Genomic DNA, 57,671 nt, shown 5'->3' with positions numbered 1-57,671 from the left:
GGAGCCGCTCGCCGCGGAGGCGATGGGCACCTTCATCAAGACCCACGGCACCCTGCAGGACCTGCCGCTGGCGGTCTCGCTGCGGGCGTTCTACCACATCACGGTGTGCGGCGACCCGGACTCGGTGTACGGCAACGTGCGGGCGATGGTGGCCCAGCTGGCGACCCTGCACTCCCCCGAGGACCTGATGATCGGGGTGGCCGCCGCGCCCGGCGCGGTGGAGGAGTGGGAGTGGGCGAAGTGGCTGCCGCACACCCAGCACCGCAAGGAGAGCGACGGGGCCGGCTCGCGCCGCCTGATCGCCTCCGGGCTGGGCGAGCTGGAGGAGCTGCTGGCCAACGAGCTGGCCGGCCGCAAGGGCTTCTCCCGGGACAGCACGCCGACCCCGGACCAGCCGCACCTGGTGATCATCATGGACGGCGCCTCGGTGCCGGTCGACTCGGTGATCGCCGGTCCGGAGGGCGTCCAGGGCGTCACCGTGATCGAGGTCGTCCCGGGTGACCTGGACGAGCCCAACGGCCACCTGGTGATCACCGTCGGCAAGGACGAGCTGCTGCTGGAGGCGGCCTCCGGGGCGAGCTACCCGGGCACCCCGGACGGCCTGTCCAGCTGGCAGTCCGAGGCGCTGGCGCGGCAGTTGTCGCCGTTCCGGGCGTCCGCGGGCGGCGACGACAGCGACCCGTCGCTGGTGTCGATGGACTTCACCGAGATGATGCACACCGGCGACCCGGGCTCCTTCGACCCGGCCCGGCACTGGCGGCCCAAGCCGATCCGCGAGAAGCTGCGCGTCCCGCTGGGCGTGGGCAGCAACGGCGAGTACGTCTGGCTGGACATCAAGGAAGCCTCGCTGGAGGGCATGGGCCCGCACGGCATGTGCGTCGGCGCGACCGGTTCCGGCAAGTCCGAGGTGCTGCGCACCATCGTGCTGGCGCTGGCGGTCACCCACTCCTCCGAGGTGCTGAACCTGGTGCTCGCGGACTTCAAGGGTGGTGCGACCTTCGCCGGCATGTCGGAGATGCCGCACACCGCGGCCGTGATCACCAACCTCGAGGGCGAAGCGACCCTGATCGACCGCATGCGCGACGCGATCGAGGGCGAGATGAACCGCCGCCAGGAGCTGCTGCGCGCGGCGGGCAACTACGCGAACATCAACGAGTACGAGCGGGCCCGCGCGGCGGGTGCGCCGCTCGACCCGCTGCCCTCGCTGCTGATGATCATCGACGAGTTCTCCGAACTCCTCACCGCGAAGCCGGACTTCATCGAGCTGTTCATCCAGATCGGCCGCATCGGCCGTTCGCTGGGCATGCACATGCTGCTGGCCTCGCAGCGACTGGAGGAGGGCAAGCTCCGCGGTCTGGACACCTTCCTCTCCTACCGCCTGGGTCTGCGCACCTTCTCGGCCGCCGAGTCGCGGGCCGCGATCGGCGTGCCGGACGCCTATCACCTGCCGCCGATCCCCGGCGTGGGCTACCTCAAGTTCGGCTCCGACGTGATGGAGCGATTCCGCGCCGCGTACGTCTCCGGCAAGTACCGGGCGCCGGGCACCCAGCGGGCGGTCGGCGGCGTGGTGGTCACCGCCCAGCCGGTGCTGTTCACCGCCGCCGAGGTCGAGGTCGTCGAGCCCGAGGTGGAGGTCCTCCCGGAGCTCCCCCAGGAGGAGGAGACCGACGAGGCGCTGCTGGACACCATGCTCGACGTGTTCGTGCAGCGGATGATCGGCCAGGGCCCGCCGGCCCACCAGGTGTGGCTGCCGCCGCTGGACGACTCGCCGTCGGTGGACAGCCTGCTGGAGCCGCTGCAGGTCAGCCAGGACCGCGGCCTGACCCCGGCGGCCGTCCGCCAGGGCAACCTGGTCGTCCCGGTCGGCATCGTCGACAAGCCGCGCGACCAGCGCCGCGACGTGATGTACCTGGACTACTCGGGCGCCGCGGGCCACGGCATGATCGTGGGCGGTCCGCGCTCCGGCAAGTCCACCATGGTGCGCACCATCGTGGCCGGCTTCTCGGTCACCCACACGCCGGTGGAGGCGCAGTTCTACCTGCTCGACTTCGGCGGCGGCGGCTTCGGCTCGCTGGCCGAGCTGCCGCACGTCGGCGGCGTGGCGGGCCGACTGGACGTCGAGAAGGTCCGCCGCATGATCAGCGAGGTGCACGGCGTGCTCAACCGCCGTGAGGAGCTGTTCCGGGCGACCGGCATCGACACCATCGCCACCTACCGGTCCCGCCGGGCCGCCGGGCAGCTGCCCGACGAGCAGTTCGGCGACGTGTTCCTGTTCGTCGACGGCTGGCTGACCTTCAAGCAGGAGTTCGAGGTCCTGGAGCCGGTCATCGCCGACATCGTGCAGCGCGGTCTCGGCTACGGCGTGCACGTGGTGATCACCGCGGCCCGCTACGCCGAGGTCCGCCCGGCGCTGAAGGACCAGCTGCAGAACCGGGTCGAGCTGAAGCTCGGTGACTCCATGGAGTCCGAGATCGGCCGCAAGGTGGCGGCGAACGTGCCGCCCATCCCGGGCCGCGGCCTGACCGCCGACCAGCTGCACTTCCTGTCCGGCCTGCCCCGGATCGACGGCTCCAGCAGCACCGAGGACCTGGTGGACGGCGTCGCCGATCTGGTCGCCCAGGTCAACGCGGCCTGGACCGGCCCGCGGGCCCCGCAGGTGCGCATGCTGCCGCCGGTGCTGGACGGCCACTCGCTGCCCAAGGGCTTCGAGCACCCGGAGCTGGGTGTCGCGTTCGGTGTCGACGAGGTCGAGCTGGCGCCGGTGTTCGTCAACTTCGAGACCGACCCGCTGTTCGTCGTCTTCGGCGAGAGCGAGTCCGGCAAGTCGGCGATGCTGCGGATGCTGATCAAGCAGATCACCGAGCGGTACACCCCGGACCAGGCGGGCATCGTGGTCGGCGACTTCCGCCGCTCGCTGCTCGGCGTGGTGCCGCCGGAGTACCTGGTGGAGTACGCGGCCGCCGCGCCCGCCATGACGGCGATCGTGGAGATGCTGCGCGGGGCCTGCGGGCGCCGCCTGCCCGGCCCGGACGTCACGCCGGAGCAGCTGCGCAACCGCAGCTGGTACAGCGGCAAGGACATGTTCGTGATCGTGGACGACTACGAGCTGGTCGCCACCCAGTCGGGCAACCCGATGGCGCCGCTGGCGGAGTTCCTGCCGTTCGCGCGCGACATCGGCCTGCGCCTGATCATCGCCCGCAACGCGGGCGGCGCCGGCCGCTCGCTGTTCGAGCCGGTGATGCAGCGGATGCGCGAGCTGGGCGGTCAGGGCCTGCTGCTCTCCGGCGACAAGGGCGAGGGCGCGCTGCTGGGCACGGTCAAGCCGCAGCCGCAGCCGCCGGGCCGCGGTGTGTTCGTCTCCCGCCGGATCCAGGCGGGCCAGACGGTGCAGACCGGCTGGCTGCCGACGCAGATCTAGCGCGAGCACCGTCACGGACGGTGATCGGGAGGGCCGGGCTCCGGAAGGGGTCCGGCCCTCCGGCGTTCCCGGGCGGCATCCGAGGGGTGGAACGGTGCCATAACGTTATCTTCCGTTTTTCGCGGTTTTCCTTCGGTTCCCGTACCCGTCGAGGGTGTCCGACGACGTTTTTCGGCCCAGCAGCGCGGTGCGGCGGAGCGCCTTGGAATCAACGTCGGCCACCTCACATCACCTTCGATTCAAGCGCGGTTAACCCGAGTTGACACTACGGAAACATACGTCCCGACCGCTTCGGAGCTGCGTTCCGCAGGCAGATCGGCCTTGTGACGACGGAATCCGCAGCCGATCACGCGTTGACTGGGTCAATTCACCCAGGCAACCTGGCGAACCGGGAGCGAAGCAGGACCAGACCGCGAGACCGTGCTTCGGAGGCGATACCGCTCCCCACCCCCACACCGCCGCTCAGTGGATCGGATGCCCCATGACCGACACGCTTCCCCCGCAGGTAGCCTCTCCCACCGCGGGGGACACCGCGGGCAGCCCCAAGAAGCTCGCCCGATCGCTCGGCGTCGTGGGCGGCACCCTGCTCACGCTCTCCTGCGTGACCCCGGCGTCCTCACTCTTCGTGATCGTCCCGGAGCTCTTCAACTCGCTCGGCACCTTCACCCTGATGTCGATCCTGATCGGCACGGTCATCTGCATCGCGGTGGCGTTCTGCTACTCCGAGCTCGGCACCCTGGTGCCCTCCGCGGGCGGCGAGTACGCGATGGTCGGCACCCTGGCGGGCAAGTTCACCGGCTGGCTGGTCTTCATCCAGTCGCTGATCGTGGTGATGATCGTGCCCTCACTGATCGCCATGGGCACCGCCGACTACCTGGAACCGATCATCCACCTCGACCCGAAGTGGGCCGGCGCCGCGGTGATGCTGGCCGCCACCGTGGCCGGCCTGCTGGACCTGCGGGCGAACGCCTGGATCACCGGCATCTTCCTGGTGCTGGAGGTCATCGCCTGCGCCGTGGTCGCCTTCCTGGGCTTCGGCCACTCGGAGCGCGGGGTGAGCAGCCTGCTGCACGGCTCCGTCGTCGACGCCACCAGCGGCGCCACCAGCGGGGTGGGCTTCGCCGCGATCCTCGCGGCGATGGGCACCGCGCTCTTCGTCACCCAGGGCTTCTCCACCGCGATCTACCTCTCCGAGGAGCTGGAGAACCCGCGCAAGAACGTCGCCCGCACCGTGCTGTGGACGCTGGGCCTGTCCACCGCCATCATCCTGGTCCCGGTCGCCGCGATCACCATGGGCGCCCCCGACCTGAAGGCGCTCAGCGAGGGCAACATCTCCTCGCTGGTGATCGGCTGGAGCAACAGCGGCGTCGGCACCTTCATCAGCCTGTGCATCGCGCTGGCGATCATCAACGCCGGCATCGTGATGGTCATCCAGAACTCCCGGGTGCTGTTCGCCTCCGGCCGCGACAAGGCCTGGCCGGAGCCGGTCAACAAGGCCTTCGGCACCCTCAACAAGTTCAGCGCCCCGTGGATCTCCACCCTGGCGGTCGGCGTCCCCGGTGCCGCGCTCTGCTTCGTCGGCCAGGACCTGCTGACCAACATCACCGGTGTCGCGGTCGCCGCGCTCTACCTGCTGGTCGCCGTCGGCGCGCTGTTCTCCCGCCGCGGCCACCACAAGGCCGCCCCGGCCTGGCGCCAGCCGCTGTGGCCCGCCCTGCCGATCCTGGTGATCGTCGCCCTGGCCTACGTCCTGACCAAGCTCGACCCCACCGCGCTGTGGTGGACCCTCGGCATCACCGCCGCGGCCAGCCTCTACTGGGCGCTCTACCTGCGCCCCCGCCCGGAGACCCGCTGGGTCATCACCCTCCCCGAGGACGAGCGGGTCTGACCCCCGCGGGCCCGCCCTCCCGTCGGCCCCCGCCCGGTCCCCAGGACCGGACGGGGGCCGGCCCCTTTCCGGGACCGGCCCCCTCGTACACCGCCCGCACGGGGCGGTCGGTCAGTCGTGGCGCCCGCGGCGCCGTTGCATGTCCCGGGTGACGATCGAACCGCCGGCCAGGCCCGCCACCACCAGGGCGCCGATGCCGAGCACGAAGGTGCCGGTGCGGCGGTCCCGGTCGGCCTGGGTCTCCTCCAGCCCGAGCGGCTGCGGCTTCAGCGGCACGGTGTCGAGCTTGACCTGCGCGTCCACGCTGGGCGAGGCGCTCGGGCCGGGCACCTCGCTGTACTCCATGGCCTTCACCGGGTCGACCACGCCCCAGCCGATGTACTTGTTCGGGCCCCGCTCGGTGCGCTGCGCGGTCTGCTCGATCACGGTGCGGATCTGCATCGGGTTCCAGGTGGGGTGCCAGCCCTTGAGGAGGGCGGCCACCCCGGAGACGTACGGAGCGGAGAAGCTGGTGCCGTTGTCGGTGCACTGGCCGTGGCCGGGGACGGTGGAGAGCATGTCGACGCCGGGTGCGGCCACCTTGACGAAGTCGCCGTACTGGGAGAACGGGGCCCGCTCGTTGTTCCGGTCGGAGGCGCCCACGGACAGCACCGTCGGGTAGGCGGCCGGGAAGGTCGGCCCCTCGGTGCCGTCGTTGCCCGAGGAGGCGACCACCACGATGCCGGCGGCCTCGGCCCGCTTCAGGGCGTCCCCGAGCTCCTTGTCGTGGTCGAAGCGGTTCTCGTTCTCGGACTTGTTCGGGTCGACCTGGACCCGGACGTCCTGCGAGATGTTGATGACCTGGACCTTCTGTCCGATCGCAGCGTCGATCGCCTTGACCAGGCTCACGACGTCGCCGTTGCCGTCGGCGTCGTTCTGCCGGATCGCCAGGATCTTCGCGTCCTTGGCCAGGCCGACGAAGCCGATCTCGCCGGTCGGGTCCAGCGCGGCCGCGATGATGCCGGCCACCTTGGTGCCGTGGCCCACCGGGTCGGTCGTGCTGGTCCCCTCCGGGAGCTGCTTGTTGTTGGCCGCCATGGTCTCCTTGAGCAGGTCCGGGCCCTCGATGACCTTGTCCTTCAACTGCGGGTTCCGGTTGTCCACCCCGGTGTCGATGACCGCGACCACGACTCCCGCGCCGGTCCGGTTCGGGACCGGTCCGTCGCCGTCGGTCTTGCCCTTCCCCTTGCCGCTGGGAACCGGACTGGGGCTGGAGCTGGAGTTGGGCTGCGGCTTGCCCGTGCCCCACACCTCGTTCAGGAAGACCCGCTGCAGCGCCCACGGCTTGGCCTTGGTGTTCTCGCTGATCGGGAAGTTGCAGTCACCGGAGGCGGTCAGCTGCAGCTGCCCCCGGGTGTCGCCGCCCGCCGGCGCCGGTCCGGCCCAGGCCGGGCCGATCGCCATCGGGCCGACCGTCCCCAGCACCAGCAGCACCGCACCCGCCCGGCGCAACGATCCTGACGCCACCTCTGCTCCACCCCTCACTGCGTTCCACCCGTGTCGGTCGTGCCCCGCCCCGTGCGGCGCACGAAGGGCGGGCGCCCGTGAGGACGCCCGCCCGTGTCAAGCACTTGCCGTGCAAGTTCCCCCGTGCCGACCGTCGGCCGACGGTCAGGCCCAGATCTGCGAGTTCGAGTTCTCGGTCTGCTGGTAGCTCTGCGCGGCGTTGTCCAGCGCGGTGGCGATGCGGGCGAGGACCTGCTGGAGGTCGGCGGCCTTGGCGTCCCACTGGGCCTGGCGGGCCTGGTAGCCCTGCTGGGCAGCGCCCTCCCAGCTGGAGGCGATGCGCTGGACGCCCGCCTTCAGGTCATCCAGCTGGTTCTGGATGCGCGAGGCGGTCTGCCGGACCTCGGAGCTGGCGTTCTGGATGGTCTGGAAATTGACGAGAATGCCGGACATTGATCTCTCCCCTTCGATGGATTCACGGCGCACCCCCGGAGGGGCGCAGTGTGGTGGTGGTTACGAGCTACCGGCGTCAGCCGATGCCACCGACCGCAGCGCGCTGCTCCTCTTCAGTCATCGAGTAGGCCTTGGTGGTCGCCTCGATGGCCTGACGGATCTCGTCGAGGATCCGGTTGAGCGCGTTCGCGTCCTCGTTGAACTGCGACTGCATCTGCTGGTACGCGGACGCGGCCGCGCCCTTCCAGCCCGAAGCGATCTCGGAGACCAGGTTGTTGAGACGACCGATCTCGCCCTGGACCTGCTGGTTGACCTCGCCGATGCGGTTCGCGAAGGCGGTCATTTCCTCCGCGGTCGTCGTGAACTGACCTGCCATGATCCACCGTCCCCCATGAGACAGACTACGTCCGGACGTCCCTGTGGCGAACGCCCGCACGGGCACCACTTCGTGTGGTGCTCTGAAGCACTGTAACGGCCAACTGCCCTACACCCAACACCGGATAGCGGGTAGTTACCAGACCATGACACTGGATCGCGCTACCCGCGTTGACGGTCCGTCAGGCGTTCTGCGGCTGAACTGCGGCTGTGGTGTCGAGCACCGGCCCGGCCGGGACCAGCTTGGACCACTCGGCGGGCACCTGGGGCGGCAGGACGTCCTTGTAGTCGAGCCGTGCCTGGGCCTCGTTGGCCTCCGACTTGGCCGCCGGGGCAGCCGGGGCGGCCGGAGCGGAGGAGCCGTCGGCCGTGGGCGCGGCGGTGCTGGCCGGCAGCGAGTAGCGCAGGCCGGCGTCGGTGATCAGGAAGTAGCTGCCGGAGCTCGTCTGGCCGCTGGTGTCGAGCACGCCGCCGTCCACCGCGCGGTACAGCAGGCCGTGTCCGGCCGTCACGTGGGCGCTGAGCGAGTTCGCGCTGACCTTCGCCGGGTACTCGCCGTCCGCCCAGACCGTGCGCTTGATCCGGCCGTCCTGGTCGGCCCCGGCGTAGGTGGAGCAGATCACGGTGCGGGGCTTCTCCCCGATGTTGACGGCCTTCAGCTGGTGGGTGGGCATGTCCGGGTGCTCGGTCATCAGGTGGTCGTCGATCTGGGGCTGGAGCTTGTTGATGTCGCTCGCGTTGATCGGGTCCGCCTTGGCCTCGTTGCTGCCGTACGCGCTCACCACCCGGGGGTCGTACTTCATCAGCTGGTACTGGAACGGGGTGATCCGGTACAGGTGGTCGAGGCCGACCACGTAGAAGGCGTCCTGGAACGACAGCAGCCGGCCGACCTTCTTCTGCTTCGAGTCCGACAGGTCCAGGCGGGAGTTCTGGGGCTTGTCGCCCAGCCCGGGGATGTCCGGGAACTGCACCGGGTTACCGTCCGCCAGCGTGTTCATCCAGTCATTGGTGACCCGCTGCGCCTCGGGGCTCTGGCCGAACAGGGCCAGCTTCAGGGCGTTGATCTGGTCGCCCGTCTGGTTGTAGGTGCCGATCGCGTGCTTCACCCCGTTGGAGTCGACCAGGTAGAACGAGCCGTCCGTCTTGGCGTCCAGGTTCGGTTGCTGGACGTACAGCGCCTGGTTCTCGTCGAGCACCCGGGCCGGGTCCTTGAGGGTCTTCTCGTCCTGGTCGGCGGCGATGAACACCGACTGGCCGACGGTCGACTGGGCGTTCTGCTTGCTCTTCGTGTCGCAGACCGACCACAGCTTCGCCTTGCCCGCGTCGTCCTTCTTGGGCAGCTTGTCCGGCGCGTACGGGATGCCGATGGTGGCGCCGCGGCGCGGGTACTTGTCCAGCACGTCGTCGGCGACGGACAGCACGGTGGCGCCCGCGGCCAGCACCAGCCGGGCCGAGGACATGTTCAGCACCTGGTGCAGGGTGGGCTCCTTGTTGGGCCCGTCGTTCAGGATCACGTAGCGGGTGGTCGAGGACTTCCCCTGCAGGATGTACTTCCCGTTGTCCCAGTTCGGCGGCGCGGCCGGCTTGAGCACGCCCCACATGCCGAAGCCCGCGACGACCACCGCGGCGACCACGAAGCTCGGCAGTACCGCGCGGAGCGGACGCGGCGCGTCCTCGTCGTTTCCGCCGCCGCCCGGTTGCAGGAAGGCCCCCACCATCCGCTTCCGGGCGAAGGTGTAGGCGTTCAGCTCGTCCCGGCGTGATGCCATGCTCGTCCCCGTCTCCCCTGTGTGACCCGCCCCGCGGGTGTCAACGCGCTTGTGCCGTCGGTTGAGTCTGCCACCCGGCGGGCGACCCTCGCGGCCACTCCTCTACGATGCGGCAGCAGACGGTGAGTACGGTAACGGGTAGGCTCCGACGGTCCGCCATCCGGGCCGCCGACCCGGCCCCCGCCCGAGACTTTCCGGGCCCGCAGGGGGATCTGACGGGACATCTGAAGCAGAGAGGGCAATTCGGGGGATGCCAAGCCAGTCCGCTCCAGCACGACGACGCTCCACTTCGCACGGCCGGAGGCCGGAGGCCCAGGGCGGACGCCGGGCCCGCACCGCACCGCCCGCCCCGGCCGCGGTCGGCCCGGTGGGCCTGCGGCTGCTGCCCAGGCCCGGGCTGCTGGGCCGCCGGCTGGAACTCAAGCAGATCGTCCAGCTGGAGGTCGCCGCCGCCCTGGTCGCGGTCGGCTGGTCGATCAACACGATGATGGCCGCGGCCTTCGCGGTGCCCGCGCTGGTCCTGGTCGTGATCGCCCTGCTGCGGCTGCGCGGCCGCACCACCGGCGAGGCGGTGAGCGTCCGCTCGGCGTACAACGCCCGCCGCAAGGAGGCCAAGTACAACGTCCCGCCGCCCGGCACCGACCCGGCGATCGCGCCGGTGATGGAGCTCGACCCGGCGCTCAAGACCTGCACCCACGCGATCGAGACCGACCTCGGCGACGGCCGCCCGCTGCGCCGCGAGACCGGCATGGTCGGCGACGGCACCTTCTTCACCTCGGTGCTGCTGGTGCAGTCCAAGGACCAGCCGCTGCGCCCGGGCCGGGCCACCTCCGCGGTGCCGCTGGACCTGATCTGCTCGATCCTCCAGGTCGACGACATCGGCCTGGAGTCGGTGCAGTTGGTCCAGCACACCCAGCCCGCCCCCGCTCCGCACCTGCCCGAGCACTCGCTGGCCGCCCGCGCCTACCAGCAGACCCCCGGCGGGGTCAGCACCCCGGCGCTGCGGCTGACCTGGGTCGCGCTCAAGCTCGACCCGGAGCGCGCGGCCACCGCCGTGCTGGCCCGCGGCGGCGGCGAGGAGGGCGCCCGCAAGACCCTGCAGCGGGTCACCGACCAGCTGGCCGGCCGGCTGAACAGCGCCGGTTTCACCGCCACCGTGCTGGACGAGCGGGAGCTGATCGCCGCGCTGGCCATCTCGGTGTGCGCCAACCCGGTGGCGGTGGCGGGCCGGCAGGGCTCGGGCGGCGGCGGGGTCGGCGTGCGCCGGGCCCAGGAGTCCTCGAAGTACTGCCGGATCGACGACCGCTGGCACGCCACCTACTGGGTCTCCAAGTGGCCGGTGCTCTCCCGCCCGGGCATGGGCGGCGGCCGGGTGACCGCCCCCGACCTGGTCAACCAGCTGACCGGCACGCCCGCGTTCGCCTCGACCTTCTCGGTCACCGCGTCCCGCGCGATGGGCGGCGCGGTGGCGCTCAGCGGCCACCTGCGGCTGACCGAGCACAACGAGTCCAGGCTCGAGCAGATGGGCCGCCAGGCGGAGTCCCGGGCGCAGCACAGCGGCGCCTCGCTGACCCGCCTCGACCTGGAGCACGCCCCCGGCCTGCTCGCCACGCTGCCCCTGGGAGGGACGTCCTGATGGCCTACCAGACCTACTCCGGCCAGGCCCCGCAGCCGGTCGAGCGGCGCCCGGTGCGGGTGCGCCCCGGTTTCGGGCTGCGCGGCCCGCGCCGGGAGAAGCACGTGCTGCCGGCCGAGGACCTCGCGGCGCTGGCCTTCCCGGTCGGCGACGACGGCGTGGTGATCGGCCTGGACCACCAGCAGCAGCCCGCGGTGATCGGGCTGTTCCGCCCGTCCGCGTTCGAGGTGGTGCTGGTCGGCGGCATGTGGACGGCGCAGCTGATCGCGCTGCGCGCGGCCGCGACCGGCGCCCGGATCGCGGTGGAGACCGGCCGTCCGCAGGCGTGGGCGCCGATGGCGCAGGCGGCGGGCGGCGGGCAGCCGTGCGTGACGGTCCACCAGGTGGGCCGGCTGGGTGCGCAGGGCGCCTCGGTGGCGTCCCCCGTTCTGGTGGTCCGCGACCTGGGTGCGCGGCCCAACCGCAGCCGGCTGTCGGCAACGCCCTGGCAGACCACGCTGACCGTGCTGCCGTACCTGGGCCCGAACGCGGGCCGGGTGCTGAACGCCGCCGACCTGGTCGGCCTGCAGCGGGTCTCGCCGCAGGAGGCCGAGATGCTGGGCCGGCTGCTGTCGCTGGCCCCGGGTGACGTGAGCGCACTGCCGACGCTGCCGGACAACGTGACGCTGTGGGCGACCCGGATGCGGCGCCAGTACGTGATGACCAACCAGGGCGAGGCCGAGACCCAGGTGCTGGGCGGTCCCCGCCGCATGGACTGACCGCCGACCGGCCGGTCCGCACGCTCCGGAAGGGCCACGGGGGCCCGGGTGCGGGCGGGCCGGCCGGGCCGGTCGGATCCGCCGTGAGGTCGGGCACCGCCTTCAAAGCGGGCCCGCGCACGGCCTAGTCTTGTTGCCCGACGGCAACCGCCGAAGCAGTTTCGGCGAGAACGAGGGAGCCCCAGTGAGCAGCGATCGGGACGGCGTCTACGTCGGCGACAACGCGGCCGAGGACGACGATGACTGGTCCGACGCCCCGGACTACACCGCTCCGTCCTGGTACACCCAGAGCGCCGCGCCGGGTGCTCCGACCTCGGCGCCGCAGCCGCAGCCGGTCCAGCAGCAGCCCGTCCAGCAGCAGGTGCCGCAGGCCCAGCCCCCGGTGGTGCAGCCCCCACCGGTGCAGCAGCAGGCGCCGCCGCCGCAGGTCCAGCAGCCGCCGGTGCAGCAGCAGGCCCCCCAGCCGCCGGGTCCGCCGGTGGCCGCGCAGCCGGAGCAGCCGCAGCCGCAGCCCGTCCAGCCGGCCGAGCAGCAGCCGCCGGTGCAGGCGCAGACCGCCGCGCAGCCGGACCCCGATCCGAACGCGCCGGCCGCGCAGGCCCCGGCGCCGGACGCCGCGCCGCCGGTGGCGCAGCAGGTTCCCGGCCCGCCGCAGGCCCCGCAGCCGCCGGTGCAGCAGCAGGCCCCGCAGCCGCAGCCCGTCCAACCCCAGCCCGTCCAGCCGCAGCCCGTCCCGCAGCAGGCGCCGCCGCCGCAGCCGTACCCGCAGCAGCAGTGGCCCCAGCAGCAGTACCCGCCGCAGGTCCAGCAGCCCTACCCGCAGCAGGGCCAGCAGTGGCCCGCCCAGCAGCAGCCGCCGGCCGATCCGCGGGCGGGCGGCTGGCCGCAGCAGCCGCCGCAGCCGTACCAGCAGCACAACCCGGGCGGGGCCCCGCAGGCTCCGGCGCAGTTCCAGCAGGCGGCCGGGCAGGCCGCGGCGCACGGGGCGGCGCTGGGCTACACGGCGGCGGTGGAGCTGTCCTCGGACCGGCTGCTGCGCGGCCAGCCGAAGGTGCAGAAGCAGTCCCGGTTCCAGTTCGGCGGCAAGTCGGCGCAGGCCGGCAAGCAGCAGAAGCTGGAGCTGATCCGGCACCCGGTGATGACCTGCTACCGGATCGCGGTGATCAGCCTCAAGGGCGGCGTCGGCAAGACCACGACCACCACCTCGCTGGGCGCGACGCTGGCCAGCGAGCGGCAGGACAAGGTCATCGCCATCGACGCGAACCCGGACGCGGGCACGCTGGGCCGCCGGATCAAGCGGCAGACCGGGGCGACCATCCGCGACCTGGTGACGGCGATCCCGAACATCCGCAGCTACATGGACATCCGCCAGTACACCTCGCAGGACCCGAACTCGGGCCTGGAGATCGTCGCCAACGACGTGGACCCGGCGGTCTCCACCACCTTCGACGACTCGGACTACCGCCAGGTCATCCAGGTGCTCGGGCAGCACTACCCGATCATCCTGACCGACTCCGGCACCGGTCTGCTGTACTCGGCGATGCGCGGCGTGCTGGACCTGGCGGACCAGTTGATCGTGGTGGCCACGCCCAGCGTGGACGGCGCGTCCAGCGCCTCGACCACGCTGGACTGGCTGTCCGCGCACGGCTACGCGGACCTGGTGCAGCGGTCGATCACGGTGGTCTCCGGGGTCCGCGAGACCAGCAAGATGATCAAGGTCGAGGACATCGTGGCGCACTTCCAGACCCGCTGCCGCGGCGTCGTGGTGGTGCCGTTCGACGAGAGCCTGGCGGCCGGCGCCGAGGTCAACCTGCAGATGATGCGGCCCAAGGTCCGGGACGCCTACTTCGAGCTGGCCACCCTGGTCGGCGAGGACATCGCCCGCTCCCAGCAGCAGGCCGGCTGGCAGGGCCAGCCGCAGCAGCCGTACCCGCAGCAGGGCGGCTACCCGCCCCAGCCGTACCCGCAGCAGGGGGGCTACCCGCCCCAGCAGGGCGGCTACCCGCAGCAGGGCCAGCCCTGGCAGCAGCCCTACCCGCAGCAGGGCGGCTACCCGCCCCAGCCGCAGCCCCCGCAGCACGGCTACGGCTACCCGCCGCCGCACGAGGCGCCGCCCCCGGGGTACGGCTACCCGCCGCCCCACCAGGGCTGATCAACGCCGGAGGCCCCCCGCGGGGGGCCTCCGGCGCGTGCGGGGGACGCTCAGGGGCGCTCGGTGAGCTCCCGGGCCCGCTTGACGTCCTCGGCCATCCGCTCCAGCAGGGCGTCGATGGAGTCGAACTTCTCCATGCCGCGCAGCCAGGCCAGGAAGTCGACGGCGACGTGCTGCCCGTACAGGTCGAGGCCGACCCGGTCGATGGCGTACGCCTCGACGGTGCGGGCGGTGCCGTCGAAGGTCGGGTTGGTGCCGACCGAGATCGCGGCGGGCATGGTCTCGCCGTCGGCGGTCAGCCAGCCCGCGTACACGCCGTCGGCGGGGATCGCCGAGTACGGGACGGTGTCCACGTTGGCGGTGGGGTAGCCGAGTTCGCGGCCGCGCTGGGCGCCGCGGACCACCTCGCCCTCGACCCGGTGCGGGCGGCCGAGGATCTCGGCGACGCCGGCCATGTCGCCGGCCGCGACCAGCCGCCGGCACAGGCTGGACGAGAACGGCTCGCCGTCGCCCGCCGCGCCGCGCACCTGCAGGTCGACCACCTCGACGGTGAAGTCGTCGGCCCGGCCGAGCTCGGCCAGCAGCTCGACGTCGCCCGCCGCGCGGTGCCCGAAGCGGAAGTTGGGGCCCTCGACGACCGCCTTCGCGTGCAGCGCGTCGACCAGCACCGACCGCACGAAGTACTCCGGGGACTCCTGGGAGAACTCGGCGGTGAACGGCAGCACCAGGACGGCGTCCACGCCCAACTGCTCGACCAGTTCGGCCCGGCGCGGCTGCGGGGCCAGCAGCGGCGGGTGGGTGCCGGGCCGGACCACCTCGCTGGGGTGCGGGTCGAAGGTCACCACGACCGACTTCGCCCCCAGTTCGCCGGCCAGCTCCACCACCCGGTTGATGATCAACTGGTGTCCGCGGTGGACCCCGTCGAACGATCCGATGGTGACGACGCTGCGCCCCCAGTCCCCGGGGATCTCCTCCAGGCCGTGCCAGCGCTGCACCTGACCGCTCCTTGTTCCTACGGTGTGCACAACCCGTGCACTCGAAAGACCGAAACCGAACCCCTATAGCGTGCCATGCGACCGGCCCTGCCCAGGTACCGGAAGGCCCTTGGTGTGACCGGTCAGACGGCCGCCGGGACGGTCCACCTGCCGTTCGGCCTCGGCGGCGGCGTACTGCGGGTCCCGCCCGGACGCGGCGAGGGCCCGCAGCCGGGCCAGCCGGGGCCCCTGGGGCGGCGGCGGGGCCTCCTCGGGCCAGGACGCCAGCAGCCGGGCGAAACCCGCCCAGCGGCCCGCACAGCGCACCAGGGCGGCGTCCGCGCCCGGCCACCGCTCGGCGACCCGCGCCAGCAGCTCGCGCACCCGCCGCTCCGGGTGCCCGGCGTGCCGGGCCGCCAGCGCCTCCACCACGGCCGCCAGCACCCCTCGTCCCGCTCCGCGGCCAGCAGCGCGTCCAGCAGCTCCTCCCGGCCGCCGCCGGGCGCCGCCAGCACCGGCACGAAGAGCGCCCGCACCGGCGGCCCGGCGGCCAGCACCGCGTCCAGCAGCGGACGGCCGTCCCGCCCGGCGTCCAGCGTCGCGTCCAGGTGCCGGGCCACCTCCCCGGCCCGCTCCGGGTTCTCCCGCAGCAGTTCGGCGGCCAGCAGCAGGCCGCCCGCGCCACCGCCGGGTCGGCCGCCCCGTCCAGCACCCGCAGGCCCTCCCCCGCCCGGGCGCCCGGCACCAGCAGCCGCGCGCGCACCGCCGCCAGCACCTGGTCCGGGTGCTCCGCCAGCAGCCCGGCCAGCACCTCGGCGGTCAGGAACGGGTCGCCCGCCCGGTACCCGGCCAGCGCGGCCGGCAGGTGCTCGGCCCGGCCCGCCGGATCGCGCACCAGCAGCGCCAACGCCGCGCCGTGCAGGGCCGGTTCGTCCTCCCGGGCGAGCAGCGTGCGGGCCGCCAGCCGCAGTAGCTGCGCGCCCGAACCGCCCGCGTGCGGGGCGGTGCGCAGCGCGTGCACGGCCGCCGCGACGTGCCGCTCGGGGCGCGGGTCGTGGCTCCACCGGTCGACCGCCCGGCACAGCGCGGACGGCTCCCGTTCGGCGAGCCGGCCCAGCAGCGCGTCCGCCCGCGGGTGCGCGGTGGCCACCAGCGCCTCGGTCAACTCGTCCAGTGCCAGCGCCCGGTGCTCGTACAGCAGCTCGTCGGCCAGCTCGGCGACGCCCTCGGCGCGCTCGGCGTCCCCGGCGGTGTGCCCGTACCAGGCGCACAGCAGCGGCAGCACGCCGCGCGGATCGGCCGCCAGCAGCTCGGCCGCCGCCGTCCGGGCCACCTCCACCCGGCCCGGGCCCTCGGCCAACCGGGCCAGCAGCGCGGTCCGTTCGGCCACCGGCAGCGGCAGGCCCGTCCAGAACGCGGCGCCGAACCGCTCGTCCCGCCCGGCCCGGTCCACCAGCAGCTCCAGCAACTCCCGGTGCGCGGACGGCTCCGGGCTCCCCGCGATCCCCGCCGCCAGCAGCCGCCCGGCCCACCAGTCCGCCTCGCCGCCCCGCTCCGAGCGCTCCAGCGCCGCCCGCACCCGCCGCAGCCACCCGTCCAGCACCGCCGCCCCGCGCACCTCCCCCGCCCGCCGCAGCGCCCCCACCACCACCCCGACCCGGCCCCGCCCGACCCCCGCCCCGGCCGGCGCCCGGGGGCCGGCGGGCGGCTCGGAGCCGCTCCCGTCCGCCCGGCCCGCACCGCCCGAGCGGACGCCGTCTCCGGCCTGGGCCCCGTCCCCGGCCTCGCCAAGCGCCCCGCCCGGCCCGTCCCCCGCCGCCCCCGCGTCCCGCTCCTCCAGCAGCAGCCGCAGCGCCGCGTCCAGGTCCAGGTGCAGGCTCTGCAGCCACTCCCCCCACTCCTCGTGCCCCGCCCGGTACCCGGCCCCCGCCGGGACCAGCAGCCGTTCCTCCCGGACGGCCCGCGCCCACCCGCCCGCGTCCGGGAACAGCCGGGCGAAGTCCTCGGCGGGCAGCGCCCCGTCGCCCGCACCGAGCATCAGCCGCGCCGCCTCGTGCAGCCGCCCGGCCGCGACGGCCGCGAGGCGGCGGACCTGCCGGGCGTCCTCGCCGGGCGGCACCGGCCCGCCGCGGCGGTGCCGACGCGGCCCGCCGGGGGTGAGCGCGATCCGGCGGGCGACGGTGAGGCAGGCCAGGTCGAGCCAGCCGGCGAAGAGTTCGGCCCGGCTGCCGACCGGGCCGTGCACGCCCGCGCCGCGCAGTTCGCCGGCCAGCCGCAGGGCCAGCGGGTGGCCGCGCTCGGCCGGGCCGAGGAAGGTGCCGGGCAGTCCGTAGCGGCGGCCGGCCCGGGCCGCGGCGTCGTCGGTGAGCGGGCCGAGCCACAGGGCCCGGGCGGCCGAGCGCCAGGGGCCGAGCTGTTCCCAGCCGTCGGGGCGGCAGGCGACCAGGGCCCGGGCGCGGTGCGCGCGCAGCCACTCCAGCCCGGCGGTCAGCCAGCGCGCGGAGAGCGCGAGCGGTGCCTCCTCGGGCCCGTCGAGCACCACCAGCAGTGGTCGCCCGGCGTCGGCGCAGAGCGCCGCCAGCTCCCCGGGGTCGACCTCGGGCACTCCGAACTCCCGTGCGGCCAGGGCGAGTCGGCGGCGCAGCGGATCGCCGAGGGTGCGGTCGCCGGCGGCCAGGTCGGCGCCGCGCAGCCAGAGCGTGGGCAGCGGCCGGGCGGCGCCGGCCCGGCGCACCGCCAGGGCCGCCAGTTCGGTGCTGCGGCCGCTGCCGCTCTCGCCGAGCAGCACGGTGAGGACGTCCTGCGGTTCCTCGCCGCTGAGGCCGTCGGGGCGGTCGACCCGGTCGGCGGCGAGTTCGGCGATCCGTCCGGGTCCGGCGGCGGCGCCCTCCAGTTGGGCCTCGGTCAGCCGCAGCGCCCCGCCCAGGTTGAGCGCCCGGCCGAAGGCGGGGGCGTCGGCGGCGTTGCGGGCCAGCAGCCGGCCGAGCGGGGAGTCCTCCGGGCGGCCGTCGGCCGCCAGCGGGACGGCCGCGACGCCGGGCCCGGCGACGGCGCGCACCCGGGGGCGAGCACGGCGAGCACCGCGCCGGTCTCCGGGTCGAGCACCGGCGCCCCGGCGGGCGGGGTCACCGGAAGGTCGAGCAGCAGCACGCCGGGGACGGTGCGCACCAGGGCGCCGTCGCCGCAGCGTCCGCTCTCCCGGCCGAGCGGCCGCCCGTGGGCCAGCGCGGGCGCGCCGTCCTCCCAGCGCTGGTGCGGCACCGCGACGGGGCCGGTGACGGCGGTGCGCCCGATCGGCAGCGCGGGGCCGGGCAGGCCGCCGACGGCGGCGGTGCGCAGCAGGGCGAGGCCGCGTTCGGGCAGCAGGTCGACGCTCTCGGGGCCGAGCACCCGGGACTGGCCGCCAGGGGTGTGCAGCACCAGCCGGGGCAGGCCGGCCACCGCCTCGTGCGCGGTGACCACCGTGCCGTGCCGGTCGGCGACGAAGCCGAGCCCGCACAGCCGGCCCTGCTGGTCCCGGATCCGCAGCAGCGCCTGTGCCGGATCCCCCGCGAAGCCGGCGCCCGCACTCTCGCCCATCCCGCCAAGTCCTCCCGCCGGGCCGCTCCGGCCCCGGGCGGGGCCGGGTACGGCCGCCGTACACGCCGCCGGTCAGCCTGCCCCCCACCAGCCCCACAGCACCTCGCACGCCCCTCTCACCACACCGCTTCACTCCGTGCGCCCCCTGCCGTCCCGCCCGGCGCGCACCCCGCCCCGGACCACCCGGCCCGCCCCCGCCCGCCGCCAACTGCCGACCGCCGCCCCGCACTTGCCCGCACCGACCCCGCCCCGCACCCGTTCCCGGTCCGCCCTCCCCCGGACCGCACCCGGCGCACGCCCGCCACCGCCCGCCGCCGGAAAACCGCTGGCGCCCCGGCCGCCCCCGGCGCCACCCTGCGGGGCATGGACGTCCGCCTGGAACCCTGGTCCGAATCCCACCTCGCCCTGCTGCGCCGGATCAACACCCCGCTGATGCGCCGGCACGTCGGCGGCCCGGAGAGCGAGGAGCAGCTGCTGCTGCGCCACCGCCGCTACCTCGAACTCCCGGCCCTGGGCGGCACGATGTACGCGGTGCTGGCCGACGGCGAGCAGGCCGGGTCGATCGCCCACCACCGGCGCGAGTGGCGGGGCGCCGAGGTGCACGAGAGCGGCTGGAACGTGCTGCCCGGCTTCCAGGGCCGCGGCGTCGCGCTCGCGGCCGGCCGCGCGATGCTCACCGCGCTGCGCGCGCTGGTCGCCGCCGACCCGTCCGCCCCGGGCGTGCTGCATGCCTTCCCGGCCGTCGACAACGCCCCGTCCAACGCGCTCTGCGCCCGGCTGGGCTTCACCAGCGCGGGCCCGTGCGCCTTCGAGTACCCGCAGCGCTCGGGCCGCTTCCTGCACAGCAACGACTGGCACCTGGCCCTGCGCTGAGCCCCCACCGGAACGCCGGACGGCCCCGCCGGGAACCACCCGACGGGGCCGTCAAGGGGCCGCAGACGCCCTCAGCCGACGAACACCGCCACCGGCTTGGCCTTCCCGCCGACCTCCTCGATCAGCGCCAGGAACCGCCCGTCCGGGTCGAAGACCGCGACCGGCCCGTCCGCGCCCAGCCCGGGCGCGTCCAGCCGCATGCCGTTGGAGAGCAGCCGGGCCTGTTCGGCGTCCACGTCCCAGCGCGGGAAGGCGGCGGCCGCGGCCTCGGCGATCGGCAGCACCTCCAGCTTCTCCTCCAACTGCTCCAGGGTGTGCGCCGATTCGACCCCGTACGGCCCGACCCTGGTGCGCCGCAGCGCGGTCAGGTGCCCGCCGACGCCGAGCGCGGCGCCCAGGTCGCGGGCCAGCGCCCGGATGTACGTCCCGGAGGAGCACTCGACGGTGACGTCGAGGTCGAGCACCGGCGTGCCGTCCTCGGCGACGGCCGGGCGCACCTCGTGCACCGTGAACGAGTGCACCGTGGTGGGCCGGGCGGCGAGCTCGAAGTCCTCGCCCTCGCGGACCCGCGCGTACGAGCGCTTCCCGTCGATCTTGATCGCGCTGACCTTCGACGGCACCTGCATGATCTCGCCGGTCAGTTCGGCGATTCCGGCGTCGATCGCCTCCCGCGCCACGCCGTCGGCGGGGACGGAGGCGGTGACCTCGCCCTCCCGGTCGTCGGTGACCGTGGTCTGCCCGAGCCGGATCGTCGCCTCGTAGGTCTTGGCGGTGAGCATCAGGTGCCCGAGCAGCCGGGTGGCCCGCTCGACGCCGATCACCAGGACGCCGGTGGCCATCGGGTCGAGGGTGCCCGCGTGCCCGACCTTGCGGGTCCCGGCCAGCCACCGCAGCTTGGCGACCACGCCGTGCGAGGTGATGCCCTCCGGCTTGTCGACGATGACCAGCCCGTCGGGGCCCGTCCCTTTACGCTTCATCGCTCATCATCATTTCGAAGTCCCGCGCGCATCCCTGCGCGGCCGCTCGCCCGGCCCGACCGCCGAACCGCACGAGCCTAGCGCGCGCCCGGCCCCTCGGAGTCCGCCCCCGACGCCGCGGCCACCTCGGCCAGCGCCGCCCGGAACCGCTCCACCACGGCCTCCACGGCCTCCCGGGCGCTGAACCCGGCCGCGTACACGTGCCCGCCGCCGCCGAGCCGGGCGCACACCGCCGCGACGTCGACCGCGCCGCGGGAGCGGCAGGAGCCGCGCAGCGTGCCGTCCGGGTCCTGCTTGAGCACCAGCGCGACGTCCGCCTCGGCGGGCTTGCGCAGCACGTCGATCAGGCCCTCGATCTCCTCCACCGTGACACCGAACAGCGCCAGGTCCTGGTACGGCACCCAGGTCCACACCAGCCCGTGCCCGCCGGCCTCCTCGGGCTCGAACGCGGCCCGCTCCAGCGCCCCGGCGAGCACCTTGAGGTACCCGAAGGAGGTGGTGTCCCACAGCTGCCGGGAGATCAGGTCCTGCCGGATCCCGGTGGCCAGCATCCGCCCGGCCATCTCGTGGGTGGCGGGCGTGGTGGCCCGGTACTTGAACGAGCCGGTGTCGGTGGCGATGCCGGTGTACAGGCAGGCCGCGATCGACTGGTCGAGCGGCACCCGCAGCCGCCGCAGCAGCTCGTCCACCAGGACGGCGGTGGCGGGCGAGGCCGGGTCGATCAACCGGACGGTGCCGAAGCCGGGGTTGGAGGCGTGGTGGTCGAACACCACCAGCGCGTCCGCCGCGAACGCCTTCTCGCGCAACAGGCCGAGCCGCTCCTCGGAGGCGGCGTCGAAGGCCAGCACCAGCGCGGGCGCGGCGGGCACCGCGGCGGCGGGGACGATCAGCTCCTGCCCGGGCAGGAAGGACAGCGACTCCGGGATGACCTGCGGGTCGTCGCCGAACGACACCCGCACCCGCTTGCCCAGGCCGCGCAGCGCCAGCCCGGCGGCCAGCGCCGAACCGAGCGCGTCGCCGTCCGGGCAGATGTGGCAGACCAGGTCGATCTCGTCGCTGCCCGCGATCAGTTCGAGGGCGCGCCGCCACTCCTCCTCGAACCGGCCCGCGCCGCCCGCCGCGTCCGCCTCCGCCCCGGATTCGGACGATGACGCGCTGCGAGGGCCCGGAAGCACCGCGAGGGCGGTCTCCACCTCGACGGTGGAGACCGCCCTCGCGGTGCCGGACTCGGCCGGCTCCCCGGCCACGGTCACTCGTCCTCGTCGTCGTCGCGGGACGACTTGTACGGGTCGGCGTCGCCGGCGAACGCGGCCCCGGCGGCGGCGGTGCGGACGGCGGCGTCGGAGAGCCGGGCCTTGTCCAGCAGGTCGTCGATGTTCCGGGCGTTGTCCGGCAGCGCGTCGGCGACGAAGGTCAGGGTCGGCGTGAACCGCACCCCGGTCTGCTTGCCGACCTCGGAGCGCAGGACGCCCTTGGCGCTCTCCAGCGCGGCCGCGCTGGACTCGCGCTCGGCCTCGTCACCGTAGACGGTGTAGAAGACGGTGGCCTCGCGCAGGTCCCCGGTGACCCGGGCGTCGGTGATGGTGACGTACCCCAGGCGCGGGTCCTTGATCCGGCGCTGCAGGGTCTCCGCCACGACCACCTGGATGCGGTCGGCGAGCTTGCGCGCCCTAGCGGTGTCGGTCACGTTGCCTCCTCGTGCAGTAGGCGCGTACCCCGGGTCATGACCTCGCCCGGTGGGGCCCTCTCCCCAACGTACCCGCCCGCGCCCAGCCTTGTGGGCGCTCTCGGTCCTGTGCGGGTGTGACGGTGGTGACGCCCGCAGGTCATTCGTCGTCGTCGTGGTGGTACCGCCTCCGGGCGGAGAGCAGCATCACCTCGGGGCGGCCGGCGACGAGCCGCTCACAGCTGTCCAGGATCTCGTTGACGTACCCGGCCTCGCCGGACACCACCGCACAGCCGATCTCGGCCCTGCGGTGCAGATCCTGGTTCCCTACCTCCGCGGCGCACACGCTGTACTTGCGCTGCAGTTCGGCCACGATGGGCCGCACGATCGACCGCTTCTCCTTGAGCGAGTGCACGTCGCCGAGGAGCAGGTCGAAGGTGAGTGTTCCTACGAACATGTGGGACAGGCCTGAGCCGGCCTGGGAGCCTCGATGGAGTTCCGACAGGCCAGACCCTAACAAGTGCGGCCGGGGCCGGTCGACGGGATAAACACCCGCCGACCGGCCCCGGTTCGGCCCCCGTTACGAGCGGGGCTTCTCGCGCATCTCGTAGGTCTCGATGACGTCCTCGACCTTGATGTCGTTGAACGAACCGAGCGTGACACCGGCCTCGAAGCCCTCGCGGACCTCGGTCGCGTCGTCCTTGAAGCGGCGCAGGCCCTCGATGTTGAGGTTCTCCGCGACGACCTTGCCGTCGCGCAGCAGGCGCGCCTTGGTGTTGCGGCGGATGATGCCCTCGCGGACGAGGACACCGGCGATGTTGCCGAACTTGGAGGAGCGGAACACCTCGCGGATCTCCGCGGAGCCGAGGCGCACCTCCTCGTACTCGGGCTTGAGCAGGCCCTTGAGCGCGGCCTCGATCTCCTCGATCGCCTGGTAGATGACCGAGTAGTACCGGATGTCGACGCCCTCGCGCTCGGCCGCGGTACGGGCACGCCCCTCGGCGCGCACGTTGAAGCCGATGATGATGGCGTCCGAGCCCATCGCCAGGTCCACGTCGGACTCGGTGATGGCACCCACACCGCGGTGCAGGACCCGCAGCTCGACCTCTTCGCCCACGTCCAGCTTGACGAGCGCGTCCTCGAGGGCTTCGACGGAACCGGAGACGTCACCCTTGATGATGAGGTTGAGCTTCTCGATGTTGCCGGCGGCCAGCGCGGCCTCGAAGCCCTCCAGCGAGACGCGGACGCGGCGCTGGGCCATCGAGGCGTTGCGGTCGCGGGCGGCGCGCTTCTCGGCGATCTGGCGGGCGGTGCGGTCCTCGTCGACGACGATGAAGCTGTCGCCGGCGCGGGGCACCGAGGTCAGACCGAGCAGCAGCACCGGACGGGACGGGCCGGCCTCGGAGAGGCTGTTGCCGTTCTCGTCCAGCATCGCGCGGACGCGGCCGTAGGAGTCGCCGACCACGATCGAGTCGCCGACCCGCAGGGTGCCGCGCTGGACGAGCAGCGTCGCCATGGCGCCGCGGCCCTTGTCCAGGTGGGCTTCGATCGCGATGCCCTGGGCGTCCTGCTCCGGGTTGGCGCGCAGGTCGAGGGAGGCGTCCGCGGTCAGGACCACGGCCTCCAGCAGCTCCTCGATGTTGAGGCCCTGGCGGGCGGAGATGTCGACGAACATGGTGTCGCCGCCGTACTCCTCGGCCACCAGGCCGAACTCGGTGAGCTGGCCGCGGACCTTGGTCGGGTCCGCGCCCTCGACGTCGATCTTGTTGACCGCGACCACGATCGGCACGCCGGCGGCCTTGGCGTGGTTCAACGCCTCGACCGTCTGCGGCATGACGCCGTCGTTGGCCGCGACCACCAGGATCGCGATGTCGGTGGACTTGGCACCACGGGCACGCATGGCGGAGAACGCCTCGTGACCCGGGGTGTCGAGGAAGGTGATCGGGCGCTCTTCGCCGTTCACCTCGGTGACCACCTGGTACGCACCGATGTGCTGGGTGATGCCGCCGGCCTCGCCCGCGACCACGTTGGTCTTGCGGATCGCGTCGAGCAGGCGGGTCTTGCCGTGGTCGACGTGACCCATGACGGTGACCACCGGCGGACGCGGCGCGAGCATCTCCTCGTCGCCCTCGTCGGCACCGAAGTCGATGTCGAAGGACTCGAGCAGCTCGCGGTCCTCGTCGTCCCGGCTGACGATCTCCAGCACGAAGCCCATCTCCTGGGCCAGCATCTCGAGCGTCGCGTCGGAGACCGACTGGGTCGCGGTGACCATCTCACCGAGGTTGAACATCACCGAGACGAGCGCCGCCGGGTTGGCGTTGATCTTCTCCGCGAAGTCCGTCAGCGAAGCACCGCGCGAGAGGCGAACGGTCGCGCCGTTGCCGCGCGGCAGCATCACGCCGCCGACGGACGGGGCCTGCATGGCCTCGTACTCCTGGCGCTTCGCCCGCTTCGACTTCCGGCCACGGGCCGGACGGCCGCCGGGGCCGCGACCGAACGCGCCCTGCGTGCCACCACGGGCACCCGGGCCGCCGGGACGACCGCCGAAGCCGCCGGGACGGGCACCGCCGCCGCCGAAGCCACCGCCGCCACCGGCGCCGCCACCCGGACGGGGGCCGCCGAAGCCGCCGCCGGCCGGACGCGAGCCCGGACCGGCCGGACGGCCCTGGAAGCCGGGACGGGCACCGCCCGGAGCACCCGGACGCGCACCGGGGCCACCCGGACGCGCACCGGCACCCGGACCCGGGCGCGGGCCCGGACGCTGCGGCATCATGCCGGGGTTCGGACGGGGCATCCCGGACGGGCTCGGCGCACCGGGCCGCGGAGCGGCCGGACGCGGCATGCCGTCGGGACGGGGCGCACCGGCACCCGGACCGCCGGGACGCGGGGCGCCACCGGGACGGGGACCGCGCTCACCGGACGGCGCACCGCCCGGACGCGGGGCACCGGCACCCGGGGCGCCGGCGGGACGGGGCCCGCGCTCGCCACCGGGACGGGGGCCGCGCTCGCCACCCGGCGCACCGGCCGGACGGGGACCGCGCTCGCCACCGGGACGGGCACCGCGCTCACCGGACGGCGCACCGCCCGGACGCGGGGCCGACGGACGGGCCATGCCCGACGCGCCGCCCGAGGTGAAGGGGTTGTTGCCCGGACGCGGGCCGGCCGGACGCGGGCCCGGACGGGCCGCGGGGTTGGCCGGGGCCGGCCGCGGGGCGGCCGGACGCGCCGGAGCCTCGCCGGCCGGGGCCGGGGAGGAGAACTCCGCCGCCGGCGCCGGAGCGGCCGGGGCGGGCGCCGCCGGGCGCGGACCCGGGGTCGGGGCCTGGCCGGCCGGCTTCGGCGCGGTCGGGCCCGCCGCGGGCGCGGGGGCGGCGGGGGTGGGACGGGGGCCCGGCGTCACGGTGGGACGCGGGCCGGGGGTGGGGGCACCCGGCTTGGGTGCGGCCGAACCGGCGCCGCCGGTCGGCTGGGGCGCCGCGGGCTTCCGCGGGCCAGGCTTCGCGGAGGACGCGCCGCCGGACGGCGGGGTCGCTCCCAAAGCGTCAGTCAGCTTGCGCACGACCGGCGCCTCGATCGTCGAGGACGCCGAACGCACGAACTCGCCCAGCTCGGTGAGCTTGGCCATGACGGCCTTGCTCTCCAAGCCAAGCTCCTTGGCGAGTTCGTATACCCGGACCTTAGCCACTTCGCTCCTGTCTATGCGTCCGGGGTATTCGTCCGCCGGACTGCTGTTACTTCATGGGCGTACTCATCGCGTACTCATCGAGTGCTCATCGCAATCTCGACCTACTTCCATCTCGCGAGGTACCTGACTGGGGCGCACGGCGGCGTACCACGTCGCCGTGCGCTGGTGCGTGTTGCCGGGCGCGGGGCCCGTCAGTGGGCCGACTGCCGATCGGCCGGACTTGCTTCCGCCCCGACGTGCTCCCGCAGGGCGCCGGGGTCGAGCGCGCCCTGGACCCTGAGGGCCCGGGGGAACGCCCGGCGGCGGACCGCGAGGTCGAGGCAGTTCGGGTCGGGGTGCAGATACGCGCCCCGGCCCGGCAGAGTGCCGCGGGGATCGGGGACGCATTCGCCCTCGCCCGCCACGACACGCAGCAGCTCGTGCTTGGCCGCGCGCTTGCGGCAGCCCACGCAGGTGCGTTCAGGGCATGCCCGGACATGCGTCCGGCCAGACACGTTCAAGTCTACCCCTCCGAAGGGACTCACCGCCGCCGAGTAGATCTCCGGAGGCACATGACAACGTTGCTAGCGGCCCTGGGATTCCTGAGTCGGGGCCTCGGTGTCCGGACGGATGTCGATCCGCCAGCCGGTCAGGCGGGCGGCCAGGCGGGCGTTCTGCCCCTCCTTGCCGATCGCCAGCGACAGCTGGTAGTCCGGCACGATCACCCGGGCGGAGCGCTGGGCCAGGTCGACGATCTCCACCTTCGTCACCCGCGCGGGCGACAGTGCGGCGGCGACCATCTCGGCCGGGTCCTCCGACCAGTCGACGATGTCGATCTTCTCGCCGTGCAGCTCGGCCATCACGCCGCGCACCCGCATGCCGTTCGGGCCGATGCAGGCGCCCTTGGCGTTCAGGCCCTGCCGGCGCGACCAGACCGCGATCTTGGTGCGGTGGCCGGCCTCGCGGGCGATCGCGGCGATCTCCACCGAGCCGTCCGCGATCTCCGGGACCTCCAGCGCGAACAGCCGCTTCACCAGGTTCGGGTGGGTGCGCGAGAGCGTCACCGACGGGCCGCGGACACCGCGCCGCACGCCCACCACGTAGCACTTCAGCCGGGTGCCGTGCCGGTAGTCCTCGCCCGGGACCTGCTCCTGCGGCGGCAGGATGGCCTCCAGCTTGCCGATGTCGACCAGCACGCTCTTCGGGTCGTTGCCCTGCTGGACGACACCGGTGACGATGTCGCCCTCCTTGCCCGCGTACTCGCCGAAGGTCTGGTCGTCCGCGGCGTCCCGCAGCCGCTGCAGGATGACCTGCTTGGCAGTGGACGCGGCGATCCGGCCGAAGCCCGACGGGGTGTCGTCGAACTCCTTCGGCTCGACGCCCTCGTCCAGCTCGGACGCGTCCTCCAGCGCCCAGACCGTCACGTGGCCGGTCTTGCGGTTCAGCTCCACCCGCGCCCGGCGGCGCGAGCCCTCGGTGCGGTGGTACGCGATGAGGAGCGCCGACTCGATCGACTCGACCAGCAGGTCGAACGGCACGCCCTTCTCGGTGACCAGCCCGCGCAGGGCACTCATGTCGATGTCCACGACTACGCCTCCTCTTCCTCTTCGTCCACGTCCGCGATGTCGGCGGCGGCGTCGAGCAGTTCCTCGTCCTTGCGGTTGAACTCGACCTGCACCCGGGCCCGCGCGATCTCCGCGAACTCCAGTCGGCGCTCCTTGGGGCGGCCGCGCCCCTTGACCGGCTGCACCTCGACCAGCGCGCCGTCCTCGTCGCTCTCCAGCACCCGCGCGGTCAGCTCCGCGCCGTCCACCAGCTTCACCGCCGCCAGCCGGCCGGTCGCCCGGCGCCAGTGCCGCGGCTCGCTCAGCGGGCGCTCGGCGCCGGGGGAGCCGACCTCCAGCAGGTACGGGGCCTCGCCCATCAGGTCGGAGGCGTCCAGCTGCTGGCTCACCAGCCGGGAGAACTCGGCGATCGCGTCGAGGTCGACGCCGCCGTCGGCGTCCACGTCGATCTGCACCTGGCGGCGGCTGCCGGCCTGGGTCACCTTGACCTCTTCGAGGTCGAGCCCGGCTTCGGCGGCCAGCGGCTCCAACAACGCGCGCAGCCGGTCGGTGGGGGTGGTGCTCATCCGGGTGACTCCTCGGCCGCGTCTGCTGTTGTCGAAGGTGCTGATTCACCGCGAAGCCTATCGGGTCAACCCCCGAACCACCGATTCCGACCCGGGCCGCCCGCACCCCCTGCGAGGAACCTCACAGCGGCCGGATACCGTCCAACCTCCGTACAGGGCGTGTGCGGCTCCGGTAAAGATTCTCCCGACGGGGAGCACCGCGCCCCCACCGAGCCCGCTGGAGCACCGATGCCCGCACCCACACGGCGGACCCTGCTGGCCCTCGGCGCGCTCACCGGGCTCCAACTGCTCTGCGGCTGCACCGACGACCACCCGGCCCCGCCGAAGCCCACCGCCGCCGACCCGGACCGTCCGCTGCGGCTGCGTCAACTGGCCGCCACCGACGCCCTGCTCGCCGACTACGACGCGGTCCTCGCCGCCGCCCCGGCCGACGCCGACCGGCTCGGCACCCTGCGCGAGGACGTCGCCCGGCACCGCGAGGCCCTCGCCGGCACGCTGCCCTCGCCGTCCGCCGCCGGGCCCTCCGCTTCCGGGTCCGCGTCCGCCTCCGGGTCCGGCTCCCCCACCGCGGGCACGACCGCCCGGACGGCCGCCGAGCTGGCCGCCGCCGAGCAGCGGACCGCCGCGCTGCGCCTGGCCGACCTCGCCGCGGCCTCCCCGAGCTGGCCCGGACCCTCGCCTCGGTCGCGGCCTCCGACGCGGCCCACGCGGCCGCCCTCGGCAACACCACCGCGCCCGCCCCTTCCCCCTCCCCTTCGGCCTCGGCCCCGGCCGGTGCGCTCCCCGCCGCCGACACCGCCGCCCTGCAGGCCGCGCTGGCCGCCGAGCACGCCGCCATCTACGGCTACGGCGTGGTCGGCGCGTTCCTCCCCACCGGGCCCCAGCGCGAGGACGCCCGCTCCGACTACAGCGCCCACCAGGCCCGCCGCGACGCCTGGCAGCGCCTGCTGGCCGCCGGCGGCGCCTCCCCCACCGCCGCCGCCCCCGGCTACCGGCTGCCCTTCGCCGTCAAGGACCCCGCCACCGCCGCCCAGTTGGCCGCCCACCTGGAGACCCAGCTCACCGCCGCCTACGCCGACCTCGCCGCCACCACCGCGCTGCGCGAGCAGGCCGCCGCCGCGCTGCGCGAGGCCGCCCTGCGCGCCGCCCACTGGGGCGCCGACCTGCCCGCCCTCCCGGGCCTGGCCGCGGCGTCCTGACCGCCGGGGGCCCGTCGGCCCGGATAATCGATCACATGGCACAACCTGCGCGGTTCAGCGCCCCCCAGCGTCTCGTCGAGTCCGTCCGGGCGGAGGACACCCCGTCGGCGCGGGCCTGGCTGGCGCAGCTGCCCGCGCTGCTCGATGCCCGGCTGGCGGCCTGGGGGCTGGTGCCGGAGCGGATCGCGGAACCGGGCGGGCGCAGCAGCCTGCTGGTGCACGCGCACCGGGCGGACGACCTGGCGCCGGTGGCCCTGAAGCTGGCGCGCCCGAGCGGCGAGGCCGCCGCCCTGCGGACGTGGGCCGGCCGGGGCGCGGTCCTGCTGCTGGACGAGGCCGACGGGGCGCTGCTGCTGGAGCGGCTGCACGGGGAGATCCCGCTGCGCTCGCTGGCCGAGCCGAAGGCGATGCTGGAGGCGACCAGCCTGCTGCACCGCCTGTGGGTCCCGGCCCCGGCCGGGCACGGCCTCCCGTCCCTGGCCGAGCACGCCCGGCAGCTCGCGGACCGGATCGCCGAGCGACGCTCGCTCCCGGGAGCCGCGGACGCCGGGCCGCTGGTGGACGAGGCCCTGGAGGCCGTGGCGCTGGCCGGGGACGGCGGCGGGTGGCTGCTGCACGGGCGGTTCCGGCACGGCCGGGTGCTGGCCGCCGACCGCGCCCCGTGGCTCGCGGTGGCCCCGCGCCCGGTGGTCGGCGACCGGGCGTACGACCTGGCCTCGCTGGTGCTGGACCGGCTGGACACCCTGGCCGCCTCCCCGGGCCCGCGCGGCGCGGCCCGGCGCCGGCTGGCCCGGCTGTCCGAGGCGGTGGAGCTCCCCGCCGACCGGGTCCGCGCCTGGACCCTGCTGCGGGCGGTGGACACCGCCCTGGGGTCGCTGGCCGCGGGCGGCACCGCGGCGGCCGAGCTCCATCTGGAGTTCGCCGCCTGGCTGTGAGGCCGGGGCGGTCGGCCGCCCGCGGCGGCAGGTAGTAACGTCCCGCTTCATGGAGCAGCTCACCGGGGTGACGATCGAGGCCATCGACCTGGCGGCGTGGGCGCCCGCCGTGCTGGAGGTCCAGGCCGTCGCGTTCGGGCTGGGGCCGCACGAGGTCGCGGTGCGGCTGCCGATCGTGGGGCGGCACGCGCTGCAGCCGGGGGTGGTGGCGCTGGGGGCGATGTCCCGGGGGCGGCTGGTGGGCTTCGGGTACGGGATGCCGAACCGGCGCGACCACTGGTGGTCGACGGTGATCGAGCCGTACCTGGCGGCGCGCGGCCACGAGGACTGGCTGGACGGGGTGTTCGCGGTGACGGAGCTGCACGTGCTGCCGGAGTTCCAGGGCCTCGGCGTGGGCACCCGGCTGATCCGCACGCTGTGCGGGCACTCGGGCCTGGACCGCTCGATCCTGTCGGCGATCGACGCGGAGACCCCGGCCCGCCGGCTGTACCGCTCGCTCGGCTACCGGGACCTGGCGCCCGCGGTGCGCTTCCCGAACACGGCCCGCCCGTACGCGGTGATGGGCGCCCACCTGCCGCTGCGCGACCCGGCCCGACCCTGACGGGCCGTCAGAACAGCACGCTCATGAACGCGCCGACCTCGCGGAAGCCGACCCGGCGGTAGGCGGCGCGGGCCCGGACGTTGAAGTCGTTGACGTACAGCGAGACGACCGGGGCGACCTCGGCGAGGGCGGTGTTGACGACGGCGGCCATGCCGGTCTCGGAGAGCCGCCTGCCGCGGTGCTCGGGGGCCACCCAGACGCCCTGGACCTGGCAGGCGCCGGCCGTGACGGCGCCGATCTCGGCCTTGAAGACGACCTTGCCGTCCTCGTCGAAGCGGGCGAACGACCGTCCGGTGGAGACCAGTTCGGCGACCCGGGCCTGGTAGAGCAGCCCGCCGTCGCCGGCCAGCGGGGAGATGCCGACCTCCTCGGTGAACATGGCCACGCAGGCGGGCATCAGCGCCTCGATCTCGGCCCGGCCGACCCGGCGCACCAGCGGGTCGGGCTCGACCTCGGTGACGGGCGTGGCGGTGGCCATCAGCGGCTGGTGGGCGCGGACGTCGCGGGCCGGGCCCCAGGAGCGCTCCAGCAGCGCCCAGAGCGTCGCGGTGGCCTCGGCCGGGCCGACGATGGAGGAGCAGCGGCGGCCCTGCCGGCGGGCGCGTTCGGCGAAGGCGCGGACGGCCTCGGGGCCGGCGCCCACCGGGACGAGGTTGGCGCCGGCGTAGCAGAGCGCGTCGAGCCGGCCGTCGGCGTCGTGCCAGCCCCACATCTCGCCGCCGAGCCGCCAGGGGTCGAGGCCGACGGCCTCCACCCGGGTGGCGACGAAGGCGTTGGCGACGGGGTCGCGGTGCAGGATCTCCAGCGCGTCGTCGAGGTCGGGGGCCTCCAGCACGCGGGTGGCGGCGAGCGCCCGGGCGACCTGGAACGGGCCGGGCAGCATCACACCTCGGTCGAGCACGGGGGCACCTCTCCGAACGGGCGGGGCCGCCCCTGTCAGGGCGGCCCCGCCGGGGGACTTCAGGCCGTCACTCGGCGGCCACGACGACGGGGGCGCCGGATTCGACGCCTTCCTCCTGCATCTGCTCGGCCAGCTTCATGGCCTCCTCGATCAGGGTCTCGACGATCTTCGACTCGGGCACGGTCTTGATCACCTCGCCCTTGACGAAGATCTGGCCCTTGCCGTTGCCGGAGGCGACGCCGAGGTCGGCCTCCCGGGCCTCGCCGGGGCCGTTGACGACGCAGCCCATGACGGCGACCCGCAGCGGCACCTCCATGCCCTCCAGGCCGGCGGTGACCTCCTCGGCGAGCTTGTAGACGTCGACCTGGGCGCGGCCGCAGGACGGGCAGGAGACGATCTCCAGGCCGCGCTGGCGCAGGTTCAGCGACTCCAGGATCTGGATGCCGACCTTGATCTCCTCGGCCGGCGGGGCGGAGAGCGAGACCCGGATGGTGTCGCCGATGCCCTCGGCGAGCAGCGCGCCGAACGCCACCGCGGACTTGATGGTGCCCTGGAAGGCGGGGCCGGCCTCGGTGACGCCGAGGTGCAGCGGGTAGTCGCAGGCGGCGGCGAGCTGCCGGTAGGCGTTGATCATCACGACCGGGTCGTTGTGCTTGACCGAGATCTTGATGTCGCGGAAGTCGTGCTCCTCGAACAGCGAGCACTCCCACAGCGCGGACTCGACCAGCGCCTCGGGGGTGGCCCGGCCGTACTTCTCCAGCAGCCGCTTGTCGAGCGAGCCGGCGTTGACGCCGATCCGGATCGGCACGCCGGCGTCCTTGGCGGCCTTGGCGATCTCGCCGACCTTGTCGTCGAACGCCTTGATGTTGCCGGGGTTGACGCGGACGGCGGCGCAGCCGGCGTCGATCGCGGCGAACACGTACTTCGGCTGGAAGTGGATGTCGGCGATCACCGGGATCTGCGACTTCCGGGCGATGATCGGCAGCGCGTCGGCGTCGTCCTGCGAGGGGACGGCGACCCGGACGATCTGGCAGCCCGAGGCGGTCAGCTGGGCGATCTGCTGCAGCGTCGCGTTGACGTCGGAGGTGAGCGTGGTGGTCATCGACTGCACCGAGACCGGCGCGTCGCCGCCGACCGGCACGTTGCCGACCATGATCTGACGCGAGTGGCGGCGCTGGGCCAGCGGCTTGAGCGGCAGGGAGGGGATACCGAGCGAGATCGCGGTCATGTGCGCAGTTTTTCCTCTGGAGAGGTCGGTGAGCCGGGGCGCGCCGCGGTGGCGGGGGCGCCCGGCGTCCAACGGTACGGCACGGCCGGGCGGCGGAGCACACCCGGCCGTGGGTGGCGCGCGCCTAGTTGATGCGCACCGGGTTGACGATGTCGGCGGCCATCACGAGGCCGGTGAAGCAGATGAAGACGCCGGCCACCACGTAGGCCAGCGGCATCAGCCGGGCCACGTCGAACGGGCCGGGGTCGGGGCGGCGCAGCAGCCTGGCGAAGCCGCGGCGCAGCGACTCCCACAGCGCGCCGGCGATGTGGCCGCCGTCCAGCGGCAGCAGCGGGAGCATGTTGAACAGGAAGAGCATCAGGTTGATGCCGGCCAGCAGCTGCACCGAGAAGGCGAGCCGCTGGGTGGCGGGCAGGTCCATCGAGAACACGTCGCCGCCGAGCCGGGCGGCGCCGACCATGCCGATCGGGGAGTCGGCGTCGCGCGGGGTGCCGTCGACCACGGCGTGCCACAGGCCGGGGATCTTGCCGGGCAGCTGGGTGAGCGACTCGACGCTGTGCCGGGCCATCGACCCCATCTGGTCGGCGCTCTCGGCGAGCGTCATGTGGTGCACGCCGGTGGCGGGGGTGATGCCGAGGAAGCCCGCGGTGACGGTCTGCCCCTTGATCGGGTTGTTGTCCTTGTCGTACGCCTGCAGCGTGTTGGTCTTGATGTCGGCGCGCAGCGTCTGCTGCTCGCCGCCCCGGTGCCGGACCAGGACGTCGACCTGCTTGCCGGCGGAGTCCCGGATCAGGTTCTGCAGCTGCGGGTAGTCGTGGATCTGCACGCCGCCGAAGCTGAGCACCGTGTCACCGGCGCGCAGGCCCGCCAGGTTGGCCGGGGACTTCTCGGCGTCGGGCGTGCAGTCGTTGGTCTTGGCGCTGACCGGGACGACGCACTCGCTGACCTCCTGCACGGTCGGCACGGCCTGCTGCACGCCGATGCCCATGAACAGGGCGAGGAACAGGCCGAGCGACAGGACCAGGTTCATGCCCGGGCCGGCGAACATCACGATGACGCGCTTCCACGGCTTGCGGGTGTAGAACAGCCGGGTCTCGTCGCCGGGCTGCAGCTCCTCGTAGGAGGCGGCCCGGGCGTCCTCGATCATGCTCCGCCAGGGCGAGGAGGAGCGTTTCGTTATCCGACCGTCCGCGCCGGGCGGGAACATCCCGATCATCCGGATGTAGCCGCCGAACGGGATCGCCTTGAGGCCGTACTCCGTCTCGCCGCGCTTGACCGACCAGATGGTCCGGCCGAAGCCGACCATGTACTGCGGCACCCGGATGCCGAACAGCTTCGCGGTGGACAGGTGGCCGAGCTCGTGCCAGGCGATCGAGAACAACAGCCCGACCACGAAGATCAGGACGCCCAGCACCCACATCAGCTTGTCCACCGCGTCGCCTCCGTCGTACCTAACCTGCCGCCAGTTCCCGGGCCCGGGTGCGGGCCCAGTGCTCAGCCTGGAGTACGTCCTCCACCGTGAGCGAAGTTCCCGCCGCCGGGGTGCCGTGTTCGGCGACCACCTTCGCCACAGTGTCCACGATTCCGGTGAAGGGCAGTGCGCCGTTCAGGAAAGCGTCCACACATTCCTCGTTGGCGGCGTTGAAGACCGCGGGGGCCGTCCCGCCGAGCGTACCCACCTCGCGGGCCAGCTCGACCGCCGGGAAGGCCGCGTCGTCCAGCGGGAAGAACTCCCAGGTCGCGGCCTTGGTCCAGTCGCAGCCGGGCGCGGCGTCGGGCACCCGGTCCGGCCAGCCGAGGCCCAGCGCGATCGGCATCCGCATGTCCGGCGGGCTGGCCTGGGCCAGCGTGGAGCCGTCCGTGAACTCCACCATCGAATGAACGACCGACTGCGGATGGACCACCACCTCGATCCGGTCGAAGGGCACGTCGTACAGCAGGTGCGCCTCGATCACCTCCAGGCCCTTGTTCACCAGGGTCGCCGAGTTGATCGTCACCACCGGGCCCATCGCCCAGGTCGGGTGGGCCAGCGCCTCGGCGGGGGTCACGCCCGCCAGCTGCTCGCGGGTGCGGTTGCGGAACGGGCCGCCGCTGGCCGTCACCACCAGCTTGCGGACCTCGGCGCGGGTGCCGCCGGCCAGCGCCTGGAACAGCGCGGCGTGCTCGGAGTCCACCGGCACGATCTGGCCCGGCCGCGCGACGGCCTTCACCAGCGGGCCGCCGACGATCAGCGACTCCTTGTTGGCCAGCACCAGCACCCGGCCGGCCCGCAGCGCGGCCAGCGTCGGCGCCAGGCCGATCGAGCCGGTGATGCCGTTCAGCACCGAGTGGCACTCCGTCGCGGCCAGTTCGGTCGCCGCGTCCGGGCCCGCCAGCACCTCGGGCAGCGCCGCGCCGCCCGCCCCCGCCGCCAGCGCGGCGCGCAGCGGCGCCTCGGCGGCCGGGTCGGCCACCGCCACGGTGCGCACGCCCAGCGCGAGCGCCTGCTCGGCGAGCAGCTCGACCCGGCCGCCGGCCGCGGACAGCGCCACCACCTTGAACCGGTCGGGGTTGCGGAGCACCACGTCGATGGCCTGGGTGCCGATCGACCCGGTCGAGCCCAGGATGACCAACTCCCGGGGGCCGTCCGGGTCCTGCACGGCCGGAGTGAAGCGCGACTGCGGATGGGCGAGCGAGTTCATGCCCCCATTGTGTCCTGCCCCGGCCCCCGCGACGGACGCCCCGCCCGTCGGCTGGGGGCAGCGGCGGGCGGGGCGTCCGGGGGCGCCGGGCGGCGGGCTCAGAGGTCCAGACCGGTCAGGACCAGCACCTTCTCGAAGGTGAAGTCGTCCATCGCGTAGCGCACGCCCTCGCGGCCCACGCCGGAGTCCTTCACGCCGCCGTACGGCATCTGGTCGGCCCGGTAGGACGGCGCGTCGCCGATCACCACGCCGCCGACCTCCAGCTCGCGGTGGGCCCGGAACGCGGTCTGCACGTCGTGCGTGAACACGCCGGCCTGCAGGCCGAACGCCGAGTCGTTGACCGCGGCGAACGCCTCCTCGGTGCCCTCGACCCGGTGCAGCGACAGCACCGGGCCGAACACCTCGGCGGTGGCCAGGATCGCGTCGGCGGGCAGCTCGGCCAGCACGGTCGGGGCGTAGGCCGCGCCGTCCCGGCTGCCGCCGGTGAGCACCTTGGCGCCCTTGGCGACCGCGTCCTCGACCCAGGACTCGACGCGCTTGGCCGCGTTCTCGTCCACCAGCGGGCCGACGTCGGTGGCCTCGTCGGACGGGTCGCCGGTGACCTGCGCCTTCACCTTCTCGACGACCTTCTCCACCAGGCGGTCGTAGACGCTCGCGTCGGCGATCACCCGCTGCACCGAGATGCAGGACTGGCCGCCCTGGTAGTTGGCGAACAGCGCGATCCGGCCCGCCGCCCAGTCGAGGTCGGCCTCGGAGCTCCAGTCGGCCAGCACCACGGCCGCGGCGTTGCCGCCGAGCTCCAGGGTGACGTGCTTGCGCGGCACCGAGTCCATGATCTGGTAGCCGACCTTGTCCGAGCCGGTGAACGAGATCACCGGCAGCCGCTTGTCCTGCACCAGCGCGGGCATCTTGGCGTTCTCCACCGGCAGCACGCTCCAGGAGCCGGCCGGCAGGTCGGTCTCGGCCAGGATCTCGCCCAGCACCAGGGCGGAGACGGGGGTGGCCGGGGCGGGCTTGAGGATGATCGGCGCGCCCACCGCGATCGCCGGGGCGACCTTGTGCGCCACCAGGTTCAGCGGGAAGTTGAAGGGCGCGATGCCCAGCACCGCGCCGCGCGGGAAGCGCCGCACGATCGCGTACCGGCCGGTGCCGCCCGGGTCGGTGTCCAGGCGCATGGCCTCGCCGTTGGTCCGGCGGGCCTCCTCGGCGGCCCAGCGGAACACCGACACGGCCCGGCCGACCTCGCCGCGCGCCCACTTGATCGGCTTGCCGTTCTCGGCGGTGATCAGCCGGGCGATCTCCTCGGTGCGCTCGGCCAGCCGCTTGGCGACGTGGTCCAGCGCGGCCGCCCGCTGGTGCGCCGGGGTCGCGGCGAACACCGGCACCACGGCGGCCGCGGCCGCCACGGCCTCCTCCACCTGCGCGTCGGTCGGCACGCTGACCTTCGCAACCAGGCTGCCGTCGTGCGGGTGGCGGACCTCGAACTCCGCCTCGCCGCTCGCCCGCCGCCCGGCCAGCCAGAACTCATGAGTGGTGGTCACGGTCGCACCGGCCCCTTCCCTCGAAAGACTTGTCGCCTTCACGGTAAGGCGCGGCCCCGGGGTTTCCGATTGGACGGACGGGACGAAACCGGAGGCCCGATTAGGACGCCGCGGAGGACAGGACGGCCTACTCCTCGCCCGACCTGAGCGCCAGCCACAGCTCCATCCGGACATCGGTGTCGTCCAGCGAGCGGCCCAGCAGCTCCTCGACCCGCCGCATCCGATAGCGCAGCGTGTGCCGGTGCACGCCCAGGTCGGCCGCCGCCGCGTCCCACTGGCCGTGCCGGGAGAGCCAGGCGCGCAGCGAGGCGACCAGGTCGCCGCGGGCGGTACGGTCGTGGTCGCGCAGCGGGCGCAGCAGACCCTCGGCGAAGGCGGTGACCGCCTCCTCGCCGAGCAGCGGCAGCAGCGAGCCGGCGCCGACCTCCTCGTGGTCGACGGTGCGCCGGCCGCCGCGCTGGGCGACCGCCAGGGCCCGCTCGGCCTGGGCGTGCGCGGTGCCGGCCTCCTCCAGCGCGGCGGGGGCGGAGACGCCCAGCGCCAGGCCCTCGTGCTCCTCGACGGCGCCCAGGCAGGCCCGGTGCACCGAGCCGTTGTCCAGCGCGAGCACCGTCAGCCGGGGCCCGTGCGCGCCGTCCTCCCGGGACACCAGCAGCTTCTCGCCGACCTTGCCGCCGGCGTTCTCCGCCCGGTCGGCCAGCTCGCCGAGCGCCTCCGCGGCCTCCGGGCCGGGCCCGGCGGCCGCCACCAGCACCCGGACGGTGCCCTCGGGCAGGCCGCCGAACAGCCCGGCGGCGACCTGCCGGGCGGTGCCGACCTCGCCGGCCAGCACCATCCGCAGCAGCGCGGCGCCCATCTTCTCCTCGGCCTGCCGCAGCTCGCGCGAGCGCTCCAGGGTGAGGGTGAGCAGCGCGACGGCGGCGTTCAGCACGTACCGCTCGGTGGGGGTGATCCGGTCCTCGGTGCCGACCGCGAGGAAGCCGCGCGGACGGCGGTCGGCGCCCAGCGACTGGACCACCACGTAGTCCTCGTCGGCGGTGTCGATCGTCCCGGCCCGGCCCTGCAGGGCGGCGCTGGACGGGGCCGGGCGGCGGCGCAGCCGGTCCACCTCGGCGGCCAGCCGGCCGGCCCGGCGGGCGGCCCAGTCGGGGGCGACCGCGGACAGCGCGCCGGAGCCGTCGTACAGCGCGGCCCAGCCGCCGAGCCGGGCGGCCAGCCGGCGGACGATCGCGGTGGTGCCGTCCTTGCCGAGCGCGGCCCGGGTCAGCTCCTCCTGCGCCTCGAAGCTGGTGGTGACGGCCTCGTACTGCTCGGCGGCCAGCGCGGCCGAGACGGTCTTGGAGATGGCGATGAACGGCGTCGCCTCGGGCACCCGCAGCAGCGGCAGCCCGCGCTGGGCGGCCGCCTCCACCAGGGCCTGCGGCACCTCGCTGTGCGAGAGGCCGACGCCCAGCCCGAGGCCGACCACGCCCGCGTCGGCGAGCCGGTGCACGTAGGCCTGCAGCTTGGCGGCGGCCTTGCCCAGCTTGATGCCGGTGGTGAGGAGCAGCTCGCCGCCCTCGAGGAACGGGGTGGGATCGTCCAGCTCACTGGTGTGGACCCAGCGGACGGGGCGTTCCAGGTGGTCCGCGCCGGCCAGCACCGTCAGGTGGAGCGCGGAGGTGCGGACGACGGAGGCGAGAGTGGGGGGCATGGCACCTTCGGTGGTTCGACCTGGCTGCGCCGTTGCGACCGGGCGAGTGAGGGTTCTCCCCCCATTATGGACGCTCCGGACAACCCGGAGTGCCGAAATCCGCCGGTCCGTAGCTTCCGTGACCCAACGATGATCGCTCCGCGACCCTCCGCCGCCCCGCTCGGTGCCGCGCTCAGTGCCGCAGGTCGACCAGCAGCGGCGGCACCTGCTCCCCCGTCACCGAGGTCAGCGAGATCACCGCGTGCCCCGACGGCAGCGCGTGCGCCAGGTCGGACGGCGACCAGCGGTGCCGCTCGACGTCCCGGGTGGTGATCGACTCGGTCTGCGCGGTGGTGCCGGACAGCGCCTTGCGGACCAGCCGCCCGGCCCGGCGAACCGTTCCTCCGGAGGTGTCCGGGACGTGCGTGACCGCGGTCTCCCGCACCAGGTGGGTGCCCCACGCCTCGGAGAACAGCCGCCCGTCCCAGGGCGCGATGCCGGGGAACGCCATCCGGTTGCCGACCGCGCCGAACAGCGGCGCGCGCAGCGCCTCCGGCAGGTCGGACAGCGTGCGCAGCAGCAGCAGCACGCCCGCGTTGGCACCGCGCAGCCGCTGCACGCCGCGGATCGCCTGCGCGTCCACCGCCGCGGTGGCGTCGTCCAGCACCATCCCGGCGAACAGCTCGCGGTCGCGCCGGTCGGCGGCGGCCTGGGTGAACTGGCCCAGCAGCAGCCGCGACAGGATCCGGGCGGCCTCCGGGTGGCTGCGCTCGGGCAGCTTCACCCGCACCCGCAGCGGGTGCTCCAGCGCCCGCATGGCGAACGCCGGCTTGGCGTCCGGGCCGCCGGAGAACCCGGCCGCCAGCGCGGGCCGGTCCAGCAGCGCCAGCCGGTCGGCGAGCAGCGCGCCCGGGTCGTCGGCCCGGCCGTGCATCCGCTCGCGCTGCTGCAGGTCCGCCTCGAACTCCGGCCGCCGGCCCGACTTCTGCAGCCGCTCGCCGAGCTCCGCCCAGCCCTCCGCGTCCCCCGCCAGCAGCGCCCGCAGCGCCCGCACCCCCGGGTAGCCGCCGTACGCCGCCCGGTACGGCCCGACCACCTGCTGCATCGCGGCCCGGGCGCTCTCCGCGCGCGGCGCCAGCTCGTCCGGCAGCAGCGCGTCCGCCAGCCGGGCCGCCGCCTCGTCCGAGTGCGGCGCCGCCCCGTACAGGTCCAGGCCGTACGGGGCGGCCGGGTCGCCGGGGGCGATCACCACGTCGTACCAGTCGTCCGGCCCGAGGTCCGCGTCGGACGCGCCGACCACCACCGCGCAGGCCGCGCCCGCCAGCGCCTGCAGGCACAGCGCCTCGGCGACCGGGCGGGCCAGCGCCGCGGTCTTGCCGGTACCGGCCGGGCCGACCGCGAGCAGCGAGGTGCCCAGCACCCGCGGGTCCAGCGCGAAGCCGGCGTTCCGGTGCCCGACCGGGTTCTTCGGCACGTCCTGCGCCGTCCCCAGCCGCACCTGGCGCACCAACAGGTCGTGCCGCGCCGCCCGCCCGCCCGGCAGGTCCCGCTGCTCCGACGGGTGCGCGCACGCCGCCGCGCCCCGGGCCGCCACCTGCGCCGCGAACTCCTGCCACGCGGCCGGGTCGCTCCCCACCGTCCGCCACGCCTGGTGCAGCCGCACGTAGTCCACGTCCCCGACCGCCTCCCCCTCCAGCCGGCGCACCACGTCCCCGGCCGGCCGCAGCTCGGCCCACACGTCGACGACGGGGGCCCGCTCGGGGGCGGGGGGCACCTCGGTGACGGTGCGGGAGAGCAGCGGGAGCAGGAATCGGCGGCCGACCTCGCGCCAGCGGCCCATCCGGCCGAAGATCCAGATCAGCAGGACCGCGGCGATCACCCCCAGCAGCAGGGCGATCGGGTTGGCGAGCGCGCTGGTGAGCTGGGTGCCCAGGCCGACGGCCTGCATGAGGAACACCTCGGCCTCGACCACGTACCGGTACAGGACGAGGGCCACCAGCAGGTTCAGCGCCGCCCGCAGCAGCAGCGGCCCCGCCGGGGTCCTGGCCTGTTCGGCGGCCTTCGGGTCGTGCGGGGTGTGGTTCTGCCGGTAGATGCCGGGGGCGGCTTCGGGGCGGGGGGCGGTGGCCCAGGTGGGGAGGTGGAAGGGGGCGCGGGGCGGGGGAGATGGGGGTGGGTGTGCTGGGTTCTCGCGTCGTTCAGTTCCACTTCGGGCCCCTCCTACGTTGCCGGCGGTGCCATACCCGCATCGCCGTCCCACCGACACACCCGGGGGCCAATGTAGTGGAGTGCGCGGGCGCGCAGCCGATCTTCAGCCACTGGCCGTGCCGGACAATTCGGACGGCTCAGCAGTACCGAGTGGCGCATGCCGGTGCCGCGGGGCCGGTCGTAGCCTGCGGGTACCGCGTCAAGAACTTGGAGAAGACAGATGAGCGCTGCAACTCCGCTCCCGCAGGAGCGCCGCCTGGTCACCGCGATCCCCGGCCCGAAGTCGCAGGAGCTGCAGGCCCGCAAGCTCGGCGCGGTGCCGGCGGGCGTGGGCACCACGCTGCCGGTGTACGTGTCGCGGGCCGGCGGCGGCGTGCTGGAGGACGTGGACGGCAACAGCCTGATCGACTTCGGCTCGGGCATCGCCGTGACGAACGTGGGCAACAGCGCCGCGGCCGTGGTGGCGCGGGCGACCGAGCAGCTGGCCGCGTTCACGCACACCTGTTTCATGGTGACCCCGTACGAGGGCTACGTGGCGGTGGCGGAGCAGCTGAACGAGCTGACCCCGGGCGACCACGACAAGCGCACCGCGCTGTTCAACTCGGGTGCGGAGGCGGTGGAGAACGCGGTGAAGATCGCCCGCGCCTACACCAAGCGGACCGCCGTGGTGGTGTTCGACCACGGCTACCACGGCCGCACCAACCTGACCATGGGCCTGACGGCGAAGAACATGCCGTACAAGCAGGGCTTCGGCCCGTTCGCGCCGGAGATCTACCGGGTGCCGGTGGCGTACCCGTACCGCTGGCTGACGGGTGCGGAGAACTGCGCCGCCGAGGCCGCCGCGCAGGCGATCGACCTCATCAACAAGCAGATCGGCGCGGAGAACGTCGCGGCGATCATCATCGAGCCGATCCAAGGCGAGGGCGGCTTCATCGAGCCGGCCAAGGGCTTCCTGCCGGCGATCGTGGAGTTCGCGAAGGCGAACGGGATCGTGTTCGTGGCGGACGAGATCCAGACCGGCTTCTGCCGCACCGGCCAGTGGTTCGCGTGCGAGGACGAGGGCGTCGTCCCGGACCTGATCACCACCGCGAAGGGCATCGCCGGCGGTCTGCCGCTGGCAGCGGTGACCGGCCGGGCCGAGATCATGGACGCCGCGCACTCGGGCGGCCTGGGCGGCACCTACGGTGGCAACCCGGTGGCCTGCGCGGCCGCGCTGGGCGCGATCGAGACCATGAGGTCCGAGGACCTGAACGGCAAGGCGCAGCGGATCGGCGAGGTCATGCTGGGCCGGCTGCGGGCGATGCAGGAGAAGTTCGCCGACTCCGACCGGGTGCGCATCGGCGAGGTCCGCGGGCGCGGCGCGATGATCGCGGTGGAGCTGGTGAAGCCGGGCGGCAAGGAGCCGGACCCGGCGGCGACCGCGGCGATCGCCAAGGCCTGCCACGCGGAGGGCCTGGTGGTGCTGACCGCCGGCACCTACGGCAACGTGCTGCGCTTCCTGCCGCCGCTGGTGATCCCGGAGCACCTGCTGGCCGAGGGCCTGGACATCCTGGAGTCGGCCTTCGCGGGCGTCTGATTCCCGCCGGTTCCGGCCGGGAACCGCTGGTGGGCGGCGCGGGGGCGGAGCGGGGCGGGTCCCGCCCCGCCCCCGCGCGTCCGGCCGTCCGCCGGGCGGGTGGAGGTCGCGCCGCCGGTGGTGAAGATGCTGTGCACGATGGCCGGTCCGCCGTTCCCCGCCCCGGCTTTGACGTACTGTCATCACAGATGGACAGCGAACCGCACGCACTGCCCACAACTCCGTCCGCCGCCGAGGCGGACGCACCGGAACGATCGACCGGCCGTCCCGCCCACACCCCCCGGGCCGCACGGCGCGGCGATCACCTTGGCCGCCCCGGAGCTCTCCCCCCTGCTCCGGGGCGGCCGATTTTTGCTGTCCTGGCCATGTCACTCGCGGTGCTGCTGGCCGCGGTCTCCTGGCAGGTCGCGGTGGACGGGCCGCTGCTGGGGCTGGACACGGCGGTGCGCGACGGGGTGCGTGAGGCCCGCGGGGCGATCGGCTCGACGCTGCTGAACCACCTGGGCGTGGCGCTGTCCGACCTGGGCGGCGGGGCGGTGGCGGTCCCGGTGCTGCTGGGGTGCGCGGGCCTGGCGGCCTGGCTGGCCCGACGCGGCGGACGGCCGCGCTGGTGGGTGCCGGTGCCGGTGGCGGCGGTGGCCGCGGCGCTGGTCCCGCTGCTGGTGGTGCCCGCGAAGATCTGGTTCGCCCGCCCGGGCCCGTACGGGGCGCCGCTGGCCGGGGACCAGTGGGGCTGGTACCCGTCGGGCCACACGGCGACCTCCTCGATCGCGTACGGGACGGCGGCGCTGCTGCTGGCCCGAGTGCCGCCGGTGGCGGCGGGGCGGCGGCTGGGCGCGGCGTGCGCGCTGGTCTGCCTGGGGGTGGGGGCGGGCCTGGTGTGGAGCGACTTCCACTGGCTGCTGGACGTGGTGGCGAGCTGGTGCCTGTCCGGCCTGCTGCTGCTCGGGCTGCGGCTGCTGCTGCCGCGCCTGCTACCCGACCGGCCGGGCCCCGCTTCCTGACGCTCCGTCAGCCCCCTTTTCGGTCCAGACCATTGACGCCCCTCCGGCCCGCGCGCACCCTGTTCCCCACCCTTCAGCACGCGATCGCCGGGAGGCGGATGTGCGTTCCCCAGTCATGCCCATGACGCGTTTATCGGTGGCGGCCTCACTGCTGGCCCTGGCGGTAACGGCCCTGCCGGCCCAGGGCGCGACCGCGGCGGCGGCCGCGCCGGTGCAGGTGTACGGGGCCTGGCACTGCAGCGACGACGCCTGCACCTGGGCGAAGGTCCGCGACCCGGCCGCCTTCGACGCCGCCAACCACTGGCTGGTGGACCGCGGCGACGGCCGCCCCTCGGTGAACGTGGTGGTGCTGAGCTTCGTCAACCCGCTGCGGCTGCTGAACGGCACCACCGACGCCGGGAACGCCGCCGGGGTGCCGGTGGGCATGAACCAGCAGGTGGTGGACTACTTCACGGCGCACGGCGTCCGGGTGATGCTCTCCATCGGCGGCATCACCTACACCGGCGACTGGGACACCGCACTGGCCCAGAACGGCACCCTGCTGGGCCAGAAGGCGGCGCAGCTGGCGAGCAGGCTGGGCGTGGGCATCGAGATCGACTACGAGAACAGCAGCAGCCCGAACCTGACCGGCCTGCAGGCGTTCGTGGACGCCTACCGGGCCGCCCACCCGTACGACGCCTCCGGCGCGGACCCGACCGCCCGGCTGACCATCGACGTGGCGGCCGGGGACCGCTGGCTGAGCGGCATCGACCAGTACGCCACCGCGCACTGGCTGACCACGGCGAACCCGGTGCTGGACTACGCCAACGCGATGGTGCCCAGCAAGCAGCCGTCCGCCTCCTCGGCGGTCGCCAACTGGCAGGAGCACCTGGACGGCAAGCCCACCTACAACCCGGCGATCCCGCCGCTGGCCCCGGCGAAGTTCACCGGCAGCCTGTACATCGCGGAGGGCTCGCAGGTCCGCCCGGAGTGCACGAACTTCGCCTCCTCGGTGCAGCAGGCCACCGGCAGCTGGGTGCGCAGCGCCGCACCGAACGGGGCGGGGACGACGGCCGGACTGCTGGGCTTCATGTTCTGGGCGGCCGAGAAGCCGTCCACCCGGGGCGTGACCACCGCGCCGCCGAACAGCTGCGAGGGCGGGGTCGGCGCGGGCGCCACCGCGTTCGACGTGCCGGTGCCGATGCCCCCGCTGCGGCAGGGCTGAGCGGCCCCGGGGCGGTCAGCCCTCCTAGCCGGTGAGGCGCTGGACGGTGCCGGCCGCGCCGCTCTCGCGCTGCCAGGCGACCACCAGCTCGTCGCGGGTGCCGAAGCGGACCAGGTGGCGGCCGACCACGTCCTCCAGCTGGTCGAGGTTCTCCTCGGCGCCCTCGACGGCGAGCAGCAGCGCGCCGTCCTCGGCGGTGAGCTCGGCCCGGCCGGCACCGAAGGCGAGCGAGCCGCGGCCGGTCTCCTCCGACCACTCGGCGGGGACCTTGCGGCCCATGTGGGCGGCGAGCTGCTTGGCGTAGCGGGCGGGGCGGTCGGTGGTGACGCGGGCGGTGGAGCGGGCCACGGCGGACTCCTCGAGTCGAAGGCACGGATGACTTAGGTTGCCCTAAGCTACTCGATTACTGAGCCAAGCTCAACATGTTATCGAGGCGAGATCGGTCACCCTCCGTACCGGCCGCGACCCGCCCGCTAACCTGTGCCCATGACCTCCCCCGGCCCCGCCGACACCGCCGCGGAACTCGCCGACGCGCTCACCCGGGCGATGAAGCGGATCCGGCGGCAGACCATGCAGCGGCTGGAGCCCTACGGCCTCACCCCCGCCCAGGGCCGGGCCCTGCGCACCCTCGCCCACGCGCCCGGCTGCGAGAGCGCCGAGACCATGCGGCTGAGCGAGCTCGCCGAGCGGCTGCACATCGCCCCACGCTCCGCCACCACCGTGGTCGACGCCCTGGAGGAGGCCGGCCTGGTCGCCCGCACCCCCGACCCGGCCGACCGCCGCGCGGTGCGCCTGGTGCTCACCGAGGCCGGCCACGGCGCGCTGGAGCGGATCTCCCGGGTCCGGCACGAGGTCGCCCAGGAGTACTTCGGCCCGGTCAGCCCTGCCGAGCAGGACGCCCTGCTGCGGGCGCTGCGGCAGGCCGAACTCGCCTACGAAGCCGGGCCCACCCCGTAGCCGGCACCGCGCCCAGCCCGATCCCGGCGATCACCAGCACCGTCGCGGCCCCCGCCGTCAGGCTGAACCGCTCGCCCAGCAGCAGCGCCGCCGAGGACATCCCGAACACCGGCACCAGCAGCGAGTACGGGGCGACCAGCGAGGCGTCGTAGCGGCGCAGCAGGTGGCTCCAGGCGACGAACCCGAACAGCGTGGAGACCAGGCCGACGTACAGCACCGCGCCGACGCCCGACCAGGTGATCGACCGCAGCGCCGCCCAGTCCGCGCCCGGTCCCTCGACCAGCAGCGACAGGGCCAGCAGCGGCAGCGGCGGCACCGCGGAGACCCACACCATCCAGCGCAGCGCGTCCGGCGGGGCGGCCCGGCGGGTCAGCACGTTGGCCAGGCCCCAGGCCACCGCCGCGCCGATCACCAGCGCGAACGCCCCCACCGGGCCGCCCGCGCCGCGGTCCACCGCGGCCAGCGCGATCCCGGCGAAGGCCACCGCCAGCCCGGCCACCCGCAGCCGGGCGGGCCGCTCGCCCAGCAGCCCGGCCGCGAACAGCGCGGTGAACCCGGCCTGCCCCTGCACCACCAGCGAGGACAGCCCGGCCGGCATCCCGGCGTGCATGCCGAGGAACAGCAGCCCGAACTTCACCACCCCGAGCGTCAGCCCGACCCCCAGCACCCACCGCCACGCCACCCGCGGCGAGCCGACCAGGAACACCGCGGGCAGCGCCACCACGGCGAACCGCAGCGCGCAGAACAGCAACGGCGGGAAGTCGTGCAGACCGACCTCGATCAGCACGAAGTTCAGCCCCCAGACGGCGGCGACCAGCACGGCCAGGGCGATGTGACGGGGGGTCATGGCGGAGGAGGGGGACATGCAGCGAGCATCTCCCGGGCCGACCGTTCAGCACCAGCGACGATTCCTCAACCCCACCGTTTAGCATCACTGCATGATGGATCTGGGACGCCTGCGCGCCCTGCACGCGGTCGCCGTGCACGGCTCGGTCGGCGGGGCCGCCACGGCCCTCGGCTTCACCCCCTCCGCGATCTCCCAGCAGATCGCCAAACTCGAGCGCGAGACCCGCACCGTCCTGCTCGAACGCCAGGGCCGCGGCATCCAACTGACCGATGCCGCACGCCAGTTGGCGGACACCGCGCAGCGCGTCCTGGCCCTGGTCGAGCAGGCCGAGGTGACACTGGAGGAGCAGCGCGGCCGGCCCGCCGGACGGCTGCTGGTGGCCGCCTTCCCCACCGCGGCCCGCGGCCTGCTGCCCGCCGTCCTCACCGAGTTGCACGCCACCTGCCCCGAGCTGGACGTCCGGCTGCTGGAGAGCGACCCCTACCCGGCGGCCGAGCTGGTGGCCCGCGGCGAGGTCGACCTGGCGGTCGTGCAGGACTGGGCGACCGTCCCGCTCCCGGTGCAGGACGGTCTCGACCGGCTCGACCTCGGCACCGACCCGGTCGACCTGCTGCTGCCCGCCGGGCACCCGCTGGCCGCGCTGGACGCCGTCCCGGTGACGGCGCTGCGCGGGCAGCGCTGGATCAGCGTGCCGCCCGGCAACATCTGCCACGACTGGCTGCTGCACACCATGCGGGAGACCGGCGAGGAACCGGACGTCGCCCACCGGGTCGGCGAGTTCCAGACCCAACTCGCCCTGATCGCCGCCGGCCTGGGCCTCGGCCTGATCCCCCGCCTGGGCCGCGGCCCCCTCCCGCCCGGCATCGCCGCCCGCCCCGTCACCCCCGAACCCGTCCGCCGCATCCACGCCCTCTGGCGCACCCAGACCTCCCGCCGCCCCGCCGTCACCGCCACCCTGACCGCCCTCCGCCACCACTGGGCCGCCCTGGAGAACACCTGAACCGCCCTCTCCCTCGCGGTCAGGCCAGCCCCACCACCAGCCACACGCCCCCAGCGGCGTCCCCACCCTTCTCCCCGTCCCTCACCCCGCCGGAGGCGCCCCGCTCCTCCCCCGCCGTCAGGCCAGCCCCACCACCAGCCACATGAACCCCACCCCCAGCAGCGTGCACGCCAGCGTCCCCTTCGACGGGTGCGGGCTGTGGGCCTCGGGCAGGATGTCGGAGGTCGCCAGGTACATCAGGAAGCCGCCGAAGAAGCCCAGGTAGAGCCCGAGCAGCTGTTCCGGGATGGTGAACAGCAGCGTGATCCCGGCCCCGGTGACGGGCGCGAGCGCGTCGGCGAACAGCAGCGCGACGGCCCGCCGCCGGTTGTTCCCGTAGAGCCGGGTGAGGGTGTACGTGTTGAAGCCGTCCGCGAAGTCGTGCGCGACGACGGCGATGGCGACGACGGTGCCGACCGTCGTCCCGGCCTGGAACGCGGCGCCGATCGCGAAACCGTCCATCATGCTGTGCAGGACCAGCGCGGAGGCGGCCGCGATCCCGACGCCCTGCTCGCGCCGCCGCTCCCCGTGCGCGTGGCCGTGCGCGTGGCCGTGGCTGTGCGCGGCGTACTCGCCCTCGTGGCCGCGGTGGATGGCGACGGCGCGTTCGACCACGTGGATGGCGAGGAACCCGGCGGCGAACATCAGCAGGGCGGCGGGGACGCCGTGGACTTCCTGCGGGGCCTGCGCGAGCGCCTCGGGCAGCAGGTCGAAGGCGACCACGCCGAGCATCAGCCCGGCGGCGAGGCCGAGGACGAGGTGGCGGCGGTCCCCGGTGCGCTGGGCGACGAATCCGCCGACCAGGGTCATCAGGAACGCGCCCGCGGCGACCAGCACGGCAGTCAGTTTCGGCCTCCCCCGTCACGCCGCCGGGGGCCGGACGGCTGTGCTGACCGCTGCCCACGGGCATCCAGTCCGTCCGGCCCGGGCCCGGACGGTGCCGGGCCCTGCGACCAGCCTGCGGGCCCGGGTCCGGCCGCGCCGCCCGGGCGGCCCGTCGGGGTGACGCGCCGTCACCCCGGGGCCGGCGGCCCGGCGGTCTCAGCCGTCGCTCGCCGCCCGGTAGACGGCGGCGAGCTGCGGGGCGCCCTGTTCGGCCCAGTCGCGGCCGATCGCGGTGGCGTCGAGTTCGAAGCCGGTGCCGAGCACCATCAGCGGGCGGCCGTCGGCGGCGAGCTGCCAGCGGGCGTCGGGGACCTGGCGGCGGATCACCGTGCCGAGGTAGAGGCCGGCGTCGGTGCCGAGCCACTGGGAGACCTGCGGGTCGTCGCGCCAGCGGGGCAGCAGTTGGTCGAGGGCGGTCAGCGAGTCGACGGTGTCGTCGAGGCGGACGTCCACGGACTCGGCGAGTTCGCGCAGCAGCCCGCACTCGGCGTACATCTCGGCCATCGCCAGTTCACGGTCGTGCTCGGCCGTCTGCCGGGGCGCCGGGTCGGCGGGGCTCCGGTCGTGCCGGTGTCCGGGGAATCGGTTCTCCACGCCCCCAGCCTGACAGCCCGTCGGGCGGTCCGCCGGTGGAACCGGCGGGTTCGCGCCGGTCCGCCGGTTCTCACAGGGTCAGCGGCAGCGCCAGGTGGGTGCGGGCGAGCTCCCGGATGCCGGGGCCGTCCATCAGGTGGATGCGCTGGTGGCGCTCCTCGCCGGTGAGGTCGAGGGCCTCGTCGGTGAACTGGCCGCAGGTCATCCGCAGGCCGCGGTCGGCGCCCTCCTCGCGGACGGCCTCGGCGAGGGTGGCGATCTCCTCGGCGGCGACCGGGGCGGGGCCGCGGGAGGCCCACACCACCCAGCGGCCGGGCAGCCGGCTGTCGGGCTCGCCCTCGGCGGTGGCGACCAGGCCGGCCGGGCCGCGCAGCCGGACGCTCCAGTCCCGCAGGCCGCCCGCGGTGAGCACGGCGCGCACCAGGTGGGCGAACTCGCCGGGCGACAGCTCGCCCAGCGCGGGCACCGCCGAGGAGGCGCTGCCCCAGGGCAGCACGGCCTCGCCCGCGTACGGGTCGGGGGTGATCACGGCGGCCAGGGCGCGCAGCCGCAGCAGCGACTCGTCGTGCTCGGCCTCCGCGTAGACGCCGCCGTTCGCGCCCTCGTCGCCCAGGTGCCCGGCGTCCGGGACCAGCCGGGTGCGGGCCAGCGCGTCCCGGTCGGCGTCGACGCTGAGCAGGCACTGCGGGGGCTGTCCGGGCACGCGCAGCCAGCCGTTCAGCACGACGCCGGCCAGCACCTCCTCGGTGTCGACGGCGTCGGCGGCCTGCAGGGCGCGCAGCGCGAGCCGGGCGGCCAGCCGCAGGTAGTCGGTGCGGACGTCGGCGGCGGGGCGGGGCACGGGTTCGACCGCGCCGGCCTCGGTGAGCCGGTAGCCGGAGAGCGCGGGGACGGTGTCCAGCGGCGGCAGGTCGAGGTCGAGGACGGCGGTGCGGGTCAGGGCGCGGAACACGGCGCGGCAGGGGGCGGGCAGGTCCTGGGTGGCGCCCTCGGCGGCGGCCAGGGCGCGTTCCAGCAGGGACTCGACGGCGGCGGGCTCGGCCTGCCGGTAGGCGCGGCGGCACTGCTCCAGGCTGTCGTTGTACTCCTGGACGGCCCGGGCCCGGGCCCGTTCGGCCTCCTCGTGGGCCTGCCGGGCAGCGACCGCGCCGCTGTCGGCGAGTTCGGCCTGCCGGGTGCGCCACTCGCGCAGCGCGCGCTGGTGGCGCAGCCGGGCCTGGGCGAGTTCGCGCTGGTAGCCGGAGTCGAGCAGGCGGCGCGAGCGCGGCTGGTCGGGGTCGGTGCCGGCGGGCTCGGGCGGCGCGAAGTCGGCCCAGGCGGGCTCGGGTTCGGCCTCCGGTCCGGCGTCCGGGAAGGGCTTGGGCTGGTAGCTGCGCAGTTGGCTCTCGAAGTCCATCGCGGAGACCGGCTGGGCGGCCCGGCGCAGCAGGTCGGCGAGGCGCTGGTGGTCGGCCTGGACGGCGAGGGTGCGGTGGTGGGTGAGCGCGGCGGCCCGGCCGTGCGCGGCCACCGGGTCGTCCGCCGCGGCGGGGGTGTCCGCCGGGTCCGCGGGGCCGGGCTGCGGCGGGACCACGGTCGGCGGGCCGGGGTACGGCGCGGCGGGCTGTCCGGGGCGGGCGGCAGCGGGGTGGGCGTCGGCGGGACGGGCGTCGGCGGGGTGGGCGTCGGCGGGGTCCTCGTCCTCGTCGGCGCCGAGTTCGTGGAACAGCGAGGCGAGGAATCCGGGCTGGAGCACCGTGGTGGTGCCGTCGGCGCTGCCCTCGGCTGGATGCTGCATCGGCGGTGGTCCCCCTGCTCGTCCGGCGCACGTCGGCGGGCCGCCGCGGCGGGGCCCGAGCAGCATTGTCCCCCGTCCGGGCTCCGCGGTCAGCCAACCCCGGTGGTTTGGCCGACCCTTGACGTCGGATCAGCGGGGCGGCCGGGGGCCGGTGGGGTCACCGGCCCCCGCGGGGCGGTCAGTTGGTGCGGGTGTTGGTCAGGTGCAGCCCGATGTAGCCGACGTAGATCCGGCCGCTGCCGGAGCAGTCGTCCAGGTAGTGCACCCGGGGAGCGGTGCCGCCGCCGCCGATCCGCAGGTGGGCGCCCATGAAGGCGCGGCAGGAGGAGTCGACGGCGGCGGGGACGGGCAGCATCCGCTGGCGCTTCCACTTGCCGTGGCTGGCGACGGTGCGGGACTCGCCGCGGACCGCCTTGCGCGGCGGGAAGCGGTGGCAGCCGGGCGGGGTGTGCTCGCACCACTGCTTGAAGTCGCCGCCGGCCTCGCCGCGCACGGCCGCGTCGGCGTACTCCTGGAGCGCGGTCAGGCCGTCCCAGGTGAGCCGGGCCCAGCCGTCGGCCTCGCTCTGGCCGTCCAGGGCGAGCGTCTCCTTGCTGTCGCCGGTGAACTCCAGCAGCGGGAACTCGCCGAAGCGGTCGACGAGTTCGCCGAAGCTGACGGGGCCGGTGCCGCACCGGGGGCGGCGCGGTCCGCGCGGGAGCTCGATCCGCAGCCGGCAGCGCTCCAGCCGCACCGGCGGGCGTTCGACGACGGCCCGGGGGCGGCGGGCGCCTTGCGCGCCTCGGGCGGCAGCCGGAGCTCGGGGACGGCGGACAGCGGGGCGGGCAGCGGCAGTTCGGCGGCGATCCGGCGCGGTTCGCGGGCCAGCAGGGCGGCGGCGCGGCGCGGGTTCTCGTCGATCCGGCCGCGCGGCAGGACGGGGTGGCGGGCGGCGTCGGCCCGGGAGGCCGGGTCGACCTCGGGCAGGAAGGTGCGCACCGCGCCGCCGTACACCTTGTGGTACTCCAGGGCCAGGTTGAACCGGGGCAGCGCGCCGTGCCCGAGCACGTACAGCGAGGCCAGGCCGGGGAGTTGGCGCACCAGCGGGTCGAGCACCTGCTGCTGCCAGCGGTCGACCGGCACGGCGGGCGGGACGCTGGCCACCACGGTGGGCAACCGCCGTTCGGGGTCGCAGAGTTCGTCGATCAGGCCGTCCAGGTCGGCGGGGGTCAGCAGCCGGGGCGCAACGGCCAGCGGCACCGGGCCCTCGGCGGCGTCGAGCAGCGGCAGCAGGCGGCGGACCAGGTCGGGGACGGGCACCCGCCCGTGCGGGGCGACGGCGGGCCCGGCGGGGAGGTGCTCGGCCTCGATCCGCAGCCGGGTCGGCCCGTCGACGGTGTCGGTGGCCAGGGTGAGGGTCAGTTGGTCGGTGCCGTGCACGGCGGGCGTGCGCAGTCTGCGGCGGCTGTAGCGGGCGCCGGGGCCGCGGCCGGTCAGCGGGCCGTCGTCGCGGTCCAGCAGGACCCGGTCGCCGAGCCGTAGTCGCTCGGGCGGCGCCTGCCGTTCGCGGGGCGCGGGCTCCTCGTGGCCCTCGGACTTCAGTTGCTCGGCGAGGAGTTGGTCGACGAGGGCGGCGGTCTCGTGGTGCGGGCGGGGTGTCGCGGCCGTCAGCCGGTACGGTGGCTGGGCGTGGTCGGTGGGCATGCGCGGAACCTCCCGTGGTGCGGTGCTGGGGTCTGCGGATCCTCCTCCCGGGTGTCGCTGGCGAATCGTTGCTCCTGTCTCTAGGAGACGAAGCGATCAGGAGTGGAAGTTCCGCATCCGGCACCGCTTCCTTCGATCGGGTGTCATCCGGCGGCAACGGGAACGCCGCCTGTGCCGCCTCTGCTACCCGCCCGCCCGCGATCGATGCCGGGCCTCCCCCGGTCGGCCGCCGGGCCGGTCCGGGCCTCCGCCGGGGTCCCCCACCGGGCCCTTCACCGGGCCCCGGCCGGGGCGGCCGTCAGACGTCGACCTCGACGAACGTCCGTCCCGCCGGGCGGGCTTCGGCCGACCCGCCGGTCGCCTCGGCCAGCCAGGTGTGGAACTCCGCGGTCTCCGGCTCGGGGACGCCCACCTCGATCCGCACCCCGTCGGCCAGGTACTCCAGCCCGGCCACCGCGTACCCGGCCGCCCGCAGGTCGTTCTCCAGCCGCCCGGCCCGGGTGTGGTCGACGGCCACCGACAGCAGCGCGACCGGGCGCCGCTCCAGCAGCCCGACCTCGTCCAACGCCTCGGACACCGCCGCCCCGTACGCCCGCACCAGGCCGCCCGCGCCGAGCTTGATCCCGCCGAAGTACCGGGTCACCACGGCCGCGGTGTCGGTCACCCCGCGCCGTCGCAGCACCTCCAGCATCGGCACCCCGGCCGTCCCGGCGGGCTCGCCGTCGTCGCTGGAGCGCTCGCGCGGCTGCTCGCCGCCGACCACGAACGCCGTGCAGTTGTGCCGGGCGTCCCAGTACTGCTTGCGGACGCCCGCGATGAACGCCTGCGCCTCGTCCTCGTCGGCGACCCGCGCCAGGTGGCAGATGAACCGGGACTTCTTGATCTCCAGCTCGTGGCTGCCGGAGCCGCGGACGGTCAGGTACGGCTTGGGGCTCGGCTCCGCCATGGCGCTGGTGTTCTCCGCTGGGTCGTCGGTCGACGGTCGACAGTCGTCTGTCCGGTCCGGTCTCGGGCGTCCGGCCCCGCGCCGGTCCGCCCGTCCAGCCTATGCCCCGCGCCCGGGGCTCCCGTTCAGCGGCCGGCCAGGGCGTCCAGCCGGGCCCGGTCGAGGCCGGTGCGCTCGGTGACCTCGGCGAGGTCGACGGCGCCGCAGTCCAGGCCGCGCAGCACGTAGCCGCTGAGCGCGCGGGCGGTGGCGGGCTCGTCCATCACGTCGCCGCCGGACTTGGCGACGTACGCGGCGAGCCGGGCGCAGGCGGCGGCCAGGCCCTCGCGGTAGAACGCGTAGACGGCGGCGTACCGGGTCGGCAGGTGGGCGGGGTGCATGTCCCAGCCCTGGTAGTAGGCGCGGGCCAGCGAGCGGCGGACCAGGCCGTGGTGCAGCCGCCAGGCGGCGTGCACCTGCTCGGCGGTGCCGGCCGGGACGACGTTGGTGGAGCCGTCGGAGAGCCGGACGCCGGTGCCGGCCGCGGCGGCCTGCATGACGGCCTTGGCGTGGTCGGCGGCCGGGTGGTCCATGCTCTGGTGGGCGGCGGAGACCCCGCAGGCGGCGCTGTAGTCGAAGGTGCCGTAGTGCAGGCCGGTGGCCCGGCCCTCGGCGGCCCCGATCATCAGCGCGACGGTGGCCCGGCCGTCCGGGCCGAGGATCGCCTGGGTGGTCTCGATCTGGATCTCGAACCCGATCCGCCCGGCGGGCAGCCCGGCCCGCCGCTCGAAGTCCTCCAACAGCCGCACCAGCGCGGTGACCTGGGCCGCGTAGGTGACCTTCGGCAGGGTCAGCACCAGCCCGTCCGGCAGGCCGCCCTCGGCCAGCAGGGTGCCCAGGAACAGCTCCAGGGTGCGGATGCCGCGGGCCCGGACCGGGGCCTCCAGGCACTTGATCCGGATCCCGACGTACGGCGGGGCGCTGCCGTCGGCGACCGCGGCGGCCACCAGCCGGGCGGCCCGGACGGCCTCGGCGTCCTCCTCGGCGTCGGGGCGCGGGCCGTAGCCGTCCTCGAAGTCGATCCGCAGGTCCTCGATCGGCTCGCGCTCCAGCTTGGCCCGCACCCGGGCGTGCACGTCGGCCAGCAGCGCGTCGTCCGCGACCCCGAGCGCCTCGGCGAGCCGCCCCGGCGTACCGGCGTGCTCGTCGAACGCGGCGAGCGCCTGCGCGCCCCACTCCCGGACGGTGTCCGCCCCGAACGCGTCGGCCGGCACGTACACGGTGTGCACCGGCTGCCGGGAGCCGCTCTCGCCCGGGTAACGACGCGTCAACTCGGCGTCCACGGGGGCGAGCAGCGCCTCGACGGCCGCCAGGGCGGTGTCCGAGAACGAGACGGGCTGGGCGGCATCGACCTGGGCAGGCTGCGACATCCGGAGGCTCCTCCACTCACCACGCGACTTCAACAATTTGTTGAGGCGAAGGTAGTGGCGGCCCCGCGGAACCGTCAATGGCCGCCCGGCCGGAGGAACCGGCGGACGGCCATCGCGTATTTGTGGCTATCTCCGAACGGGGCTGCCTCGGAACGGGGCAGCCTCCGAGCGGGGCAGCCTCCGAACGGGGGCGCGGGATCACTCGCCCCGGCCGGACTCCATGTACCGCTCCTGCAGGTCCTGCCAGACCTTCTCGACGTCCTTCACCGTCACGCCGCCGTCCGGGCGCGAACCCGGGACCCCGCGCTGGCTCAGGTACTCCGCGAACCGGCGCTCGTCGGGATGCCGCTGGTTCTCCTCCATGTAGCTGACCAGCGCGTCGAAGCACTCGTTCGGGTCCAGTGGCTCCACCGCGCCCGGCATCGGCCGCCGCGCCGGGGCGTCCTCCTCCCCGAACGGCAGCGGCTCCGGCTCGGGCGCCATCATCGACTCCAGCCGCATCGGCCGGCCGGGCACCAGGATCGGCTCCGCCGCCTCCGCCACCGGCACCTGCTGCCGGGCCGCCGGACCACGCCCGTTCGCCGCCGGCCGGTACTCCTCCGGGCGGTACTCCTCCACCGGCCGGTACTCCTCCGGCCGGCCGCCCTGCTCCGGGTACGCCTCGCCCTGCGGCGGCTGGTAGCCCGACTGCGGCCGGCCCTCCGGGCCGTCCTCCGCACCGCTCGGCCGCGGCGCCTTGAACCACGGCGACGCCTGCCCCGGCACCCGCGCCGTGTGCACCTGCTGGTCCGGCTCCGCCACGTGCGAGCGCACCGGGCGGGCCGTCCACACGTTCAGCTCCGCGGACGGGTCGATCACCGGCGCGGCCTGCGCCGCCTCCGGGTCCTGCTGGTCGCGCAGCCGCAACGCGGCCAGCTTCGCCAGCGTCGGCACCGCCACCGCCGCGGACACCTGCGGCACCTGCTGGACCGGCGGCTCCGCCGCACCCGCCGCCGCGGCCTGCTGTGCCTGGGCCTGGGCCTGTGCCTGGGCCGCCTGCTGAGCCGGCGTCAGCCGGCCGCCCCGCACCGTCTGCGCCGCGGGCGCCGCCTGAACGGACTGGACGGACTGCCCCGCCACCACGGCCGCCACGGCCGGCCCGGCCTGGGCCGCCGACACCGCCGGCGCCGCCTGCTCGGCCGCCGCCGCACTGCCCGGCACCAGCAGCGGGCCGTCGATCCGGTCCAGCACCGTCGGGTCCAGCGGGACACCGTACTTGGCCAGCTTCAGCGGCAGCAGCGCCTGGAACGGCGCCGAGCGCCGCCAGCCCCGCCCGTACCGGAACCGCAGCTGTGCCCGGTACACCAGCCGGTTCTGCTCCAGCCGCACCGTCTCGTCGTACGAGCGCAGCTCCCACAGCTTCATCCGCCGCCACAGCCGGAACGTCGGCACCGGCGACAGCACCCAGCGCATCAACCGCACCGACTCCATGTGCCGGTCCGCGGTGATCGCCGCGATCCGGCCCACCGCGTGCCGCGAGGCCTCGACCACCACCACGAACAGCACCGGGATCACCGCATGCATCGCCATGCCCAGCGCGTCGCCCCAGGAGGCCGCCGCGTTGAACGCGATCGTCGCCGCGGTCAGCAGCCAGGCCGTCTGCCGCAGCAGCGGGAACGGGATCCGCAGCCAGGTCAGCACCAGGTCCAGCGAGAGCAGCACCACGATGCCCGCGTCCACGCCGATCGGGAAGGCGTAGGCGAAGGCACCGAAGCCCTTCTCCATCGCCAGGTCCCGCACCGAGTTGTACGACCCCGCGAAACCGATCCCCGAGATCACGCACGCGCCGACGGCCACCACACCCAGCAGTGCCCGGTGCGCGCGGGTAAGGGAAGGACGTGCCATTCGTTGATCAACCCCTGGGACTCGGCAGCTGCCGTATACGACCTGTAGCCGCCGAGTACACGTCCCCGCCCCGGGGCGCACCCGTCGGTCATCGCGTCAGGACGCGATGCCGGTGCGCCGTTGACAGACTCGGCCCACCGGATACTACTCGTACGGGCGTTCGCCTCCGTCGCCAGGCCGGACCGGCACCGCACCTCCACTGGTCCACACCACTGTGCGCACCGCCGTGCCGCCCGCCGCCGGCCCTGCTCCGGCCTGCCCGGCCCCGTCCGTCCGCCCCTTCCGCTGGCGTCCTCCTACCCTTCTGACCTCCCGCCCGGCACGGCCGAGAGCCACCCGGCTCAGCCCTCCGCCGGCCGCTCCGCCGCACCGTTCAAGTACGCCAGCACCGCCAGCACCCGCCGGTTGGCGTCCTCTGTCGGCGCGAGTTCCAACTTCCCGAAGATGTTGGCGATGTGCTTGGCCACCGCCCCGTCACTGACCGTCAGCCGGGCCGCGATCGCCGAGTTCGAACAGCCCTCCGCCATCAGCCCCAGCACCTCCCGCTCCCGCGGCGACAGCCGCTGCAACGGCTCCGACCCCGCGCTGTGCTGCAGAAGTCGACCGATCACGTCCGGATCCATCGCCGTCCCCCCGGCCGCCACCCGTCGCACCGCGTCCACGAACTGGTCCGCGTTGAACACCCGGTCCTTGAGCAGGTACCCCACCCCGCCCGTCCCGTCCGCCAGCAACTCCCGCGCGTACAACTGCTGGACGTGCTGCGACAGCACCAGCACCGGCAGGCCCGGGATCTCCCGGCGCGCCGCCAACGCCGCCTGGAGCCCCTCGTCCGTCAGCGTCGGCGGCAGCCGGACGTCCACCACCGCCACGTCCGGCCGCTCGGACAGCAGCGCCGCCAGCAGATCCGGCCCGGTCTCCACCGCCGCCGCGATGGTGAACCCGTGGATCTCCAACAGCCGGGTCAGACCTTGGCGGAGGAGGTAGAGGTCCTCGGCGAGGACAACGCGCACGGCAGCTCCATCGTGATCGTGGTCGGCCCGCCCACCGGACTGTCGAGCGAGATCGTCCCGTCGAACGTACCCAATCGCTTCTCGATCCCCCG

At 74.6% G+C, this 57,671-nt stretch carries 49 protein-coding genes (2 of these 49 running past the window's edge); 15 read left to right on the top strand and 34 right to left on the bottom strand.

Features of this window, described 5'->3' with window-relative positions; translation table 11 throughout:
* Both eccCa and OU787_RS22845 read left to right on the top strand, forming a co-directional pair.
* Positions 1-3,418: the 3' portion of a type VII secretion protein EccCa gene (gene eccCa, locus OU787_RS22850; protein ID WP_268660408.1), read on the top strand. It extends 536 nt beyond the left edge of the window; the window shows 3,418 of its 3,954 coding nt (coding positions 537-3,954); its start codon lies off the left edge, out of view; it ends in the stop codon at positions 3,416-3,418.
* 481 nt (positions 3,419-3,899) lie between these two features.
* Positions 3,900-5,306 carry an APC family permease gene (locus OU787_RS22845; RefSeq protein WP_030462700.1) on the top strand — a complete coding sequence of 469 codons (1,407 nt, stop codon included), beginning with the start codon at positions 3,900-3,902 and terminating at the stop codon, positions 5,304-5,306.
* A 111-nt stretch (positions 5,307-5,417) separates the two neighbouring features.
* On the opposite strand, the gene mycP is transcribed toward OU787_RS22845, so the two are convergent.
* The 4 genes from mycP to eccB form a co-directional block, all read right to left on the bottom strand.
* Positions 5,418-6,812: a type VII secretion-associated serine protease mycosin gene (gene mycP, locus OU787_RS22840; protein WP_268660407.1), complete on the bottom strand. Its 1,395-nt coding sequence runs from the start codon at positions 6,810-6,812 to the stop codon at positions 5,418-5,420.
* A gap of 144 nt (positions 6,813-6,956) precedes the next feature.
* A complete protein-coding gene (locus tag OU787_RS22835; RefSeq protein WP_030462702.1) occupies positions 6,957-7,244 on the bottom strand; it encodes a WXG100 family type VII secretion target in 288 nt (95 codons plus the stop codon).
* Between the two features lie 76 nt (positions 7,245-7,320).
* Positions 7,321-7,620, bottom strand: a complete 300-nt coding sequence (locus tag OU787_RS22830) for a WXG100 family type VII secretion target (RefSeq protein ID WP_030462703.1) — start codon at positions 7,618-7,620, stop codon at positions 7,321-7,323.
* 181 nt (positions 7,621-7,801) lie between these two features.
* Positions 7,802-9,388: a type VII secretion protein EccB gene (gene eccB, locus OU787_RS22825; RefSeq protein ID WP_268660406.1), complete on the bottom strand. Its 1,587-nt coding sequence runs from the start codon at positions 9,386-9,388 to the stop codon at positions 7,802-7,804.
* 250 nt (positions 9,389-9,638) lie between these two features.
* Between eccB and eccE the strand changes: the two genes are divergently transcribed.
* The 3 genes from eccE (at position 9,639) to OU787_RS22810 (ending at position 13,934) form a co-directional block, all read left to right on the top strand.
* Positions 9,639-11,024, top strand: coding sequence for a type VII secretion protein EccE (eccE, locus tag OU787_RS22820; protein WP_030462705.1), 1,386 nt, complete (start codon positions 9,639-9,641; stop codon positions 11,022-11,024).
* Positions 11,024-11,782 (top strand): hypothetical protein, encoded by a 759-nt coding sequence (locus tag OU787_RS22815; protein ID WP_268660405.1) that lies wholly within the window; start codon positions 11,024-11,026, stop codon positions 11,780-11,782. The genes eccE and OU787_RS22815 overlap by 1 nt, the downstream gene beginning before the upstream one ends.
* 184 nt (positions 11,783-11,966) lie before the next feature.
* A complete protein-coding gene (locus tag OU787_RS22810; RefSeq protein WP_268660404.1) occupies positions 11,967-13,934 on the top strand; it encodes a MinD/ParA family ATP-binding protein in 1,968 nt (655 codons plus the stop codon).
* 50 nt (positions 13,935-13,984) lie between these two features.
* On the opposite strand, the gene OU787_RS22805 is transcribed toward OU787_RS22810, so the two are convergent.
* Complete coding sequence (locus tag OU787_RS22805) at positions 13,985-14,929, bottom strand: bifunctional riboflavin kinase/FAD synthetase (protein WP_030462708.1); 945 nt, start codon at positions 14,927-14,929, stop codon at positions 13,985-13,987.
* A gap of 63 nt (positions 14,930-14,992) precedes the next feature.
* Positions 14,993-15,352 carry a hypothetical protein gene (locus OU787_RS22800; protein ID WP_268660403.1) on the bottom strand — a complete coding sequence of 120 codons (360 nt, stop codon included), beginning with the start codon at positions 15,350-15,352 and terminating at the stop codon, positions 14,993-14,995.
* Positions 15,353-15,692: 340 nt separating this feature from the next.
* Between OU787_RS22800 and OU787_RS22795 the strand changes: the two genes are divergently transcribed.
* On the top strand, positions 15,693-15,881 hold the full coding sequence (locus tag OU787_RS22795) for a hypothetical protein (RefSeq protein ID WP_268660402.1): 189 nt from the start codon (positions 15,693-15,695) through the stop codon (positions 15,879-15,881).
* A 1,931-nt stretch (positions 15,882-17,812) separates the two neighbouring features.
* Here OU787_RS22795 and OU787_RS22790 read toward each other — a convergent pair.
* Positions 17,813-18,487, bottom strand: coding sequence for a trypsin-like peptidase domain-containing protein (locus tag OU787_RS22790; protein ID WP_268660401.1), 675 nt, complete (start codon positions 18,485-18,487; stop codon positions 17,813-17,815).
* 363 nt (positions 18,488-18,850) lie between these two features.
* On the opposite strand from OU787_RS22790, the gene OU787_RS22785 reads away from it, so the two are divergent.
* The gene (locus OU787_RS22785) at positions 18,851-19,360 is read left to right on the top strand and encodes a GNAT family N-acetyltransferase (protein ID WP_268660400.1); all 510 of its coding nucleotides are present in this window, start codon (positions 18,851-18,853) and stop codon (positions 19,358-19,360) included.
* Between the two features lie 71 nt (positions 19,361-19,431).
* Here the strand turns inward: OU787_RS22785 and truB are convergent, their stop codons facing one another.
* From truB to rimP, 8 genes are all read right to left on the bottom strand, one after another.
* Complete coding sequence (truB, locus tag OU787_RS22780) at positions 19,432-20,337, bottom strand: tRNA pseudouridine(55) synthase TruB (protein WP_268660399.1); 906 nt, start codon at positions 20,335-20,337, stop codon at positions 19,432-19,434.
* A gap of 77 nt (positions 20,338-20,414) precedes the next feature.
* Positions 20,415-21,584 (bottom strand): DHH family phosphoesterase, encoded by a 1,170-nt coding sequence (locus OU787_RS22775; protein WP_268660398.1) that lies wholly within the window; start codon positions 21,582-21,584, stop codon positions 20,415-20,417.
* A 2-nt stretch (positions 21,585-21,586) separates the two neighbouring features.
* Positions 21,587-22,024 (bottom strand): 30S ribosome-binding factor RbfA, encoded by a 438-nt coding sequence (gene rbfA, locus OU787_RS22770; protein WP_030462949.1) that lies wholly within the window; start codon positions 22,022-22,024, stop codon positions 21,587-21,589.
* Between the two features lie 139 nt (positions 22,025-22,163).
* Positions 22,164-22,460, bottom strand: a complete 297-nt coding sequence (locus tag OU787_RS22765) for a DUF503 domain-containing protein (RefSeq protein ID WP_030462950.1) — start codon at positions 22,458-22,460, stop codon at positions 22,164-22,166.
* Between the two features lie 123 nt (positions 22,461-22,583).
* On the bottom strand, positions 22,584-25,688 hold the full coding sequence (gene infB / locus OU787_RS22760; RefSeq protein ID WP_268660397.1) for a translation initiation factor IF-2: 3,105 nt from the start codon (positions 25,686-25,688) through the stop codon (positions 22,584-22,586).
* 191 nt (positions 25,689-25,879) lie between these two features.
* A complete protein-coding gene (locus tag OU787_RS22755) occupies positions 25,880-26,182 on the bottom strand; it encodes a YlxR family protein (RefSeq protein WP_081967219.1) in 303 nt (100 codons plus the stop codon).
* Between the two features lie 69 nt (positions 26,183-26,251).
* A complete protein-coding gene (gene nusA, locus OU787_RS22750) occupies positions 26,252-27,253 on the bottom strand; it encodes a transcription termination factor NusA (protein WP_268660396.1) in 1,002 nt (333 codons plus the stop codon).
* A 2-nt stretch (positions 27,254-27,255) separates the two neighbouring features.
* Positions 27,256-27,798, bottom strand: coding sequence for a ribosome maturation factor RimP (gene rimP, locus OU787_RS22745; protein ID WP_030462954.1), 543 nt, complete (start codon positions 27,796-27,798; stop codon positions 27,256-27,258).
* Between the two features lie 803 nt (positions 27,799-28,601).
* On the opposite strand from rimP, the gene OU787_RS34855 reads away from it, so the two are divergent.
* Genes OU787_RS34855 through OU787_RS22730 form a run of 3 tightly spaced genes read left to right on the top strand, consistent with a single transcriptional unit; the run spans position 28,602 to position 30,533 of the window.
* Positions 28,602-28,997: a ferritin-like domain-containing protein gene (locus tag OU787_RS34855; protein WP_268661909.1), complete on the top strand. Its 396-nt coding sequence runs from the start codon at positions 28,602-28,604 to the stop codon at positions 28,995-28,997.
* A gap of 35 nt (positions 28,998-29,032) precedes the next feature.
* Entirely contained in the window at positions 29,033-29,932 is a 900-nt protein-coding gene (locus OU787_RS22735; RefSeq protein WP_030462956.1) for an aminoglycoside phosphotransferase family protein, read from the top strand.
* A 49-nt stretch (positions 29,933-29,981) separates the two neighbouring features.
* Positions 29,982-30,533 (top strand): GNAT family N-acetyltransferase, encoded by a 552-nt coding sequence (locus OU787_RS22730; RefSeq protein WP_030462957.1) that lies wholly within the window; start codon positions 29,982-29,984, stop codon positions 30,531-30,533.
* A 7-nt stretch (positions 30,534-30,540) separates the two neighbouring features.
* On the opposite strand, the gene OU787_RS22725 is transcribed toward OU787_RS22730, so the two are convergent.
* From OU787_RS22725 to OU787_RS22695, 7 genes are all read right to left on the bottom strand, one after another.
* A complete protein-coding gene (locus OU787_RS22725) occupies positions 30,541-31,416 on the bottom strand; it encodes a GNAT family N-acetyltransferase (RefSeq protein ID WP_268661908.1) in 876 nt (291 codons plus the stop codon).
* Positions 31,417-31,501: 85 nt separating this feature from the next.
* On the bottom strand, positions 31,502-32,662 hold the full coding sequence (ispG, locus tag OU787_RS22720) for a flavodoxin-dependent (E)-4-hydroxy-3-methylbut-2-enyl-diphosphate synthase (RefSeq protein WP_033253947.1): 1,161 nt from the start codon (positions 32,660-32,662) through the stop codon (positions 31,502-31,504).
* Between the two features lie 124 nt (positions 32,663-32,786).
* On the bottom strand, positions 32,787-34,094 hold the full coding sequence (locus OU787_RS22715) for a M50 family metallopeptidase (protein WP_268660395.1): 1,308 nt from the start codon (positions 34,092-34,094) through the stop codon (positions 32,787-32,789).
* Positions 34,095-34,113: 19 nt separating this feature from the next.
* The gene (gene dxr, locus OU787_RS22710; RefSeq protein WP_030462961.1) at positions 34,114-35,343 is read right to left on the bottom strand and encodes a 1-deoxy-D-xylulose-5-phosphate reductoisomerase; all 1,230 of its coding nucleotides are present in this window, start codon (positions 35,341-35,343) and stop codon (positions 34,114-34,116) included.
* Between the two features lie 98 nt (positions 35,344-35,441).
* Positions 35,442-36,884, bottom strand: coding sequence for an aldehyde dehydrogenase family protein (locus OU787_RS22705; protein WP_268660394.1), 1,443 nt, complete (start codon positions 36,882-36,884; stop codon positions 35,442-35,444).
* Positions 36,885-37,011: 127 nt separating this feature from the next.
* Entirely contained in the window at positions 37,012-38,577 is a 1,566-nt protein-coding gene (locus tag OU787_RS22700) for a PucR family transcriptional regulator (RefSeq protein ID WP_030462963.1), read from the bottom strand.
* Positions 38,578-38,749: 172 nt separating this feature from the next.
* The gene (locus OU787_RS22695; protein WP_268660393.1) at positions 38,750-40,552 is read right to left on the bottom strand and encodes an ATP-binding protein; all 1,803 of its coding nucleotides are present in this window, start codon (positions 40,550-40,552) and stop codon (positions 38,750-38,752) included.
* A gap of 432 nt (positions 40,553-40,984) precedes the next feature.
* Between OU787_RS22695 and gabT the strand changes: the two genes are divergently transcribed.
* From gabT to OU787_RS22680, 3 genes are all read left to right on the top strand, one after another.
* On the top strand, positions 40,985-42,340 hold the full coding sequence (gabT, locus tag OU787_RS22690) for a 4-aminobutyrate--2-oxoglutarate transaminase (RefSeq protein WP_030462965.1): 1,356 nt from the start codon (positions 40,985-40,987) through the stop codon (positions 42,338-42,340).
* Between the two features lie 365 nt (positions 42,341-42,705).
* Positions 42,706-43,344 (top strand): phosphatase PAP2 family protein, encoded by a 639-nt coding sequence (locus OU787_RS22685; RefSeq protein ID WP_268660392.1) that lies wholly within the window; start codon positions 42,706-42,708, stop codon positions 43,342-43,344.
* Between the two features lie 121 nt (positions 43,345-43,465).
* Positions 43,466-44,548: a glycoside hydrolase family 18 protein gene (locus OU787_RS22680; protein ID WP_268660391.1), complete on the top strand. Its 1,083-nt coding sequence runs from the start codon at positions 43,466-43,468 to the stop codon at positions 44,546-44,548.
* A gap of 24 nt (positions 44,549-44,572) precedes the next feature.
* On the opposite strand, the gene OU787_RS22675 is transcribed toward OU787_RS22680, so the two are convergent.
* Positions 44,573-44,896 carry a DUF2218 domain-containing protein gene (locus tag OU787_RS22675; RefSeq protein ID WP_268660390.1) on the bottom strand — a complete coding sequence of 108 codons (324 nt, stop codon included), beginning with the start codon at positions 44,894-44,896 and terminating at the stop codon, positions 44,573-44,575.
* A gap of 138 nt (positions 44,897-45,034) precedes the next feature.
* Between OU787_RS22675 and OU787_RS22670 the strand changes: the two genes are divergently transcribed.
* Complete coding sequence (locus tag OU787_RS22670) at positions 45,035-45,505, top strand: MarR family winged helix-turn-helix transcriptional regulator (protein WP_030462969.1); 471 nt, start codon at positions 45,035-45,037, stop codon at positions 45,503-45,505.
* Here OU787_RS22670 and OU787_RS22665 read toward each other — a convergent pair.
* Positions 45,426-46,352, bottom strand: a complete 927-nt coding sequence (locus OU787_RS22665) for an EamA family transporter (protein WP_268661907.1) — start codon at positions 46,350-46,352, stop codon at positions 45,426-45,428. The genes OU787_RS22670 and OU787_RS22665 overlap by 80 nt on opposite strands.
* A gap of 91 nt (positions 46,353-46,443) precedes the next feature.
* Here OU787_RS22665 and OU787_RS22660 point away from each other — a divergent pair, with 91 nt between their 5' ends.
* Positions 46,444-47,352 carry a LysR family transcriptional regulator gene (locus OU787_RS22660; RefSeq protein WP_268660389.1) on the top strand — a complete coding sequence of 303 codons (909 nt, stop codon included), beginning with the start codon at positions 46,444-46,446 and terminating at the stop codon, positions 47,350-47,352.
* Between the two features lie 117 nt (positions 47,353-47,469).
* Here OU787_RS22660 and OU787_RS22655 read toward each other — a convergent pair whose 3' ends face one another.
* The 10 genes from OU787_RS22655 to OU787_RS22610 all read right to left on the bottom strand — a co-directional run.
* Positions 47,470-48,201 carry a ZIP family metal transporter gene (locus tag OU787_RS22655; protein WP_268661906.1) on the bottom strand — a complete coding sequence of 244 codons (732 nt, stop codon included), beginning with the start codon at positions 48,199-48,201 and terminating at the stop codon, positions 47,470-47,472.
* 231 nt (positions 48,202-48,432) lie between these two features.
* Positions 48,433-48,870 (bottom strand): DUF6278 family protein, encoded by a 438-nt coding sequence (locus OU787_RS22650; protein ID WP_030462972.1) that lies wholly within the window; start codon positions 48,868-48,870, stop codon positions 48,433-48,435.
* Positions 48,871-48,940: 70 nt separating this feature from the next.
* Complete coding sequence (locus tag OU787_RS22645) at positions 48,941-50,647, bottom strand: restriction endonuclease (RefSeq protein ID WP_268660388.1); 1,707 nt, start codon at positions 50,645-50,647, stop codon at positions 48,941-48,943.
* A 178-nt stretch (positions 50,648-50,825) separates the two neighbouring features.
* Positions 50,826-51,140: a hypothetical protein gene (locus tag OU787_RS22640; RefSeq protein ID WP_268660387.1), complete on the bottom strand. Its 315-nt coding sequence runs from the start codon at positions 51,138-51,140 to the stop codon at positions 50,826-50,828.
* Between the two features lie 29 nt (positions 51,141-51,169).
* Complete coding sequence (locus OU787_RS22635) at positions 51,170-52,330, bottom strand: hypothetical protein (protein WP_268660386.1); 1,161 nt, start codon at positions 52,328-52,330, stop codon at positions 51,170-51,172.
* Between the two features lie 298 nt (positions 52,331-52,628).
* Positions 52,629-53,276, bottom strand: a complete 648-nt coding sequence (locus OU787_RS22630) for a YigZ family protein (protein WP_268660385.1) — start codon at positions 53,274-53,276, stop codon at positions 52,629-52,631.
* Positions 53,277-53,401: 125 nt separating this feature from the next.
* Positions 53,402-54,685 carry a DUF6986 family protein gene (locus OU787_RS22625; protein WP_268660384.1) on the bottom strand — a complete coding sequence of 428 codons (1,284 nt, stop codon included), beginning with the start codon at positions 54,683-54,685 and terminating at the stop codon, positions 53,402-53,404.
* A 198-nt stretch (positions 54,686-54,883) separates the two neighbouring features.
* Complete coding sequence (locus tag OU787_RS22620) at positions 54,884-56,569, bottom strand: DUF2637 domain-containing protein (RefSeq protein WP_268660383.1); 1,686 nt, start codon at positions 56,567-56,569, stop codon at positions 54,884-54,886.
* A 341-nt stretch (positions 56,570-56,910) separates the two neighbouring features.
* Entirely contained in the window at positions 56,911-57,579 is a 669-nt protein-coding gene (locus tag OU787_RS22615) for a response regulator transcription factor (RefSeq protein WP_030462978.1), read from the bottom strand.
* On the bottom strand, positions 57,531-57,671 hold the 3' end of the coding sequence (locus tag OU787_RS22610; protein ID WP_268660382.1) for a sensor histidine kinase. It continues 1,224 nt past the right edge of the window; only the last 141 of its 1,365 coding nucleotides appear in the window; its start codon lies beyond the right edge, outside the window — the gene reads right to left on this strand; its stop codon occupies positions 57,531-57,533. Before OU787_RS22610 ends, OU787_RS22615 begins: the two co-directional genes overlap by 49 nt.

The sequence above is a fragment of the Kitasatospora sp. YST-16 genome (assembly GCF_026802215.1).
GTDB classification, from domain to species: Bacteria; Actinomycetota; Actinomycetes; order Streptomycetales; family Streptomycetaceae; genus Kitasatospora; species Kitasatospora cineracea.
Note: the sequence above shows the minus strand (reverse complement) of the source record. Positions and strands in the feature narration are given on the sequence as shown.

Excerpts from the sequence above, each read along its gene's own strand:
- gabT (WP_030462965.1), top strand. The coding sequence starts at position 40,985 with ATGAGCGCTGCAACTCCGCTCCCGCAGGAGCGCCGCCTGGTCACCGCG.
- OU787_RS22685 (WP_268660392.1), top strand. The coding sequence starts at position 42,706 with ATGTCACTCGCGGTGCTGCTGGCCGCGGTCTCCTGGCAGGTCGCGGTG.
- OU787_RS22725 (WP_268661908.1), bottom strand. The coding sequence starts at position 31,416 with ATGCTGCCCGGCCCGTTCCAGGTCGCCCGGGCGCTCGCCGCCACCCGC.
- OU787_RS22790 (WP_268660401.1), bottom strand. The coding sequence starts at position 18,487 with ATGGGCGAGAGTGCGGGCGCCGGCTTCGCGGGGGATCCGGCACAGGCG.
- OU787_RS22845 (WP_030462700.1), top strand. The coding sequence starts at position 3,900 with ATGACCGACACGCTTCCCCCGCAGGTAGCCTCTCCCACCGCGGGGGAC.
- OU787_RS22670 (WP_030462969.1), top strand. The coding sequence starts at position 45,035 with ATGACCTCCCCCGGCCCCGCCGACACCGCCGCGGAACTCGCCGACGCG.
- OU787_RS22765 (WP_030462950.1), bottom strand. The coding sequence starts at position 22,460 with ATGTTCGTAGGAACACTCACCTTCGACCTGCTCCTCGGCGACGTGCAC.
- OU787_RS22665 (WP_268661907.1), bottom strand. The coding sequence starts at position 46,352 with ATGACCCCCCGTCACATCGCCCTGGCCGTGCTGGTCGCCGCCGTCTGG.
- OU787_RS22785 (WP_268660400.1), top strand. The coding sequence starts at position 18,851 with ATGGACGTCCGCCTGGAACCCTGGTCCGAATCCCACCTCGCCCTGCTG.
- rimP (WP_030462954.1), bottom strand. The coding sequence starts at position 27,798 with ATGAGCACCACCCCCACCGACCGGCTGCGCGCGTTGTTGGAGCCGCTG.
- OU787_RS22620 (WP_268660383.1), bottom strand. The coding sequence starts at position 56,569 with ATGGCACGTCCTTCCCTTACCCGCGCGCACCGGGCACTGCTGGGTGTG.
- OU787_RS22660 (WP_268660389.1), top strand. The coding sequence starts at position 46,444 with ATGATGGATCTGGGACGCCTGCGCGCCCTGCACGCGGTCGCCGTGCAC.
- truB (WP_268660399.1), bottom strand. The coding sequence starts at position 20,337 with ATGAAGCGTAAAGGGACGGGCCCCGACGGGCTGGTCATCGTCGACAAG.
- OU787_RS22655 (WP_268661906.1), bottom strand. The coding sequence starts at position 48,201 with ATGACCCTGGTCGGCGGATTCGTCGCCCAGCGCACCGGGGACCGCCGC.
- ispG (WP_033253947.1), bottom strand. The coding sequence starts at position 32,662 with ATGACCGCGATCTCGCTCGGTATCCCCTCCCTGCCGCTCAAGCCGCTG.
- OU787_RS22730 (WP_030462957.1), top strand. The coding sequence starts at position 29,982 with ATGGAGCAGCTCACCGGGGTGACGATCGAGGCCATCGACCTGGCGGCG.
- OU787_RS22700 (WP_030462963.1), bottom strand. The coding sequence starts at position 38,577 with ATGCCCCCCACTCTCGCCTCCGTCGTCCGCACCTCCGCGCTCCACCTG.
- OU787_RS22830 (WP_030462703.1), bottom strand. The coding sequence starts at position 7,620 with ATGGCAGGTCAGTTCACGACGACCGCGGAGGAAATGACCGCCTTCGCG.
- OU787_RS22815 (WP_268660405.1), top strand. The coding sequence starts at position 11,024 with ATGGCCTACCAGACCTACTCCGGCCAGGCCCCGCAGCCGGTCGAGCGG.
- eccB (WP_268660406.1), bottom strand. The coding sequence starts at position 9,388 with ATGGCATCACGCCGGGACGAGCTGAACGCCTACACCTTCGCCCGGAAG.
- OU787_RS22625 (WP_268660384.1), bottom strand. The coding sequence starts at position 54,685 with ATGTCGCAGCCTGCCCAGGTCGATGCCGCCCAGCCCGTCTCGTTCTCG.
- OU787_RS22680 (WP_268660391.1), top strand. The coding sequence starts at position 43,466 with ATGACGCGTTTATCGGTGGCGGCCTCACTGCTGGCCCTGGCGGTAACG.
- OU787_RS22645 (WP_268660388.1), bottom strand. The coding sequence starts at position 50,647 with ATGCAGCATCCAGCCGAGGGCAGCGCCGACGGCACCACCACGGTGCTC.
- OU787_RS22630 (WP_268660385.1), bottom strand. The coding sequence starts at position 53,276 with ATGGCGGAGCCGAGCCCCAAGCCGTACCTGACCGTCCGCGGCTCCGGC.
- eccE (WP_030462705.1), top strand. The coding sequence starts at position 9,639 with ATGCCAAGCCAGTCCGCTCCAGCACGACGACGCTCCACTTCGCACGGC.
- OU787_RS22635 (WP_268660386.1), bottom strand. The coding sequence starts at position 52,330 with ATGCCCACCGACCACGCCCAGCCACCGTACCGGCTGACGGCCGCGACA.
- OU787_RS22735 (WP_030462956.1), top strand. The coding sequence starts at position 29,033 with ATGGCACAACCTGCGCGGTTCAGCGCCCCCCAGCGTCTCGTCGAGTCC.
- dxr (WP_030462961.1), bottom strand. The coding sequence starts at position 35,343 with ATGAACTCGCTCGCCCATCCGCAGTCGCGCTTCACTCCGGCCGTGCAG.
- OU787_RS22835 (WP_030462702.1), bottom strand. The coding sequence starts at position 7,244 with ATGTCCGGCATTCTCGTCAATTTCCAGACCATCCAGAACGCCAGCTCC.